We start from the raw sequence: 56166 nt of genomic DNA on the forward strand, positions 1-56166 counted from the left end.
GGTAGACGCATCTTCCCGGCGTAAATCAATAAAATTCTCTGCTAAAATACCCATGATGCCGTTACGGGCACCATAAATTTCGCCGATGGCTTCACTGCGATAAGCTGCTTCGATGGCTCCGGCCAGGCTGTTATTGATCACAGCCGTAGGGCCACCCGACTGAGCTATGACACAGTTCCCTTTAAACAAAGGGATTTTCCTCCTCTCCCGAATAAGGGTTACTTTTTATATTATAATCCTGGCCTTCTATCCTGGCTATAGGGAGTGACATCTTGAGGTCCTGCGGAATAAGCTAAATTAGACTACAAGGTATTTGGAGGTGTAACCAATGGCTGAAGAAGGCGGCAGCTTATTTGGACCGAAGAAAAGCGCACAGGATGGTAGCCTGGGATTTAATTTCCCCGGTGGAAGTTTTGCCTTTATCCTGTTCCTGATCTTGATCCTTCTCTTCTTTGGAGATAATTAGGGTTTAAAGGTAACCCCGCTGTCCGCGGGGCTTTTTTATAACTAATTGCCTACCAGCTCTACCGGCACACCGGTAGCAGCCACCAGGTCAAGGTAATGTTGACCCGTCAAATCGAAGCCCCGGTAGTCAAAAGCGATGGCAGGCAAGATAATAAGATCAACGGGGTTGTCATTCTTATTAGACCACTCCTGCCAGGCTATCTTAAAATCCCCTAAGGTTAATAAGCCGGCACAGGCGATAGTGCCGCCAAAAAATTGGCTAGGAGTAGTTATTACCTCCAGCTCCCAGGGTAGCCAGGCCACAGCTTCCTTTATTACGTTACCGGCCAGTTCAGAGGTCATAACAAGCACCCGCCGGGCATGGTGACGATGGCAGGCTTGCTCAACTTCCTTAAGAATAGCAGGGTCAAAATCCCAGCTAAAGGTAAGGCCGCTCCCGTCCTCTGTCACCAGCAAGTTAAGGGAACACCTTTGTTTATTACACCCGGTAGAGGAGGTATATGGACCGGAACCGGTATTTTCTTGCCGTTGGACCACTAAGTGCCGTTTTCCGGGTTTGGCAATGAGGCGATAGGCTTCTACCCGGGAACGCGGTTTTCGCCCGTCAACTGCCAGGATAATATCGCCCCTTTTGAGGCCGGCCCGGTCAGCCGGGGTACCAGGGATAACCCCCTCTACTACCGGCATTAGATTATCTAAGCATGGTGGTTCTAACAGCAAAGGGACGTCCGTTTGCTTACGGAGAACCTCCAATTCTGCTTCTATTTGTTGCCGTAAATTTTCTGGGAAACGCAACTCCGGTGGCGCCAGCCGGGTGTAGCCGGGCAAAAAGATGCGAATGGTCCTGGCACCGGAACGAGCCAGGTAAAGGATTGTCTCCCGGACATCCGGCCAGCCGGTAATCCAGGGAAGGGCCACCAGGCTACCGTGGTAGGTAATGCCGGCTTGCTTTAAGGTTAAAGGAGCCTCTAGGGCCGCAGTTGGTTTTTTGTCACCCATGAGCTTGAGCCGGCCTGCCGGGCTGGCGCTATTGAGAGAAAGGTTTATTTCCAGGGGCCCCAGATCAACCAGGATCCTGACCAGTTCTCGGGTTAAAAAAGTTCCATTCGTAGTAATTTCTACGACAGTTGCAGGAAAACGCCGCCGCACTCTGGCCAGGATCGCAAGGAAATCGGGATGGGTCATGGGTTCCCCTTCGATAAGGCGGGTGGCCGATTCGCCAATCACTATTTTGCGGCTACCGTCCAGAAAGTCCAGGAGGGTGTCAACCTGCTCCGGTTTTAGAGGAGGCAGGTACCGCGTTTCCACTCCTGGAGGATTCTGGCGGTGGCTGCAGAAGAGGCAGCGTAAATTGCAACTGGAAGTCAGCGGCAGGATATTATACCGCGCGGCCGTCATAACGGCCAGCTGAAAGCTATCCATGGATGACCGGTGCAGTTATAAATCTCTCCTTCATCGCAGGAAAATCCCGCCGAGAATCAAGGAAGCAACTACCCCTAAAAGGGGGCTCAAATTTAAATAATGGACCAGGAAAAAATAAGCGGCTGCAATGCCAAAGGGGAGCCAGTTAAAGGGGCCCGTGCTTTTTGCCACAAAGGCATATTTGGCAAAGTCCCAAGCCAGCATGGCCAGCATTACGAAAACTACAGGTCGGATACCGGCAACCATGCCTTTGATGAAGGGGCTATCCTTGAATTTCTCCAGAAAGGCGAAGAAACCAATCAAGATTATAAATACAGGGATGGTTACGGCGATCAGAGCAACAGCAGCACCCATCCAGCCGGCTACTTTGTAACCAATGTACATGGTTAGCTTTGTGGCAATGGGTCCCGGAAGAGCGTTGCTGAAAGCCAGCGCCTTGCCGAACTCTTCCTGGGTTACCCAGTGGTATACGTCAACCGCCTCGTGTTCATAAAGGGGTACAATGGCCGGTCCGCCACCATAGCCTAGCAAGGTCGCCCGGCCAAAGCCTATAAAAAGGTCCAGCAACGTCTTTAGCATTTAGGTTCTCCTTCATCCTTTCATTGATTAAAGTGTCGATCTAGATCGAAATCGAATCGATCTAGATGTCCAAATTATACTATATCTCGACATTTGTGCACAGAGGTATTGTTGCTTCATAACCGTTTTGACAAAGAAGGCCGGTTGGTAGCAGACTCATTGCTATCAACCGGCCTTCGTTCATATGCCCACTAAACTTTCTTCCCCGGGTATTCGCAGCGCCCGTAAAATTTGCTACCATAAATAGTGTGCGACGGTGCAAGAATGCCGTGCCAACCCCGGCTTTAGCCGTGGAGAGGTTCAGTGAACGAGCCTTACGGTAGCCGGCGATTTGGCTTGAAGGCCGGTGCTGCCTGGCGGTCTTTGTCCCAACTACGGGAGGGAGCAAATACAGATGGTAGTCTTCTCGAAGGTAAGGCTTGTTGAAGGTGCCTGCAACTGCTTGGCAGACAGCAGGTTTAAATATAACTATCGTAATAAGTGCGACGGTAGGGACCTCCTGGGAGCCATCTATGATAATTCCGTTCCCTGCGTTTTTTTTGACCCCCAGTATCGGGGTGTTTTGGACAAGCTTGCATACGGCAACGAAGGTGTCAGTAGAGGGATGCAAAGATCCATGCTTCCGCAGATGAAGGAAGATATAATAAAAGAGTTCATTGCCGAAATAAGTCGCATTCTCATCCCCAGCGGCCATTTATTCCTGTGGGTGGACAAATTTCACCTCTGCGAGGGTGTATCCAGCTGGTTACCAGCAAACCTCAAAATTGTTGATATGGTCGTCTGGAACAAGCAGAAAATGGGTATGGGATATCGAACGCGCAGGCAGTGCGAATACCTGCTTGTCGTGCAGAAGCGACCGCTTCGCGCCAAGGGCGTATGGGCCGTACATGATATCCCCGATGTCTGGGAGGAGAAAGTGAGTGGAGACCACCCCCACTCCAAACCAGTTCTTCTGCAAGCACGTCTCATCGAAGCAGTAACAAATCAGGGCGATGTGGTAGTCGATCCGGCGGCAGGCAGTTATTCTATCCTGACGGCTTGCCAAAAAACGGGGCGGACTTTCCTGGGAGGCGATCTGGTTTATGGCGCTGATTAGAAACGCAAAGGGACGTGACGATGGAGAATATACCAACCTTCCTGTTACGGCCAGGTCGAGAGGTCCGAATCTAAGGTTGAGCGGGTCGATGCAGCGTTATTAAATTCCCCTAATGAACACAGCAGGCTGGTATCTATTACCAGCCTGCTGTGTCTTGATTTTGCTTATTGGTGCGGCAGAAGGGATTTGAACCCCCACCCTGTAGACCAGGACTAGAACCTGAATCTAGCGCGTCTGCCAATTCCGCCACTGCCGCTCGCAATCGCTCCCTCAAGGAGCAAGTCTAATTATAGCAGCCTGCCAGCTACCTGTCAAGGGTCCCAACGTAAAGTAACCTGGTCTCCTGCGGCCAGAGGAGTAGTAAATTCGGCTGGATGGCCGTTAACCTCCATCACGAGCCTTTTCCGGCCCGGTGGCGGTGTTAAGGGGAAATCCAGGTAGTTAAAAATATCGGTAAATAACACATCGGTTGCCTGGACTTTGAGGGTGACCGGGCGGCCATTTAAGATGATAGTTATAACCTTGCCGGCAGCTTCAACTCCTGTTACTAAGTTGTCGCCATCTTTGATTGGAGCTTCAGGCCGGACGGGCTGACCGTTTAAAAGAATGGTGCCTTTCAGGGGTTCCCCCAACCTGACCAGTACCTGAGCTACCGTATCTAAAGGTTCATAGGTAATGCGGGCTTGATCTTCTATCGGGGTATTGTAATCCACCTGGTTACCGTTCATTGTAATCAGAGGTTCCAGGGTGACCTGGCGCCCGTTAAAGGTAATGGTTATGGGAGCGAGTTCCGGTACCAGGTCGCCTACGGTTCCGCAGGCGTCAGCACCATCACGGCCCGGAATCACCTGGATTTCATCTCCGGGGCTTACGGTAGCATCCAGGGTGGCAGGAGAATTATTTACCAGGATAGTTCCCGGCTGCCCGGGTTGACCCCGGAGAAAGGTTAGACGCCCGTTGACCTCCACCCCCAGGCCCCTACCCGGTCGGCCATAAAGGGTTCGCGCCGGAATGCCGGCCGCGAGCAGGGCCTGGGTGACAGTCACCTGCTGCCCGGCCAGGAAATGCACCGGCCGGCCGTTGACAATTACCCGGGCCAAGCCCAGGCTTTCCTGCTTTAAGGCTGTAATGGCAATCCCTATCGGAGTAATTGCCTGGGGCCCCTGCAAATTTTTAGCCCCGCTAATGTCATTTAAAACTTCCCGGCCGCGCACGGCCACCCTGTCCGGCGGTATTTCCAGCTGGCCGGCCAGGGCCTCAGGGAGTCCCGGGGTAAGGCTACCGCCCCCTACCAGCAGGACGGCCTGGGGAGCGCGGCCGTTGAGCAGGATAATCTGGTTGGCAATCTGCCGGGCCAGCTCAGCTACCGCAGGTTTAATTACCTCTGTAATAGCAGCTGCCGGCAGGGTGCGTTTTTGCCCGACAATATCGGTAAACGTTATACTGGCATTTTTTAATAACTGGCGCTTGACTGCTTCAGCTGTATGAAAGTCCAAAAGGAGGGCCTCTGCCAGGGCTTCGGTGATTTCATCCCCGGCTGAGGGTACCATAGCATAACCTGTAATGGTACCCTGGCCGGTAATGGCTATGTCGGAAGTGCCAGCGCCGATATCTACCAGGACCAGGTTTAATCCCCGCATGGCTGCCGGTACGGCTACGGCGCTGGCAGCAATGGGTTCCAGGGTAAGGGAAGCCATGGTGAGGCCAGCCCTTTGCAGGGACGCTACCAGGGAATCCACCACTACCCTGGGCAAAAAAGTGGCTATAACTTCTGTGCCCATGTGCCGGCCACGCTGGCCAACCAGGTTGCCGATGGGATGGCCGTCGAGGCTGTAGCCTACCACACTGTAACCAACACAGTGGTAAGCCGCCTGGTTTTCGCCTGCCGTCAGGAGCCGTTTTTCAGCTTCCTGGACGGCTGCGGCCTCCAGGGCCAGCACATCCTGGCTGCTGATTTCCGTAGCCGGCGATATTTCTTCCCCGGCGGTGGCCCGCTGGGTTTTTAAAGCCCGGCCGGCAGCGGCTACCGCTGCTTCTTTTAAAGGCATATGTAACTTTTTTTCCAGTTGTTCTTTAACCGCCTGGATGGCCAGGGCTACCTGGGGAATATCATGGATCTGGCCGTCCAGCATGGCGCGCTGCTGGTGTTCAACTATTGCTGCCGCCCGGATGTGGTAACCCTTTTTCCCGGGAACCAGCACCAGGCCGGCGACTTTACGGGTCCCCACGTCCAGGGCAAAAACCGGACTTTCAGCCATGGCAGCACCTCCTCCCAAAAAATTCGCCCTATCCAGGTAAAATCCTGCTTCCCTCTAACTTGGAATTAGCCATGCAGGATGCAGTAAAAATTTACCCGGATGTTTAAACCCGGGTCACTGTCACTCTCTATTTATTTCCTTCCTCGGCAAAGCCGCTATAGGGGTCAGAATAGCCTGGCGTACTGCCGTACATCTGTAGTATCTTTTTGATATCATCCATTTCTTTCTTTTCTCGCTCCAGCATACTGTTAATTATTTGCTTGACTCCCTCCGGGGCTGTAGAGGCAATTTCCGGCCAGAGGGTCAGCTCTTCCTCATCGAGGCGCAGGACCTGGCGCAGTTTATCCAGCCAGTGCATAGTACTTTCTCCTTTCTATTTCTTGTCTTCCGCAGGTTTTTCACTGTAAGGGACAGGGTCATCAAAGTAAGGCGGCCGGGGCGGTTTATAGGGTGGCGGGTAAGGCGGTTGATAGGGGGGTTCGTAGGCCATGACATGGGCCAGGTGATGGTTCCAGAACATGGCTTCTTCTACTTCACCCAGGATGTGGTTTAACAGGGTATGCCGGATACCAAAGGAAGGTGCTGAGGCCGCTGCTTCAGCCAGCAGCCTGATTTCTTCTAGGTCGATTTCCAAGGCTCTCCTGGTTTTATGATGAGAACCGTTCATGATATTACTCCTTCCATAAAAAGTATTTTCTATAATAAATTATGCTAACGTTTACCAGGATGTTATTGGCAGCAGGTTTTCTAATTGCACCAGCGGGGGAAGTGTTATAAAATCATTGCGGAGAGGAGATTTATTGATGCAACCTCAAGATGAAGTTTTTCGTAGCCAAGCCGCTGTTCCTGTACCTGTTTCCTCCCTTTTGTGGCAGGGCGTCCGGGCGGCCCTGCCCATCGTCCTCGGCTATTTACCCCTCGGCTTTGCCTACGGTGTCCTGGCCCGGGAGGCGGGCTTTAACCTCTGGGAAACAGTACTCATGTCGGTGCTGCTCTATGCCGGCTCCGGCCAGTTTATTGCCGTCAGCATGTTTGGCAGCGGCGTGGCAGCGGCCGCCATTATTTTCACCGTCTTCCTGGTAAACTTACGCCACCTGCTTTTCAGCGCCTCCCTGGTACCTCATTTGCGGCGTTTTCGGCCGGGGGCCCTGGCCCTGCTGGCAGCGGAAATCACCGATGAGACCTTTGCCGTGGCCATCAATCACTACAGCAACCACGAGGCCCATCTTCCCTATCATTTCGGCCTCAACCTGGCGGCCCATTTTTCCTGGGTGCTGGCTTCGCTGCTGGGCGGGCTGGCGGGTAATTTGATGGGGGACCCGGCCCGCTTCGGCTTCAATTTTGCCCTGCCGGCCATGTTCATCATCCTGCTTGTCATGCAGTTAAAGGATAAGAAGACCATCATAGTTGCTACCCTGGCGGCCTTATTTTCGGTAGTTTTTGCCCTCCTCTGGCCCGGCAGCTGGAACATCATCCTGGCAACGGTCATAGCCGCCACCCTGGGAGTGATCTTAGAGCCATGGACAGGCAAATTTTAATTATTATCCTCGGCACCGCCGTGGTAACCTACTTGCCCCGGATGCTTCCCCTGGTAGTCTTAAGCCGGGTCCGGTTACCGGAGGTTTTTTTACGCTGGTTGAGTTATGTTCCGGCGGCGGTCCTGGCTGCCCTGCTGGTGCCGGGACTACTGTTACCTGATGGCAAGTTATCGTTAGCCGCCAACCCCTACCTGCTGGCGGCTATCCCCACAGGTATCGTAGCCCTGAAGACCCGCAGCATGGCTCTGACCATTTTAACCGGTATGGTAGCAATGGTTCTGATCCAGCAATGAAAGGAAGATTTTAATTATGGCCACCTATCGTTCCGTCTGTCCCCTCGACTGCCCCGATGCCTGCGGCTTGCTCATTGAAGTTAATGAAGGCCGGGCGACTAAAGTCAGCGGCGACCCGGAGCACCCTTACACGAGGGGATATACTTGCGCCAAAATGCGCTATTACCCGGAGCTTATTCACTCTCCGGAACGGGTCCTGACACCTTTAAAGCGGAGCGGCCCTAAGGGAAGCGGCCTTTTTACGCCCATTTCCTGGGCGGAAGCCCTGGAAACTATCGCCAGGCGCTGGCAGGAAATTATAGCTACCTATGGTGCCAAAGCCATTCTCCCTTATTCCTATGCCGGCGTCATGGGGTTGCTTCAGCGCAATGCCGGCCATGCCTTTTTCCACCGTCTGGGAGCTTCCGAACTCCAGCGGACTATCTGCTCACCAGCCGCCGAGGCCGGCTGGCAGCAGGTTCTAGGCCACACCTGGGGTAGCGATCCGGAGACGGTTGTTAACGCGGACCTGGTAATCATTTGGGGCATGAATCCGGCCTCTACCAGCATCCATTTCCTCTCCTTGGTGCAGCAGGCCCGGCAGAAGGGCGCCCGGTTGATTGTTATCGATGCTTACCGTACCCGGACGGCTGCCGTGGCCGATGAGGTCATCCTGGTTCGACCTGGCAGCGATGCCGCCCTGGCTCTGGGCGTCATGCACGTGCTGGTGGCGGAAGGACTGGTCGATAGCGGCTTTATATCCGCCCACGTTTCCGGCTATGAGGAACTTCGCGCTAAAGTCCTGCCCGATTATCCTCCGGAAAAGGTGGCCGCTATCACCGGTGTACCGGCTGCAACGATTATTAACCTGGCCCGGGCCTACGGCCGGGCCAGGGCGCCCTTTATCCGCATCGGCTACGGCTTTTCCCGTCACCGCCAGGGCGGTATGGCCGTCCGGTTCATTGCCTCCCTGCCGGCCCTGGTAGGAGCCTATGCTAAGCCTGGGGGCGGTGCCTTGCAGAGTTCCGGGACCGGCAGCGCTGTCAAGCTGGATGTCCTGACCCGGCCTGACCTGCGGCAGCGGCCGGTGCGGGCTATAAATATGGTCCGGCTGGGCCGGGCTTTAACAGAGGCGCTGGAACCACCGGTGATGAGCCTTTACGTTTATCACGGCAATCCAGCCACAGTGGCTCCCGACCAGAACCGCGTCCTGGCGGGTTTAAGGCGGGAGGATCTCTTTACCGTGGTCCACGAGCGCTTCCTGACAGATACGGCCCTCTACGCCGACATCATCCTGCCGGCCACCTTTTCTATAGAACAGGAAGATCTCTACCGCAGCTACGGCCACTATTACCTCCAGCGCAGCCCGGCGATACTACCACCCCCGGGTGAGGCGAAGAGCAACTGGCAGACCTTTTGCCTCCTGGCCCAAGCCCTGGGCTTTAACGAAGATATTTTCCGGCGCTCCGAGAGGGAAATGGTCGAGCTTTTAATCCAGGAGATTCCCTTGGAACAGGAAGACAGGAAAGCCCTGTTTGCCGGCAGGGCTGTTAAACTAAAGCCGGCGCGGGGATTTGCCACCCCTTCAGGTAAAATCGAACTTATGGCTGCCGGGGCCAAACTACCCGGATACGAGCCGCCGGGCGATCATGAGCTGAACAGACTTTATCCTTTCCATCTCCTCACGGCCCCGGCCCATTTTGCCCTCAACTCCAATTTCGGGCAGCTACCTTCCCTGCGGGAACGGGAAGGGGGCCCTCAGGTCCTCGTCAACCCTGATGACTGCCGTAAAAAAGGCCTGGTGGATGGCACCCTGGCTGAGGTTTATAACCAGCGCGGCTCCTGTCTCCTTAAGGTGCGGGCCAGCAGCGACGTTCCTCCGGGTGTCGCCGTGGCTCCCGGAGTCTGGTGGTGCCGGCATTCCCCCGGCGGACGCAACATTAACAGCGTTATTGGCGACGATTTAACCGACCTGGGTGAAGGCAGCACCTTTTACGACCACCGGGTCGATATCCGGCCGTTATAACTGGTAACCGGTGACAACCCCGAAAAACCGGCAGGGCCTTGAACGTCGTTGCTCAAGGCCCTGCCGGCTCAAGGAGGTCTTTGAAGAAGTGAGTGTGTATTCCTATTATAACCTTCCAGGCTAATAATATACATGGTTACCAAAAATTTTGAGGATGTTCTGGCGTCACCATGGAAAGTTAAAGGTTTATAATCCCATTTTTAGGCCGCGATCTCCCGGAAGGCTTCCCGGGCGGCTTCTATGGTCCGGTCAATATCGGCCTCCGTGTGGGCCAGGGACATGAAGGCGGCTTCAAACTGGGACGGCGCCAGGTAAATCCCCCGGCGTAGCATGGCCTGGAAGTAGGCGGCGAAGGTCTTTGTGTCGCTGGCCGTGGCCGTAGTATAATCGATCACCGGGCCGGGGGTAAAGAAGGCGGTGAACATGGCTCCCACCCGGTTAAAGGTAACGGGTACGCCGGCCTCACCGGCAGCTTCCTTGAGGCCCTTTTCCAGGCGGGCCGAGAGGCTTTCCAGGCGCTCATAGACCCCGGGTTCCTTGAGGACCTTCAAAGTTGTCAGGCCGGCGCTGACGGCCAGGGGGTTGCCGGACAGGGTCCCGGCCTGGTAGACCGGCCCCACCGGAGCCACCATGGCCATAATCTCCCGTCGGCCGCCGTAGGCTCCCACCGGCAGGCCGCCGCCGATGATTTTACCCAGGCAGGTAAGGTCAGGCCGGACGCCAAAGCGGCTCTGGGCACCGCCGTAGGCTACCCGGAAACCGGTCATGACTTCATCAAAAATTAACAGGCTTCCATAGTGTTTTGTTATGGCCCGCAGGCCCTCCAGGAACCCCGGTTGCGGCGGGACACAGCCCATATTGCCGGCCACAGGTTCGACAATGACGGCGGCAATCTCTTCACCAGCCTGCTTAAAGACAGCCTCCACGGCATCCAGATTGTTATAAGGGGCAACGATGGTATTGGCGGCTGTGGCGGCCGGGACGCCGGGGCTGTCGGGGACGCCGAAGGTCAGGGCCCCGGACCCGGCCTGGATCAAAAAGTAATCGGCATGGCCGTGGTAACAACCGGCAAATTTAACGACTTTCTCCCGGCCGGTATAACCGCGGGCCAGGCGGATGGCGCTCATGGTCGCCTCCGTACCCGAATTGACCAGGCGCACCATCTCAATGGAAGGAACGGCGGCGGTGATTTCCCGGGCCAGTTCATTTTCCAGTTCGGTAGGAGCGCCAAAGCTGGTGCCCATGTCATGCAGGGTGTTTTCCAGGGCGGCCATAACCTCCGGGTGGCGGTGACCCAGGATGAGGGGGCCCCAGGAGGCGACATAGTCGATATACCGGTTACCGTCAATGTCATAGATATAGGCTCCTTCGCCTCGCTGGATAAAGGGCGGCGTCAGGCCGACGGCTTTAAAGGCCCGAACGGGGCTGTTCACCCCGCCGGGCATGAGTTTAACAGCCTCGGCGTAGGCAGCTGCTGATCTGGGCCAGGCTTCGATCACCGGGTACTTCCTCCTTTTTCTATTCCCGACACTCGGGGGGTTCCTGAATAAAATACTGCATGCTCTCTTTTTTCAGCTCGGCCGTGCTGAAAATAAGGCGGTAATTATTATGGCCGATGGCCGCCGCCAGGCGGGCCGCCAGTTTCTCGCAGGCCTCCCTGGTGCGGCAGTGAATGACAGCATACAGGTTATAGGGCCATTCGGGATGTTGCCGGCGCTGGTAACAGTGGGTTACTTCCGGGAAAGTGGCCAGTTTTTCCCCTGCCCTTTTTAATTCTTCCGGCGGCAGCTGCCAGACGACCATGGCGTTGGCAGTTATACCGGCTTCCCGGTGGCGCAGGGCGGCACCGAAGCGGCGGATTATACCCTCGGCCTGAAGGCGGCGGATGTGCCCCAGGACTTCAGCTTCGCTGAGGCCCAGCCTTTGAGCCACCGGTAAAAAAGGACGGGAAATTAGGGGGATATCGCCCTGAAGCAGGCGCACCAGTTCCTTTTCCAGGTCGGTTAAAGGACGTGGCAATTTTACGGGCTCCCTTCTTCCAGGTTAAAGTTTACCCGGATCTTGTAAGATTTTTCTGCCGGGAGCTCCAGCACCGGCAGGCCGGTCCTGGCTTCTATACTGGCCATGACCTTTTCCAGCTGGCGGCGGCAGGGGCTGATAAGGGTAAACCACATGTTATAAGCATCTTCCCGCAGGTAATTGTGGGTAACTCCTGGAAAGCTATTAACTACTGCCGCTACTTCCGCCAGGCGCTCTTCAGGGACCTGCATGGCGCAGAGGGTGCTGGTATAACCCAGTCGCCGCAGGTCAAAGACGGCGCCGATGCGGCGAATGATCCCTTCTTCTTTTAATTTAGCCAGGCGTTCCAGGACTTCCTTTTCCGTGAGACCCAAACGCCGGCCCAGTTCGGCGTAGGGCTCTTCCGTCAGGGGGAAATTTTCCTGGATCATATTTAATAAACGGCGGTCAAGGTTATCCAACCTCCATCCCCTTCCGGCCCTGGTAGAGACACCAGGGCTCTTCAGCCATATAGTCGCCGTGGTAATACCAGGCCCGCGCGCGGCAACCGCCGCAGATCTTCTTGTAGCCGCAGCGGCCGCAGCTACCGCCGTAGCTTTCCGTGCGTAAAGTACGGAAAACCTCACTCTCCTGCCAGAGACGGCTAAAGGGCGTTTCCCGGACATTGCCCACGGGCAGATTCAGGTAGGCACAGGGCTGGACGTCTCCCCGGGGACTGACGATGCAGTAGGCAATGCCGGCCAGGCAGCCGCGGCTGTAGCGGACGGGAATTCCCATTTCCCTGGCAATGCGCATAAACTGGGGCGCGCAGGTGGGTTTTAATTCAATATTTACCTGCTGCTGCTTTTGTAAGATGCGCTTTAAGGTTCTCTCATATGCCTCGGCCCGTAAGGATTCCGCTTCGATGCTCGCCGCCCGGCCGGTAGGCACCAGGAAAAAGAAATGGTGAGCCCTCGCGCCAAGATCCACCGCCAGGTCAGTCAGTTTTTCCAGCTCGTCCTGGTTCCAGTCAAAGACGGTGGTATGCACCTGGAAGGACAAACCCGCCTCCCGGCAGGCCGCCATACCGGCCAGGGCTTCCTGCCAGGCCCCATCCTTTTGCCGCAGGCGGTCATGGCGGGCGGGGTCGCAGCTATCCAGGGAAATGCCTATGGCCAGCGCCCCGGCCTTTTTCAATTCCCGGGCCAGGTCAGGGGTGAGCAGGGTGCCGTTGCTCCCCAGGACCGGCCTTAAGCCGCGCGCCGCAGCATAAGCTATCAATTCCAGCAAGTCGGGCCTTAACAGGGGTTCGCCGCCGCTGAAGATCATAATCCGGAAACCGGCTTTAACGGCTTCATCGATTAGATTTTTTGCTTCCGCCGTACTTAATTCATCTTCCGCTTTAGCGCCGGCGTCCCGGTAGCAGTGGTCGCAGTAAAGGTTGCACTGGTTGGTGGTGTTCCATGATAAGAGCATTATTTAAGCCACCTTGCTACATCCAGAGCATAATAGGTGATAATGAGATCGGCACCGGCCCTCTTGATGGCCGTCAGGCTTTCCAGCACGGTTCTTTCCTCGTCCAACCAGCCATTGGCAGCGGCGGCTTTGAGCATGGCATACTCGCCGCTGACCTGGTAGGCTACCAGGGGGGTGTTGAAGGTGTCTTTAACCCGGCGGATGATATCCAGGTACGGGAGGGCCGGTTTGACCATGATCATATCGGCGCCTTCCTGGAGGTCCAGTTCCACTTCCCGCAGGGCTTCGTCGCTGTTGGCCGGGTCCATCTGGTAGCTGCGGCGGTCGCCGAACCGGGGCGCCGAAGCGGCGGCTTCCCGGAAAGGACCGTAGAAAGCCGAAGCGAACTTGGCCGCGTAGGCCAGGATAGGTGTGTGGGTAAAGCCTTCTTTATCCAGAAGGCGGCGGATGGCCCCCACCCGACCGTCCATCATATCCGAGGGAGCTACGATATCGGCCCCGGCCTCCACATGGGAGAGAGCTGTTTTGGCGATAAGCTCTAAGGTAGGATCGTTTAAAACCTGGCCGTCATCCACCAGGCCGCAGTGGCCGTGGCTGGTATACTCGCACAGGCAGACGTCGGTAATGACCAGGAGTTCCGGATAAGCGCCCTTTAAGGCCCGCACGGCTTCCTGGACAATACCCCGGGGGTCATAAGCCCCGGAGCCCATCTCATCTTTTACCGCCGGGATGCCAAAGAGGAGGACGGCCGGGATACCGGCAGCGACTACGCCAGCGGCTTCTTTGACCAGGTTGTCGATGGAAAGCTGGTAAACGCCGGGCATAGAAGGAACCGGGTTTTTTATCCCCTGGCCGTGGATGACGAAAAAGGGATAAATGAGGTCGTTGATGTTAATTTCCGTTTCCCGGACCATGGCCCGCAAGGTTTCATTCTGCCGCAGGCGTCGCGGCCGGCGCACGGGAAAACCGGACATGGCAACTCACCTCCGAAGTGTCAGTAGTATGATCTAGCCTCACTGCCCAGGAGAGGTCCAGTTATAGTTAACTATTATCCTGAGATTTCCGCATCAGTCAAATAGCAGGCAGGGTCGGATTCCCAGAAGTCGCCGGTCAGGCTCTCCGCCCGGGCACGGCAGTTGCCGTTACAGAGGTCCAGCCAGGCGCAAGTTGAACAGCGGCCTTTGAGCAGGGGCTTGCGGTCCCGCAGGGCCTTCAAAAGGGGATGGCTTACATCCGTCCAGATTTCACCAAAGGGCCGTTCCCGGACATTCCCCAGGGTGTGGTGCGTGGTAAACTGGTCGGGGTGGACGTTACCGGCCCAGTCGACGGCACCGATGGCGATGCCGCTGCGGTTACCCCCGTTCAGGCGCAATAACTCAAGGACGGCCGCCGCCCGCTCCGGGTCCTGGCGCCGCAGTTTTAAATAAAGGTAAACGCCGTCGGCATGGTTATCGACGGTTAAGATTTCTACTTCCCGGCCCTGTTCCTTCAGGCGCTGGGTTGCTTCGATAAGCAAATCCATGGCAGCGCGGCTTTCTTCGTGGCTCAGGTCTTCCCCGGCAAGCTCACTGCCCCGGCCGCTGTAAACCAGGTGATAAAAACAGGCCCGGGGAATGTTCTCTTCCCGGATGAGGTAAAATATTTCTTCCAGCTGGTCAACGTTGAGCCGGCTGATGGTAAAGCGCAGGCCCACCCGCTGGTCGACAGCCAGGCAATTACGGATACCTTCCAGGGCCGCCGCAAAGGCTCCTTTTTGCCCCCGGAAGGCATCATGCCTCTCCTCCACGCCGTCCAGGCTGATTCCTACATAGCTGATACCGATCTTCTTCAACTCCCTGGCGGTGCTGCGGTCAATGAGGGTACCGTTGGTGGACAGGGTAACCCGCAGGCCTTTCTTAACAGCAGCGGCCATGAGATCAAAGATATCCTGCCGCACCAGGGGTTCACCTCCGGACAGGAGAAGGACAGGCACGCGGAAGGCCGCCAGCTGCTCCAAAAAATCCCGGGCGGCCAGGGTATCCATCTCCTCCCCGCCCGCGACAGGTCCGGCTGCGGCATAGCAATGGCGGCACTTCAGGTTGCAGGCCCGGGTGCAGTTCCAGACCACTACCGGCCCGCTGTCCCGGCGCGCCCCTGCTGCCGCTCCAAAGGCGGCCTGGCTGTAGCGCAACGTATCACCGAAATAACTATCGTTAAAAAGCAGTTTGGTAAGGCTGATCAGTTCTCCTCACCTGCCTTCCGGCCGGCGTAATAGTCCACCATGGCCTGGATCAGGCCTGCTTCCGTATATTCCCCGGCCGTAGCTGTTACCGATAGCCCCGCTTCCCTGGCTGTAGCCGCTGTAATGGGCCCGAGGCAAAAAACGTCGACGCCCTCCATCAAGACGTTAGCTTTATCCCCCAGTAGTTCAAGGAAAGATTTAACTGTTGAGGAACTGGTAAAAGTAACGGCCGCTACTTTCCCGGCAGCCAGCAGTTCCCGCAAAATGTCAGCTTCGCTCGCCATTTTAACCGTACGGTAAATAGCTACCTCCGTCACTTCTGCCCCCTGACGGCGGAGATCTTCAGCCAGGAAGGGACGGGCAATATCGGCTCGCGGCAGGAGCACGCGCCGGCCGTTAAGTAATGGTCCCAGCCCGGCAGCCACCGCTTCGGCCACATATTCCCCCGGCTGCCAGTCGGGGTTTAAACCCCGCTCTTGCAGGGTCCTGGCCGTCGCCGGGCCGATGGCGGCGATTTTTATCCCGGCCAGGATGCGGATGTCAAGCTGCCTTTCCTGCAAACGCCGGCAAAAATAACGAACTCCGTTGGCACTGGTAAAGATTATCCACTCGAAATCTTTAATCCTGGCCAGGGCGGCATCTACAGGACCCCAGTCGATTGGCGGCCGGATTTCAATGGCCGGGAAGACCAGTACTTCGGCCCCCAGTTCGGCCAGCCGCCGGGCCATTGCTTCTGCCTGGGCCCGGGGACGGGTAATTACTACTCGCCGGCCGAAGAGGGGTTTACCTTCCAGCCAGGCCAGGGTAGAGCGCAAGGTGACCACCTGGCCGACGACGATAATGGCCGGGTTGCTGAAGCCGGCCTCCTGGGCTCTGGCCTCAATATCGGCCAGGGTACCGGTCAGGGTCTCCTGCTCGGCCCTGGTTCCCCAGCGGATGAGGGCCACCGGGGTGGATGGATCACGGCCACATGCCAGCAGCCGGCTGACAATGGTGGCCAGGTTGGCCATGCCCATGAGGAATACCAGAGTATCGACGGCCCCGGCCAGTCCTTCCCAGTTTATGGCATGACTTTCTTTTCCCGGGTCCTCATTGCCGGTAATGAAGGCCACCGTTGAAGCCAAGCCGCGGTGGGTCACCGGGATGCCGGCGTAGGCCGGTACGGCGATGGCCGCCGTGACGCCGGGTACGACTTCAAAGGGTATGCCGGCGGCCTTGAGGGCCAGGGCTTCTTCCCCGCCGCGGCCAAAGACAAAGGGATCACCCCCTTTTAAGCGCACCACCTGCTTACCCTGCCGGGCAAGATCTACCAGGAGTTCGTTGATTTCTTGCTGAGGCAGGGCATGGCGGTGGGGGGCTTTGCCGACGTAGATTTTTTCGGTGCCTTCCGGTGCATAATCCAGGAGGCCCGGGTTGATCAGGCGGTCATAGACCACCACGTCGGCCCGGGCCAGGCATTCCTGCCCCTTGATAGTTAATAAACCGGCGTCACCGGGGCCGGCACCGACCAGATATACCTTACCTGTGGGAATTGCCACTCTTCAGTCTTACCTCCTGTAAAATGGCCCCCGCGCCCCGGGCCAGTAATTTCCGGGCCAGTTCCTGCCCGGCGGCCTCCGGGTTGGCCGTGCTCCCGGAAGTAAAATCCCTTAACACCTGTCTGCCGTCCAGGCTGGCCACCATACCCCTGAGGACCAGGGCTTCCCCTTCCACGATAGCCAGGGCGCCTATGGGAACCTGGCAGCCTCCTTCCAGGGCGCGTAAATATGCCCTTTCGGCTCGCACGGCCGCTGCCGTGGGCGGATGGTTGATGGCGGCCACCAGCTGCGCGATTTGCTCATCCTCGGCCCGGATCTCGACGGCGATGGCCCCCTGCCCTACAGCCGGCAGGCAGATGTTATAGGGGATGGGTTCCCCCAGCAGGCGACCATGGTTTAACCTTTTCACCCCAGCGGCGGCCAGGACGATGGCCTCCAGCCCTTCCCGTTCCATTTTTGCCAGGCGGGTAGGGACATTCCCCCGCAGGTCCACCAGTTCCAGGTCGGGGCGGACATGGGCCAGCTGGGCCTTGCGCCTCAGGCTACTCGTTCCCACCCGGGCCCTGACCGGTAGAGTCGCCAGGGTATAGCCCGCCGGGGAGATGAGGACATCAGCCGGGTCTTCCCGTGGCCCCACGGCGCCGATAATCAGGCCTTCCGGCAAGCTGGTCGGCATATCCTTCATGCTGTGGACGGCCATATCGATAGCCCCGTCCAGAAGGGCCAGTTCCAGTTCCTTGGTAAAAAGGCCCTTATCGCCAATCCGCGCCAGGGCCACATCGAGGATCTTATCGCCCCTGGTTTTAAAGGTAACCAGGCGGCAGGTCAGATCCGGCCAGGCTTTTTCCAGGGCCTCAATGATCCAGCGAGCCTGCCAGCGGGCCAGTTCACTGTCCCTGGAGCCCACCTTTACTTCCCGCATTTTATTTACTTCCTCCTTCTACTACCGCCGTTTCTTTCCGGGACCTGGCCTCTTCCACAGGCAGGTTAAAAAGTTCGTGCAGGGCTTCGGCATATAAATGGCCCCGCGGTGTAAGGGCGGCCTTTTTTAAGTTTACGACAGCGTCGTGAAGGAGCTGGTTGACTATGGTGTTGGCCAGGGAGCCAATTATTTTTTTCTGCCTTGGTGTCAATTCTCCCAGCCGGTTGCAGGCCCGCTCCAATTCCTCCTTTTTAATGGCTTCCGCTTTTTCCTTTAAAGCAATAATGGTCGGCACCACATACAGGGAGCCCAGCCAGCGGAAAAAAGCATCGATTTCCTCAGTAATGATACCTTCCGCCTGCCGGGCGGCATGCTGCCGTTCCTCCAGATTGGCCAGGACCACCTGTTGCAGGTCGTCGATATCATACAGTTTCACCCCTGGCAGATCGCCGGCAGAGGGCTCAATATCCCGGGGCACGGCAATGTCAATGAGCATCAGGGGACTGTCCGGCCGCGCCGCCCGCGCCCGGGCCCGGGCTATCTGTTCCCGGTGAAGAATATAGTGGCTGGCCGCCGTACAGCTGATTACGATATCGGCCCGGGATAAGTAATCCTCCAGGGCGTCCAGGCGCACCGCCCGGCCGCCAATTTTAGCGGCCAGCTCTAAGGCCCGGTCATATGAACGATTGGAAACCAAGACTGTGGTCACGCCTTTATCTTTCAGGTAACGGGCGGCCAGGGTACTCATTTTACCTGCCCCGATTACCAGAACGGTCCGCCCCCGGAGGTTACCGTGAAAGACCTGGCGGGCCAGTTCTACAGCAGCGTAGCTGATGGATACCGTATTGCGGTCGATGCGTGTTTCCGTTCTTACCCTCTTGCCGACGGTAATGGCCTGCTGCCACAGGGTGTTGAGGATGTTATTAGTTGTTCCTGTTCCCCGGGCGATCTCGTAAGCTTCGGCCACCTGGGCCAAAACCTGGTCTTCGCCGAGAATCATGGAATCCAGCCCGCCAGCCACCCGAAACAGGTGGCGGACGGTATGGCGCGTATTCAGGGTGTAAAGATAGCCTTCTAGTTTTTTCAGGTCCATCCGCCAGGACTGGCCAAGGAAATTTTTACCTGCCCTGATCCCGGTTTCCTCCTGCTGGCAGGCCACATATATTTCCGTCCGGTTGCAGGTACTTAAAATCACGCAACCCTCAACGCCGGCCTCGGCTCGTAGCTGTTTCAGAGCCCCCGGCAAACTGTGGCGGGCAAAAGCAAGTTGTTCCCGGATTTCTACCGGCGCCGTGCGATGATTTAAACCGACGGCAACGACAAACACTGCTTCACCCGCTCCTTTGCTAAATCTTCTTTGCCCCGGGCTACCAGGCGAAATAATATCTCATCCCCGGCCAGCCGCCGCATAACTTCTTCCCGGCGTTTCTGGTCATGGGGCCAGGCCTTTTTAAGAAAAGGACGCAATTCTCCTAAAAAATTCAACCAGGGGCCGTATTCCGGTCCAATTTCAGCCTCCAGCTGTTTACGTAACTGGCTGGCCAGGGCCGGGCTTTTCCCTGCGGTAGTGATGGCTATTTGTAGATCCCCGCGCCTGACGATCGAAGGTACTATAAAGGTACACTTTTCCGGCGCATCGGCGACATTAACCCAGATACCGGCCTGCTGGCAGTCGGCAGCCACGCGGGCATTAAGTCCGGCGTCACCGGTGACGGCAAAAACCAGAGTCATCCCCCTGATATCGCCGGGCTGGTACTCACGCCGCCACCATACCAGCTGCCTGGCCAGGGCCAGGTCAGCCAGGACGCGCGTGACCTCTGGGCTTACAAGGGTAACCCTGGCACCTGCTTCCAGCAAATTTAAAATCTTACGCTCACCGACCTGCCCGCCGCCGACTACCAGGCAGGGACGGTTCGTTAACTCTACAGCAATAGAATAAAAGCCCATTATATACCACGCGTCCTTACAAAGTGCGTCAGGCCCATTAAAGTCTCCCGCGCCCGCCCTTCCGGCAGGAAAAGGGCGTGCTGCCTGGCCCGGGCCAGGTACCGCTCGGCCAGCCCCAGGGCATAATCAATACCACCACAATTTTTAATGAGGTCAATGACTTCTTGAATTTCCATAGCAGTTTTATCCCTTTTGGCCAGCAGGCAAACTAACTTTTGCTTTTTGGGAGAGAAGCGTATAGCATAGATGGCCGGCAGAGTAATAACTCCCTGGCGCAAATCGCTTCCTATAGGCTTACCCAGGCGTTCCGGGTCGGCCACCATATCCAAGACGTCATCGGTGATCTGGAAGGCCATCCCCAGGTTGCGGCCATAATGGTACAGGTGGCGGATAAAATCCTCCCTGGCCCCGGCAGCTATGGCCCCCAGCTGGCAGCTGGCGGCAATAAGCAAGGCCGTCTTGCGGTAAATACGTCTCAGGTAGTCACGCAAGGTAACCTCCAGGTCAAAGGCGCCGGCCAGCTGGTGCAGTTCCCCCTGGACCATCTTGACGCTGGTGGAAGCCAGGATCGAAGGGATACGGGGATCGTCATAGGTGGCCACCAGGAGCAGGGACCGGGCAAAAAGGTAATCCCCCGTATGCAAAGAAAGCTCCTGGCCCCAGCGGGCCCACACCGTCGGCCGCCCCCGCCGGATTGGCGAGGCATCGATAACATCGTCATGAACCAGGGTGGCCATATGAATCATTTCCAGGGCCACGGCCAGGGGCAGGACCCGTTCCAGGGGGGCACCGCAGCATTTGGCTGCCAGGATGGCAAAGGCTGGGCGCAATCTTTTTCCCCCCGCCTGGACCAGGTGCCGGGCTGCCTGGCTTAAAACCGGGTCGGGAGCATCCACCTGGCGCAATAATTCAGCCTCTACCTCTTGTAAATCAGCTTGTACCTCCTGCCAGAGGGGTAACTCTTTCATAATTACATTATACCACCTGTAACTTTTCTTGCCGAGTATTTTTCCTCCATACCAGATACTTACCCTTTAGAATATATCGTCCTATTTGGCAAGAACCGGCAGGTTTTTAAACTGGTCGAATTGTTTAGCCAGGCCGGCATTGGCCTTCTCTACCTGAGCCAGGAGCTGGTTGGCCCGGCCGGTATCTCCCTGGTGATAGGCGAGTATTGCCTGCCAGAGCTGGGCTTCAGCCTTTATTTTTGCATCTTTGGCTGCGGCGTTAAGATTGGTTGCTGCTTCCCTTTCCTGGCCCAAGAAATACTGGCCAATGGCTGCCCGGAGCTGGATGGCCGGGGTCAAAGCTACCCCGCCGTGCTGGTGCAGGTCTTTGAATTCTCCCAGGCTATCCACTTTTTCCTTCACGGCTGCCGGTAGGGCCGCTGCCTGCTGGAACATCAGCCGCGCCTTATCCTGCTGGCCGGCCCGAAGATAATTAATGCCAGCAGCAGTATAAGCTTGCCCCAGATTTTCCCAGCTGGCGCCCACCCAGGGAGCAACCTGCCGGGCGCGTTCCATGACCGCCAGGGCCTGCTCTACCTCACCATTCTGCCAGTAGACTTCGGCCAGGCGGTTTAAGACCGCCAGGTTATAGGGCTCTTTATTGCTGGCAGCCAGGGCCAGGGCCAGGGCTTCCTTAGTTTTCCCTTCCTTCAGGTAAATACCGGCAAGGTCACTGTTGTAGGCCGCCGTAAAGGGGTCATAACGGCTGGCTTCTTCCAGGTAAGCGGCCGTAGCCCGGAGGTTGTTGCGCTGCAGGGCAGTAGCCGCCTGGCGGGCGCTGGATACCCCGGCCAGGTAAGAAACGCTGAAAAGGACGATGACCAGGGTTGCCAGAGCCGCTCCTGTAACGCAGGCCCCCTGCTTATTTTTAAATACTGCCGCGGTCAGGGCCGGCTCCGGTCCCAGGCGCTGTCCTTCTATCCCCCTGGTCAGGCCGAAGCAGGCCCAGAGCATCATGGATACGGCTCCCAGGGCCAGGTCGAAATCAATGGCAGCATGCAGGCCGAGGTTCAAGGCAGCCATACCTATAGCCAGGGCCTGGAGGCGTTCTGTACCGCGGTAAGAACGGTAGTTACCCAGGGCAGTCAGCAGGAAAAACAGCCATACAATACCCAGTACAGCGATGCCCACCAGCCCGGTTTCTACGGCTACCTGGGCGTAATCGTTGTGCACCTGAGTGGAATTATAAAAGTAACTCTGGTACTGGCGGTAGGCTGCTTCCCAGCCACCACCGCCAAAGCCGAGGATGGGGCGTTCCCGGACCATCTTTAGCGCATCCTTCGTCCAGATCAGCCGTTCCCGGCTGCTCTTGGTCTCCAGGTTGATGTCCTGGAGGCGGGCCATAACCTGGGGCGGCAGGATGCGGGCCAGGAGACTGGCTGGTTGCCTGCCCCCTGCTACCGGAGTCACCGCCAGCTGGTGCTGGACCAGGAAAATACCGCCGCCAATGAGAAGGACCAGGGCGGCCACCACGGCTGCCATGCGCGCCCTGGGGGTCCGCAGGCTCCAGCCGGCTCCCTGGATAATTAGCTGGCCGGCAAGGGCCACCAGTAAGCCCAGGGCAAACCAGCTCCAGGCCGGGCCATAGGCTTTGGCTACAGCCAGGGGAATAAACCGGGCATTGCCTACCAGGGCGGCGGCGCCGCTGGTCACCAGGTGGGCCAGGGTATTCAGGCGGTAGCCTTTTGGCGCCAGCAGCCAGTAGAGGAAGATAACCAGGGGGAAAACGAGGTAAGCGCCCCGGGAGCCTGTCCCCAGGAAAACCATGAGCAACAGGTAGTTGGCCGCTGCGTATAAATACCGCTGGCGACTGCCGGATTGGGCCCAGAGGTAAAAACCGATGATACTACCGGCACCGACGTAACTGGCCAGGGCATTGGGGTACTGTAAAGTGGAGTAGAAACGCCCGCCCACGAAACCATCTTTAATATAAACAAGCTCCGTAGCCGTAAGCAAAGCCGCCAGAGCGGCTCCAACTGCGGCCAGGTAAAGGGCATGGAGCAGATAGAGGGTACGGCGCTGGCCGCCAAGGCGGGAAGTCAGCCAGAAGGTTAAAAAGTAAAGGAGGACCTTAGCTACTTCAGCTACGGCCAGGCTGCGACTGGCCGGCTTGATGGCGGCCAGGATATAAACTACTACCAGGGCCGCGGCTGCAAAATCCAGGGGCCGGTTAAGGAAGGATACTTCCCGGCGGGACAACTTCCACAGGTAAGTAAGGAAAAACAGGACGGCGGCAAACAGTAAGGTCCAGCGCTGCTCTACCGGGAAAAAGAGGCCACGAAAAAAAGGCGGGTAAAAGAGGAGCAACAACAGGCCGGCAAAGGCCAGAAGAAATAAAGTCTGGTTGCCCCCGGCCGGCCAGAAGGGCTCCCCGCTGCTGTTTTTTTCCCTGGCGCGGCGCCATGGGGTTACTCGCGTATTAGTATCAGGGTTATTTTCAGCGTTATTTACCGTTTGATTTTTTCCGCCTTTAATGGCACTTGTTAAGGGGATTACTTTGCCTTTTCTATGTGCTTTTTTTATATATGCTGCCCCTGTCTTTCTTTTACTCCGTGCCATGGCCAGACCCCTTTCAAGTCATGTCTACCTAAATTCATTCGCCGCTTCCCTATCCTTTTCCTGCTAAAATAAAAAGATAGCCGCGCAAGCGAAAATGCCGGGTATCGTAACTCTATCACAAGGCTTTGGCGCGATCTTTTTGACGATAAGGTCTTAAGGTGTTATCCTAAAGAAGGAATGGTAAACATGGAAGACTTTTCGAACAGCGAGTGATTATAATGATAGCAACCATCAGCATCCTGGCATTTTTAACTGCCGTTCTCCGCGCGGTTGGTACCGGGTGGCTTGCTTTGCGCCGGGCCGGGAAAAAGGCCAAACGCCTGGCCATCTATGCCGTCCTCGCTTTTACCCTCTCCTTGGCTACTGCCTGTGGTAACCTTACCGGAGAACAGCCCCCTTCTCCGGCCAACCAGTCGCGGCCGCCGGTAGCGCAAACAGCTTCCCCTGCACCAGGAGAAGCGCCTGGTACCTCAACATCTCAAGAAAAGCCTCCGGACTCCTCAACCCCACCGGCTGAAACCGGCAAGCTACGCGTCCATTACCTGGATGTCGGCCAGGGGGATGCCATCCTGGTGCAGTTGCCTGATGGCAAGAACATTTTAATCGACGGTGGCACCGGTGAAGCCGGGCCGGGGGTGGTCCGGGAATTGAAGCAGTACAGCGTTAAGAAACTGGATTTTGTAATAGGCACCCATCCCCATGAAGACCATATCGGCGGCCTGGATATGGTAATAAATAGTTTCCAGGTAGGCAAGGTTTACCTACCCCGGGCGACCCATAATACCGACGCCTACAGGGATCTCTTGCTAGCTATAAAAAATAAGGGCCTCAAGGCCACGGAGGCAAAAGCCGGTGTTGCACTGCCCATGGAAGGGGGCCTCCAGGCCCTTTTTGTCAGCCCGGCGAAAAGTAATTATGAGGATCTAAACGATTATAGCGCCGTCCTGCACCTTACCTACGGGCAAACGGCTTTTCTCTTTACCGGTGACGCCGGTAATACCGCCGAGGAGGAAATGCTGGCCGGCGGCAGGTCTCTTAAGGCTGATGTACTCAAAGTCGCCCACCACGGTTCCCGTTATTCTACCAGCACTGCTTTTCTCAAAGCTGTGGCTCCCAGGTATGCTGTTATCTCTGTGGGTAAAGGTAATGACTATGGCCATCCCCATGCCCAGACCCTGCAACGCCTACAAAAAGCCGGGGTTAAAATCTACCGCACCGACCGGGATGGTACCATAACGGCCGTCTCCGACGGTCAGAAGGTGACTATACACTAGCATTGTACGGCCAGGCCGAAGGCATTCCTGTTGTCTATACCTACCTGATGCAAAGTAAAAGTGAAAGGAGTAGAATAATGCCCCGCCGGGAATTGCTGGTCATTGATCGCTTTGAAGAAGACATGGCTGTAATTGAATACGGCCGCCGCACCTTTACCCTGCCCCGCTCCCTCCTGCCCCGGTCTGCCAAAGAGGGTGACGTGATTAAACTCGCCGTCGTCCTGGATCCGGAAGCCACTGCCCGGCGCAAAAAAGAAGTCCGCTCCCTGGCGGACGATGTGTTTGAGGGATAGAGGCTTACTGATCACCGGGCTGCATCCACAATGGCCCTGATTTTAGCGTCCACCTGTGAGGCTATTTCTTCCAGGCCGGTTTCGGGATAAAACTTGGCCAGCATGGTGGGCCGCAGGGCGCTGATGTAAGTCTTGCCGTCGCGGGTGTAGACATTTATTTTACAGGGCATCATCAAGCTGATAAGGACGTCTTTTGCCAGGACTTCGTGGGCGTAGCGGGCATTGCAGATTTCAATAATTTTCAGTGGTTCAGAATCATAGCCTTTGCTTTTCAGGGTGGCCTGGACATCATGGATATGCTGGACCTTCATGCCTTGCGCGGCAGTAGCTTCTTCCACGGCAGTCACGGCGGCGTCAAAATTTTTTTCAGTTGTCACGGTGTAGCTGATGTCTTGGTAATCCATGCCAAATGCCTCCTTCACTTGTTGGCCTGTAGTAAGTCTGGCTTTCATTGTTGAGTTTTATAAATGCTTTTCGACTTTTTTATAATACTACTATCATAATTCGCTGTCAATATATATGGCGAATAATAACCCGATGAACCCTTAATTTACTCCGTTTTCGGAACGCCGGGAAAACCCTGTCCCGGTATTAGCTGCTTTTTGCCAGGGCAATGAGGCTCCTTGCTGCCTGGTAGGCTTCCAGGTAATCGGCTCCCGTGTAAGTTACGGTAACGGCATCGAGGAACCGGCTGCGGGGCAAGATGGCTGCTGCCGCCGCCCGGGCCGGGTCGTTAAATTTAATCGTTACCGTTGCCGGGGCCGGTGCCGCAAGGGGTTGAAAGCTTTTCCTGCTGAGGGCCCGGACCAGTCCCTGGCGGATTTTTTCCCTGGCCAGCCGGGGCGGGAGCGACCTGGCGGCGTGGAAATTAACTGCTTCTTTAACAATAACGGCTTCTACTCCTTCAAGGATTTGCCTTGCTTCACCGGCCAGGACCTGGTCGCCGCTCACCAGGACCACCGTGACACCGAAATAACCGGCCAGCAGGGCATTCAGGCCCAGTTCCCCCATTTCCTGTCCATTAACCTCCAGGCGGTGGACTACGTCGCTGTAGGTGTGGGCCAGGACGCCCGGGCTGCCGGCCCGGGCATGATAACCTATGAAACAGGCTACAGCAAAGCCCCTGTCTATCCCCTCCATCATGCCCAGTTTTTTCGGTGCGCCGCTGATAAGCTGGACCCCGGGGTGCAGGTCTTCCGGCGGGATGTTACGCATCCTGCCGTGGGCGTCATTGACGGTTACGCTGGCAGCCCCGGCTTCAAGGGCGCCACGGATGGCGGCATTGACTTCAGCCGTCATTAGTCTCTGGGAGCGTGCGTATTCCACCCCTCCTATGGTTTCCACCTGTTCCCAGGCAGTTATCCCGGCCACGCCCTCCATATCGGCGGATATGTAAACCCGCATCCCTGTCATTCCTCCTTTATAACGGGTGAATGTCAAAAGGGCCTGACCGGCCCTAAGAACAACTCCTTCATGATTTATGGATATAATGGTAACCGAGTTTGGTGATATGCTCGCCAATGATTTCCAGGCTTATCTGGGGCAAATAATAGGTAATTACCACCCAGCGACGTTCGAGGACGACATTGACGCTAGTTACACCGGGTAGACTGCCCAGGGCATTACTAATTTTCTTGGCATCTTCCCCGGTGCGCATATCGGTTACAATCAGGGTCATGGTTACCTGCCGGAGGCCAGGGGGGTAACCGGCCAGAATTTCTGCGGCCCGCTGGCTGTACCAGCTCATCTATTTAACCTCCTTTTACCATTTTAACTATAAATTACTGATGAGCATCCTGCTCACCCGTTTTCTCCTCAGGGACTCAGACGCCGGAACTCAACCCCCTTTTGCAGTAACAAATAGTCCATAAAAGAAGGTGTAATCCTTTCCGGGTCATAGATTATTTTGACCATATTGGCCTGGCCCTCCCGGGGTAGCTGGATCTCCTTTACCAGGGCTGCCAGGGTATAATAGACTGTTTCCCGGATGACCGGCGTTTCAAGGTTGGGTATAATGTAGGTAACTTCCTGGTGCCGTCCAGGTTGGAATTTTTCCTGGCGGGCGTCAATCCACATTCTTACCTTCGGTTCCATGTCCTTGCCACCTCCAGAGCCCTGCCCTATATTCTATGCATCAACTCGCTTTTTGCCGCCTGTTTAGGTCCATTCCACCTTTCATCAACATATGCTGTAATAGTGATTTTATGAAATGAGGGGTGAAAGATGGCTAAAATCCTTTTGGGAGATATTGCCTTATCATCATGGGAGCTTGATGCTTTCAGCAAAGACTTGTTTCCAATCCTGTGCCGCAGTTTGGGTGTAAGTTTCTTAGAAGATGGTGAAGGAAACTTTATCCTGAATCCGCCCCTGGCTAATAAGACGATTGTTTTACGCCCGCTGGCCGACCAGGATCAAACCTTGACGGCCCTGCTAACTACCTTAAGCCAGGAGCTCCAGGGACAGGGGGCCAATGTTTTAATTGTTCCGGCTACCGCCAGCGACGGGCAGCTTTTCCGGCTATGGCAGACCCAGGTCCTTTTTGCCTTCTCGCAAAAGGATGGTGCCGCTCCAGAACCAGCTTTACGCTTTTTTTACGCACCCAAAAAGCGCGAGGAAAGCCTGGGTCTAATTGCCGCCCTGGTACAGGCTATGCTCCGTTCAGGAAGACCCCTTAGTTATACCATCCCCGGAGCCTGGGAGTATTTTAAAAACTTCCGCTACCGCCGCCTTTTAAATAATGCAGAAGTGCCATCGGTCTTAATTGAATTTTGCCAGGTTCACCTGGAGCCGGAATTTATTCACAACATTACGATGTGGCTGGTTGGCGGGTTAACCTGGTATTTCCAGAAACCGCTTACGGAAGAAACGGTTTTTAAGCTTCAATCCCTGTTGCAGCGCTTCCGGGATGCCTGTTTAAGTGAACCGAAGTACCGGGTTTCCGCAACAAACCAGGTAAAGAAGGAAACTGCGCCTCCGGAAGAGGAACCGGCAGCTATGACGCCGGCCGGGCCGGGAGAGAGCCCTATTCAGACCGGAGAAAAGAGGGACGCAGGAACAGAAGCCACAGGGGTCGCGGCCCGGGGAGAGACGATGGGGGAGAAAACAGCCTCGAGGGCTATAACGGACCCTGGAGATGAAACGGAGGCAGGAGGTACAAAGGTCAGGGATGAGGCAGCCATACCCGGCAGAAGCGCAATGCAGGTGCAAGATGGACTGCCGGTGCAGGGTAAAATACAGGGGCGAGACGAGGCAGCGGAACAAGCAAAGATACCACCCCAAAATGAGCTCCTGGCAACAGAAGGGGACGTAAACCAAGGGTCAACGCCGGCAAAGGATACAGTTTCCAGCAGCCAGGCTTCTCCGCCGGCACCTTCCGGGCAGATCCAGAATGCCCGGCAGGGTAAAGGCCGTCACCGGGGCAACCCATTTTCCCCTCCCGGTGACGAGCCGGTGTTTATCTTTAAGCGGCCGCTCGGAGCCAGCCTTGCTCCTGTCTTTTTCCCCCAGGGAGTACTGGAAAGTATGGCACAGCTGCCCCTCCAGAGCACTTTTCTGACAGGGGAACAATGGCGTAATTACCTGTCCTCTACCGGAGCGGATATTGACGTGGCCAGCCTCGCTGCCCGGCAGGAGCCTCAGCCAGGAGCAGCAAAACCGTCAGCACTTAACTTTGACCCAATCAGGACCGATATGCTCACGACGGATACGATAGCCCCGGAGACCGGAAATAATGATAGCACCCTGGTGGAGCTAAAAAATTTAAGTGCCGCCATCCTGGCCCCGGAACAGTCCGGAGAACCACTAAACGGCGAAGCACCGTCAATTTGACGGTGCTTCGTACTTCCTGCTTTCTTAGAAACACTGGGCCGGTGGCGCCGGCGGGCAGACGCCGGGAGCCACAACGCAGGGTGCCGGCACGCAGAAGCCGTAACTGGGCACCAGGAGCTGGACGGTAAGGATGGTCTTAATGACCAGGCACACCTGGAAGTCGCAGGTGACGGTGATAGTACCGACACCGACGGCGGAAACCACACAGTTGCAGAAAAGTAGGGTACTGTCGTTTTCGCAATCGACGGTTACTCCCTCGGGAGCGCAGAGAGTAACGATTTTGGTAAAGGTAAAGACGCGGTCGGCAGTTTCAGCGGGAGCATTGGGGTTGGTAAGGGTGACGGGTACGGAAATGACAATGGTCAGGGTGGCAAAATTACCGGTGGTCGGGACGCGGTTAATGACGTTGCAGGTAATAGGCCCGGCCAGGGCACAGGGGATGGCCTGCCCGACGGTAAAAGTACCGGTAGCAAACTCACCACCTACACCAGTAGTTACAGTAGTATCCCGGCTACGGCTTTCTACCTGGAAACAACTATCATAAACCTTGTCAACCTTAATACACTCGATACGGGTAGGTGGTGGACACCCTTCCGGCGGGCACTGGCCGGGAGCAACGACGGCCTGCTTGGCGCTCGCTTCGTCAGCCATGCTTAAACCTACCTCCTTGGAGCAAATTTTTCTGGTTAATGTCTGGTATATAATATTGACCTCAACGGGTGGATGTTACCGGGAAAACATAATTTATTGCCGGCAATCAAAATTATATTTTTCCTGCCAGTATAGCATATGCATTAGTTAGGTAGCCCTGGTCCAGGAAGGTGATGGCCATGGTAAATTATTTAGCTACACCAGGTGATAGCTGGCAGTTAGTTTTGCGCCAGGGTATATTACGCTATAGTTATACTGCTACCGGTGAGCCCATGGCTGGCCTGAGCGCCTCTACTGCCGTTATTGACCCTGCCGGTCGCTTGCATATAGTGGCAACGTTGCTTAATAAGCGTTTAATTTATGCCCGCTGGCAGGGTCATCGCTGGGAGAGCAGGGAGTTGCCGGCAAATGGTTCCGTCCTGGCCTTTGTCCTCGATTCCCGCGGGCAACCGCACCTCTTATTAGAGGAATCCTATAGACCGGAAATTGTCCATCTCTACCTGGCCGGTAACCGCTGGCAAAGGCAGTTTTTACCCTTTAACCTTACGGCTCCTCCCTTACTATTTAAACCCCTGCCCCGGGGTCGGCTCTTCTTTGCCGGTCAGGATGCATCCAGGGGAAGGCAGCTTTTATTTTTAACAGTTTATGATCCTGCCACGGGCTGGCAGATGCCCCGTCCCCTTACCGGCGTAGAACCTGGTAATAAAATTTATGCTTACTGGTTTCAGGGGTATCTTTACCTCTTGTCCTGGCACAGGCAGGAAAAGGACTCCTTGCTTTTTTTACACGTAGTTGAACCGGAAAAAAACACCTCGCTGAGGCTCTGCCCGGGAACAATGGTTGATCTTCCCGATGACCGGCCGGTACTCCTGGCTAAGGAAAAAACCTTACTTTTCCTCTGGACATCCAGCAACCGCCTGGCCTTTTGCTTCTCCCAGGATGGCGGCAGTACCTGGTCACCACCCCAGAGCGCCTATTTCTTTTTTCCGGCCCGGATTAAAGCTGTAGAGGGGCCAGAGGGCCCCTCCACCAGGCAGGTGGTTTTCACCAAGATCAGCGGTCTGGAGCCGGACTGGCCGCTGGTAATCAATTTTGAGCCTCTTTTTTCTTTGTGCAGGGCGGTCGTTGTAAATCCCAGCAGCAGGAATACTCCTTTTAAGCAATGATTTTAGATAATGATTGGCACCACAACACCCAGGAATAAAGGCCCAAAGACAAAGGGGAACCTGCGGGCAGCGCCGATTAACAAAACAGGGTCTTTATCCATCTCAGCATCCATCATATGATGGCTCATCATCATCCCATCGGCCATGGGCCTCATTTCAACTACCCTAAATTCCTCCATTTCCCGGTAGCGAACCATTAAAACGACATGCTCCATACCGAAATGCCTGGGATCAGGAATCCCGCGGGCAACAACCAGCAGCTCCCGTTTTTCTATATCAATGATACCCATACCCATGGCACCGGGGCAATGATGGGTGGGATGCATCATAAAACAGTGGCGCCGGGGCATTACTGGTGGCATGATGGGAATGCAGATGCGCTGGCCGGGATAAATCAAATTGGGATCTGTAATTTGCGGGTTGGCCGCCAGGATCTGGTCCACTGTAGTACCGAACTTGCGGGCGATGCTGCTTAAAGTATCTCCGGGCTTGACGACATAGATAAACCCGTTGGGGCAGGGCATGGCGGGCCTGGTTGGAATGCAGAGCACCTGCCCCGGATAAATCAGGTTGGGATCCTGGACCTGGGGGTTGGCGGCTATCAAGGCATCCAGGCTGACATTAAATTTTTGGGCAATGGAGTACATGGAATCGCCTGGTTGGACAGTATAATAGAAGCCGCCGGGGCAAGGTACAGGCATTTTCCTGGGAATGCACAGTACCTGGCCGGGATAAATGAGGTCGGGATCTCTTACCTGGGGGTTGGCAGCAATAAGCTCCTCCAGGGGTATACCAAAATGCTGGGCAATAAGAAACATGGTGTCCCCGCTTTTAACGGTATAATGGAAGCCATGGGGACACGGGGGCACGACATGCTGGGCTGCCGCCTCACTTACAGTTGCCTCAGCTTTCCTGCTTTCTTCACTCATAAGGCCGGTCTCCTTTCCTTGCAGGCATGATTTGCTAGTATAGGGTATGAAACCGGCCAGTTCTTGGTGACTAAAAAAGCGCCCCTACGGGTGCGCTAAATTACTTGTTCTGGTATGAGGGCCTCACTCAACGGCGGCTTCGCTCCGCCATCCGTGGGTGGCTACTGTTTATCTTATCACCAGCAAATTCTTTTTTTTCGCCGTCCTTATAACAGCTACTGCCGTTTGGGGTAAGCATAATAATCGGTACCTGTACGCCTCCCGGCCCTGGTCAGCATTTCACCTGATATCCGGTTGGCCCGGCGAACGATTTCAGTTTCATCAACCTTCACCAGCCGCCCTTCCCGGACTACGACCTCACCGTTAACAATGGTGGTATCCACCAGCTGGCTATCACCACAGGTGATAATAGCCGCTACCGGGTCATGCTGCCCCCCGGCAAACCCCAGTTCCTCAAAGTTTATCAGGATCAGGTCTGCTGCCATTCCCGGAGCCAGGTAGCCAATGTCATCGCGGCCCAAAACTTCAGCGCTGCCGACAGTTGCCAGACGCAAAACTTCTTCTGCTGTCAGGCCGTCATTACCGTAAGCCAGTTTTTGTAAGAGATAGGCAATACGCATTTCACTCCACATATTAGAGGAATCATTACTGGCGCTGCCATCCACGGCCAGACCCACCCGGGCCCCGGTAGCCAGCAGGTCCTTCACCCGGCAGACGCCGGAAGCCAGCTTCATATTGGAAGCCGGGCAATGGGATACCCCGCTTTTCGTCTCGCCCAGCAGGGCCACCTCGGCGTCGTTTAAATGTATGGCATGGGCAAACCATACATCGGGTCCCAGCCAGCCCAGGTCAGCCATGTACTCCACGGGCCGCCTGCCAAATTTTTCTTTACAGAAGCGTTCTTCATCCAGGGTTTCGGCCAGATGGGTATGGAGCATGACACCGTACCGGCGCGCCAGAGCAGCACTATCTCGCATCAGTTCGGGAGTTACAGAAAAAGGTGAACAGGGAGCCAGGGCAATACGGCACATGGCGAAGGGGTCAGCCTCATGGTACTTTTGGATCAAGCGCTCACTATCAGCTAATATCTCGTCTTCTTTTTGAACTACTTCATCCGGTGGTAGACCACCCTGACTTTTGCCCAGGGACATGCTGCCCCGGGTGGCATGGAAGCGGATCCCCAGTTCCCGGGCCGCCTGAACTTCAATATCAATAAGTTCATTTCCCTGGCCCCGGGGAAAGACGTAGTGATGGTCGCTGGAGCAGGTACAGCCTGTCTTCAGCAATTCCCCCAACCCCACCATGGCTCCCAGGCGAACTGCTTCCGGCGTCAGTTCACGCCAGATTTCGTAAAGGGTCACCAACCAGGGGAACAGAGGTATATCCTGGGTTGCCGGGATATTGCGGGTCAGGGTCTGGTAGAGGTGATGATGGGTGTTAATCAGGCCGGGGAGGACGACTTTGCCCCGGGCATCGATAGTTTCCGTACCTTCGTCGACGGGCAAGTTGCGGCCGATTGTCTTGATTGCCGGGCCTTCTATTAAAAGATCGGCTTGCCGGTAGCGACGGCCCTCCCTATCAAGGGTGATTATCCATTCGGCATTTTTGATAAGTAAAGCCAAGCCAAGTGCCCCCAGTCAACCGGGCAAACCCGGTTAAATTTAATGACTTATTTCAGCATTAAAGCGGGCTTCCAGGACGATGAGGTGTGGTTTGTTTTTTCTTCCATGGCTTGATTATACCATAGAAGCATGTTTGGGTATCTAGTTCCGGGTACTCAGGCATGCTAAAATGAAAAATTACACGGTATTAAATTTAACCTGGCTAAAAGATTGGCCAAAGCGGTAGCCACTTCAGCCCGGGTGGCATTCTGGTCGGGCCGGAAGGTGCCGTCCGGGTAGCCGCTCATAATCCCGGCCGCCATGACCTGGCGAATGGCCGCCTCGGCCCAGTGACCCTGGATATCGCGGGGCTCGCTTGGCTTTAGGCCCAGGTAGGCGGCCAGGCCGCAAAAGATGGCCCGGGCCAGGGCTTGTTGTACTGCGGGCGTAGCTAGTTTAGCTGCCGTCTCCGGGTTGCTGAGAAAACCCATTTCTACGAGGACTGCAGGAGCGTCGGTTTCCCGCAGAATGTAAAAATTTGCCTGGCGGACGCCCCCGTCCGGCCAGCCGGTGGCCGCCACCACTTCGGCCTGGATCAAGCGGGCGATCTTTTCAGCTTGGCCTCCGGGGGCCAGGATAAAGGTGCTGACATAGTTGGGATCCGGAGTGCCGGCACTGTTGACGTGCAGGCTGATGACGAGGTCTACCTTTTCCCGGTTGAAGAGGGCCGCCCGATCGGCCAGGAAGACATCCTGGTCAACGGTACGGGACATTACAACTACTATGCCTGCTCCTTGAAGCAGCTGCTGCAGCGCCAGGCCCACGGCCAGGGTAACGGCCTTTTCCTGGAGGCCGCCGGCGGCAACGGCACCGGGGTCGCTGCCGCCGTGGCCGGGATCAATACCTACTTTTGGCATTAAAACCACCCCCGTTTTAAGATATGCTTTAAGTTGATCTTAAGCTCCGGGGGTGACCATGGCTAATGGCGTAAATTGCTAATTACACAAGCTCTGGCCCTGTTGCAGCCTATTTATGGTCTTAACTGTACCGGGTTTCGTCATAGCGGCAGGGGTTAAGATGCTTTCCAGTTCGTCCTGCGTCAAAAAACCTTTTTCTAACAGGATTTCTCTAATCGAGCGGCCGGAAGCTTCTGCTTCCCGTACCACCTCTGTTGCTTTTTCGTAACCGAGATAGGGCAGTAAAGCTGTGGCCAGTACGGGACTCTGCTCCAGCACTTCCCGGCAGCGCCCGGCGTTGGCTGTTATACCGCTGATACATTCCGTGCGGAAAATCCTGGCCGCTGCCGCCAGCATTTCCAGGGATTCCAGCAGGGCGTGGGCGATGAGGGGCGCGAAGGCATTGAGCTCCAGGTGGCCCTGGCTGGCGGCCATGGCGATTACCATATCGTTGGCCATGACCTGTATGGCCACCTGGTTGACCATTTCCGGGATCACCGGATTGACCTTGCCGGGCATGATGGAAGAGCCGGCCTGGCGGGGGGGGAGGTTGATTTCTGCCGGCCCGCCCCTGGGACCGGCAGAAAGGAAACGCAGGTCGCCAGCAATTTTATGCATGGTTACGGCGGCGGCCTTCACGAGACCGGAAACTTCCACAAAGACGTCCATATTCTGGGTGCCATCGATCATGTTTTCCGCCCGGGCCAGGCCCAGCCCCGTCAGGCGCCTTAAATAATCATTAACCAGGTAAATATATTTCAGGGGGGCATTGAGGCCGGTGCCGGTGGCCGTGCCGCCCAGGTTCACCTGGCGCAGGCGCTCCTCAACCTTGTACAGCCGCCAGCGGTCCCGGGCCACGGCCTGGGCATAGGCACCGAATTCCTGTCCCAGCGTTACCGGAACGGCATCCTGGAATTCAGTACGGCCGATTTTAAGTATCCCGGCAAAGGCAGCCTCCTTTTCCTGAAGGGCCTCCTGGAGCCTGGCCAGTTCCTCGGCCAGGGGTAGTAAAAGGCGGATGGCCGCTATACGCATGGCGGTAGGGTAGACATCGTTGGTGGACTGGTGCAGGTTAACGTGGTCATTGGGGTGGATGGTGGCATAATCACCCCTGGGAAGGCCCAGGATTTCCAGGGCGCGGTTGGCGATTACTTCATTAACGTTCATATTAGTCGAAGTACCGGCCCCGCCCTGGAAGGCGTCGAGAAAAAACTGGTCGGCCAGTTCACCCCGGGCTACTTCTTGGCAGGCGGCGATAATGGCCTCTCCCTTTTCCCGGGGCAGGTAGCCCAGGTCGAGGTTGGCCCGGGCGGCCGCTTCTTTGACGGTAGCCAGGGCTTTAATTAGCTCTGGATGGACTTGATGCCGGCTGACGCGGAAATTCTCCGCTGCCCTTAAGGTGTGGATGCCGTAGTAGGCGCTGGCGGGCACTTCCCTGGCACCCAGGAGATCATGTTCCTGGCGGGTAGACATAGCTCATCCCTTCCTTTGGACTCTATTGTAGCAGACCGGGGACGGTCAGGAAATACGGACAAGTAAAGAGCGACCGGCTATCGAAATTGCCGGTCGCCATGAAAGGGTAACGAGCACCTATCGACTAGTACTTTTTGCTGGATGTGTCTTCCTGAGGTACAAAATTATTTCTGGACATAGATATGGGCATCCCGGGGCAGGGCCAGACCGGCAGCTACTTCGACGGCCTTAACCATGCCGGGGAGTACCGGGCAGGCAGCATGGGGGCAATGTTGAAAGAATAATTCCCGCAGGCGGCTGTTGCCTTTGAAGCCAATCTCGTCCAGGGGATTGAGGGTGCTCAGTTCAGCGGCAATCTTCTGGATGTTGGGACAGGTAGTGTTGATGGTCAGGTTGCAGGAAAACATATCCGGTGCTTCAGCCAGAATGTCGGTGGTAAAACCACAGATACCGGATTCAACAGTTACTTTAGCCATAGGAGAATTCCTTTCTTTGCAGAAATTGTTAAAAAGCGTCTGAGACGGCTTTTATGTTACTCTTTTGTCCTGCTTTTTAAATACTCGAGAAAGATTGTTGCTGTGGCCAGATTGGTGGCCGCCGGCACGTTGTGGACGTCACAAATGCGCAAAAGAGCGCTGATATCCGGTTCATGGGGCTGGGGCGTCAGCGGGTCCCTCAGGAAAATTACCAGGTCCAGGCGTTTTTTGGCCACCAGGGAACCCATTTGCTGGTCTCCCCCCAGGGGCCCGGACATAAGACGGTGGACCTTGAGGCCGGTGCGTTCCATGATCCTGGCACCTGTAGTTCCCGTGGCTACCAGCCGGTGGTTGGCAAAGATATGTTTATGCTGGTCGACAAAATTGACCAGATCGTCTTTCATGCGGTCGTGGGCTATGAGGGCGATGCGCATCAATTATCCTCCGTTTACAGTTTTTCGGGAAGTTAGATAAATATATTCGCTAAAAATGTATTTTTTCCTGTTGCTATACAAATATTTTGCTTTGTATTTCTATTGGTGAAGCTGCTGCCATAGTTCCGGTGGACAAAGGGATTTTATAGGAACTTCGGCATAACTCAAGCAGCCGGCGAAAGGAGTTGGTTCCCAGTCATGGCGGTGTACCCCTGTCGGTACCGCCGGTTGCAAAGAAAGCCAGTAACGCACCAGTTCATCTTCCCCGCGGTTGACAATGGTTTCCCGTAAAATCCTGGCCCGACGGGTGAGGGGGCAGCAAAAATAGGTACGACAAATAAGGGGCCGGTATTTGTACAGGCGGCACCGACGACGGTAAGGTTCTAAAAAAATACAGTAACCTTCGGCGTCAGTCCGCAAAGTAATATCTACCACCCGCCCTTTCACCCGGACCTGGCAGTACTCCTCCAATATTTCTGGCAGGGAGAATATTTTACCAGTAAGCTCCTCCAGTCCCTGTTGCAATACCTGCAGATCAATGCTGGTCAGGGGCAGACGCCCGCCACAGCAATGATCACAACCCAGACAATCGCCGTTAGTATAGGGGCGGTAAAGGAGGGATGGGTCAAGTCCTTCCACGGCGGTAATATAATCAGCTATGTTGGCCTCAGGAGATAAAACCCGGAGATCATACCCTAGCTTGCCATTGACCTGCCAGTAACGCACCTGGACGGGGTTCTGTTCTTGCCTTGCGAGCAAATGACAACCTCCTGCCAATTATATTTTACTCTTCTTCCCGCCATGCCATCAGGGCCAGGGGGAAGGGTTCCAGGGCCCGTTCCAGGACGCCGTGGATAAAGGCCAGGAGGACGCCGTAATTAACTATTGGTACGCCGGCTTCCTTGGCCAGCTGGATGCGGTAGAGCATTTCCCGGCGGTTGATCATGCAGCCGCCGCAGTGAATTATCACCTTGTAACTGGCCACATCTTCCGGGTAGCCAGTACCGGAATACCAGGAAAACTGCAAATCACCACCCACGTACTGGCGCAGCCAGCGGGGTATCTGCACTTTACCGATGTCATCAGCCTGGCGGTGATGGGTGCAGGCCTCGGCGATGAGAACCCTGTCTCCGGCCTGCAAATTTTTAACAGCCTTCGCGCCCCGCACCAACTCCACCAGGTCCCCTTTATAGCGGGCAAATAAAATGGAAAAGGAAGTCATCCAGATGCCGGGCGGCGTGTCGGCCGCTACCTTCAGGAAGGCCTGGGAATCGGTAATAACAATCTTGGGGGGCGGGATCTTCGCCAGAGCCAGCTTCAGTTCCCGCTCCTTGACCACCAGGCCCATGGCGTCATGATCCAGCAAGTCCCGCAGTGTCTGTACCTGGGGCAGAATCAGCCGCCCTTTCGGTGCCGCCAGGTCGATGGGTACCACCAGGACGGCCATTTCTCCGGGCCCCACCAGGTCGGCAACAATATAAGGCTCCTCAAAGTCGGCAGGAGCGGCTTTAATCAGCTCCCCTTTCAACTCTTCGATCCCCTGGCGGGTCAGGGCGCTGACCGGCAGGACCCGCTGTCCCAGGGTTTTTTCCAGGTCCGGCAATAGTTCCCGGCCGCCCTGGTCGATTTTATTTAAAACTATCACCAGGGGCAGGTTTTGTTCCTTTAGTCGCTGCAAGAGTTCCAGTTCGTAAGGTCCAACTCCGGCTGCCGGGTCCAGGACCAGGATGGCCAGATCAGTGCGCCGCAGGACTTCCATGGTCTTTTTGATCCTTAAAGCACCCAGTTCGCCCACGTCGTCAATCCCGGCCGTGTCGATGAGCACGACGGGACCCAGGGGTAAAATTTCCATGGATTTAAGGACTGGGTCTGTTGTTGTGCCTGGAATGCTGGAGACTACAGCCAGTTCCTGGTTGGTCAGGGCGTTGATTAAACTGGACTTGCCGGCGTTGCGGCGGCCAAAGATAGCAATATGCAGGCGGTTCCCCCTTGGTGTTGCTTCCACAGCTGCTTCACCTCCACGTAAAGCAAAGCTTCGCTCCAACAAAAAACGCTTTACTGGTGCTGGCCCCGGAAATTTTCCCAGTAAAAAACGGGAGTTTATCTCCCGTAGCTTACCACTTTTTTAACTGATCTGTTTAGTGGCTTTCTCTTTACTGGCATTGCTGTCGCCTTCGTCTATTTTGACCGCTTCTTTGATTTCCTCAGTTACGGAATTGGTAGCATTCTTAAATTCCCTGATACCCTTTCCCAGGGCGCGACCTACCTCGGGCAGCTTGCCGGGGCCAAAAATAATCAACGCCAGCACTAAAATCAAGATTAATTCAGGAGCTCCCAAACCGAACATCCTTCTCACCTCCTGTTAAGATTATTGTACACCTGTTTCTTTTAAATTTAAATACCTTCTTCCTTGGCCTTTTCTTCCCGCCTTCGTCGTACCAGGTAAGAAATCCAGATGCTAACTTCATAAAGGGCAATTACCGGTAAAGCCATTAGCGTTTGGGAAATCATATCCGGCGTAGGGGTAAGAATGGCCGCCAGTATAAAGATAATTAAGACAGCATATTTACGGTTTTTAGCCAGAAATCGGGGTGTTATCAAGCCTAGATGGGTGAGAAGCATAATAACCAGGGGCAACTGGAAGACGGCCCCGAAGGGTAAAATAAACATGGTCAAGAAACTAAAATATCGGGAGATGGAAATCAGTGGCGTAAAGCCTTCACTGGCACTTACTAGTAAAAAATGAATGGCTGCCGGGAAAACTACCAGGTAACCAAAAACTATTCCCCCGGCAAAGAGCACTATTGATGCCGGCATTAACATATAAATCAGCCGCCGTTCATGGCTGTGCAGGGCTGGCAGGACAAAGCTCCACACTTCCCAGAGAATCACCGGTAGAGCTAGGAAGATAGCTGCCACGAAGGAAATTTTAATCGTCGTGAAAAAGGCCTCCCAGGGAGTGATAAAGACCGGGTTTATGCCTAGTTCCTTAATTGGTCGCAAGATTAAAACCAGCAGCTGGCCCCGGAAGCCAAAATAAACAGCGATAGTTGCGATCACTAAAGCAATAATAGACACCAGCAGTACCCTGCGCAAAGCTTCCAGGTGTTCCGTCAGGGTCATAGACTTATCTTCCACCGCTCCACCTCCTTTTAACCCTTTTATGGTTAGTTTCATTATACTGCCGTTATCATAGCAGGGCAACATTATTTCTTTATACCCACATGGACGGCTACAATGCCGCCCGTCAGCTCGTGATAACTTGCCCTGTCCAGGCCCAGGTCACGGAAGTATTGCAATATTTCTTCCTGGTGGGGATAGCCCTTAAGGGAACGGGGCAGATAACTATAGGGGCCATCCATTCCCACCCCAAGGCGACCTATTAAAGGCACCAGGTGGTCAAAGTACAGGTAGTAAATATGCTTAAAAATGGTTCGAGAAGGTTTGGCTAATTCCAGGGAAACCACCCGTCCTCCCGGCCGTACCACCCGCCTCATTTCCGCCAGGCCCCGTTTGATATCAGGGAGGTTGCGCAGGCCAAAGGCAATGGTGGCGCAATCAAAAGTATTATCCGGGAAGGGAAGATCCATGGCATTACCTTCTACCAGCTGTACCAAATGGCCGTAGGGACTGGCTGCCAGGCGGCGACGGGCGACCTCAAGCATGCCCGGAGCAAAATCTAGCCCCACTACCTGGCCGCCCGGGGCTACGGCCCGGGCCAGTTCCAAAGAGAGCATACCGGTGCCACAGCAGACATCCAGGGCCTTGTTCCCAGGTGCAAGACCTGCCCGGGCTACGGTAAAGCGGCGCCACCCCCGGTCGCAATTAAAACTTAGAATCGTATTTAACAGGTCGTAGCGGGGAGCAATGTTGTTAAAAATGCCACGTACATATTCCTCTTTGGTCACAGGGCCATCACCCGTTCGACAGGCAGCTCTTCGCTTAATTGAATAACCAGTTCACCAAGGAGCTCCCTTACTGTTCCGGGAGCAAGTTTTTCTACGGCCTGGCTGGCTTTTACGGTTACTGGTTGGCCATTCCACAGCTTGCCTAAAAGTAAGCCTATCTCCTGCCACGCCTGAGCCAACCAGGGTTCGGCCCGACCTAACTGGCTACCCAGGGAAGTCGCCGCGGCAGCCAGGTATTCCCGCATGCGAAAACTTTTGGATGAAGATGGTTTTTCGTGTTGCCGGGCCGCATCCAGGTGTATCTGGCAAATCAATTGGGAAAGGGGTGCCAAAAATTGCAGATTACCATCGCGACAGAGGAGATCAAAAAAACGGGTGTAGAAATAATCTCCTACCAGGGTTTCCAGAGCTACCTCATCCTTAACATTGTTATGAATCAATGAGGCCAGGAAAATAAATTGAAATACGGCAGCCAGAGAAAGCGCCCTGGAGCCAGAGTAACCCTGGGTATGGGCGCTCAAAAGAACTAGAGCAGGTAGAAAATCTTGATCTAAATGGTTCAAAACAGGCCAGGTGACCCCGGGTAACCTTCGCCCTTGCAAGCGAGTTTCCCTTAGCAAGCGATGGCGAACCATTTCTAGCTCTGGTTGTAATAGTTTAAACAGGGCGGTCAACATCCAGCCCTCCTAAATATAAAAATAAGTATTCCATTTGATATTCTATTCTTTAAAGCATATTCCTGCTGGTTATTTGAACGCAAAAACGCCACAGGCCCTGCAAGTTTTCTCCCTGCAAGGCCTGTCAGCTCCTACCCTCACTACTACCTTTACATGTAGGTAATAAAATAAATATCCCTCCTACAGATTTACCGCTGCCGCCCGAGGAGGTTCCATTACGCCCCGTTCAATTTCGGTGGCGTGGACTTCGCCTGCTTGGAACTGCTCGGTTAAGTACCTGCAGGCATCCCAGGGATTTACCCTTTCACCACAGGTAAAAACATCAACGGCAGCATACCCTAACTCCGGCCATGTGTGGATTGCCAGGTGCGATTCGGAGATGACCACCACGCCGCTGACACCCTGAGGGCTGAATTTATGGAAGCAGACTTCCCGGATTTCGGCACCGGCCTCCAAAGCAGCTTTAACCATGATTTCTTCGACCTTTTTGATGTCGTTTAAGATCTCGAAGCTGCATCCATAAACCTCAGCTAAAACATGACGGCCCAATGCGCGCAATTATCATTCCTCCTCCAGAATAAAAGTGGAGCATGACATCAATCAAATCCAATTGTAACCCCACTCCCCCTTATTGTCAACTAAAAATCGCAGCAGATGTCGGATAAAGTTGAGGGCTTGTCTTTAGAGGCTATAAGAAGCGGCCTGGTACCAAACCATGCCGCTTCTTAGCCTTTTAGCCCTTCAATATTTCCGGGCCACCTCGTGGCCGCCGAACTCGTGGCGCAGGGCGGCCACCACCTTGGTGGCGAAGCTCTCCTCCTGCTCGGAGCGGTAGCGCATCAGCAAGGCTGCCGTGATTACCGGCGCCGGTACCTTCAGATGCAGGGCTTCCTCCACTGTCCAGAGGCCCTCACCGGATGAATAAGCGATATCTTTTATGCTTTCCAGAGTAGCGTCTTTGCTAAGGGCACTTTCCATGAGGTCCATTAGCCAGCCGCGGATTACCGAACCATGGCGCCAGACCCCGGCCACCGCCCTGAGATCCAGTTTAAAGGGCCCTTTAGCCAGGACTTCCATCCCCTCGCCGATGGCCTGCATCATGCCGTATTCGATGCCGTTATGGACCATTTTAACATAGTGGCCGCTGCCGGGGGGGCCGGTGTGCAGGTAGCCCCCGGGAACGGTTATATCCTTAAACAAAGGCTCCAGATAGGTAAAGAGCTCATCTTCGGCTCCCACCATACAGCAGGCGCCATAGCGAGCTCCCTCTATACCGCCGCTAGTACCGGAATCGGCGAAGCGAATACCCTTTTCCTTTAAAAATTGATAACGGCGTAAAGTATCCCGGTAATGAGAATTACCCCCGTCGATGATAATATCGCCGGGAGCAAGCAGGGGTAATAGCTGTTCAATAACCTCGTCCACGGCTTTGCCGGCAGGGATCATTAACCAGATAAGGCGGGGAGATACCAACTCGCCTACCAGCTCTTCCAGGCTGAAAGCACCTTTAATCCCACGGGCGGCGGCCTTTTCCACTGTCGACCTCGTGCGGGCGTACCCTATCACTTCGTGACCATGATCCAGCATATTGAGGGCCAGGTTGAGGCCCATTTTGCCTAAGCCTATTAAGCCGATTTGCAAAAATAAATCCCCCTTTAGTCACACGGAGAAAAAATATTACTGTGGCCTTGTCTTAGTATTATAATTTACCAGCCTCATAATCCATCCTCCCCTGCCACTCCCGCCTATAACGGGTAACGATTCTCCCTGGCTACCCGAATCATAGTACGGACGTTTACCTGGGGGGTGTAATAAGCCAGTTCGCAGCCGGAACCGAGGATAAACCCACCACCCTTGCCGGCTAAATCGATACACCGCTGGGCTTCTTTTGCTACCTCATCCGGCGTTCCTCGTAACAGTAATTCAGATGGATCGAGGTTACCCATTAAGCATACCCGATCGCCTACGACAGCCTTGGCTCTGCCCAAATCAACCTTATAGTCAAGCTCTAAAATCATGGCTCCAGTATCCGCCATCAAAGGTAAAACCGGTGTCATATCGCCGCATACATGAAGAAGTGTGATAACCTGCCGGTCTTTATGACAGATATTAAGGGCATTAAAGAATTTTTTCTCATAGGGAAAGGCCCATTCCTTATACATTTTAGGTGAAATAACATCGATAGAAGCCAGGGAATCACCGGCCTGGACAATGTCGGCACCTGCTTCCACCTGTGCTTTGGCGAAGGCAATTAATGCATCGCTGGTCAGCTCTAATAAATGCCGTAAAGCCCTGGCATTTTTTCCTTCAGGTTCGGTGGCAGCCATTGCTAACTCCATCAAGAAGCGCTGGGTACCCATTAAATGTGACGCCAGGGAAAAAGGGCCGGTACCCGTTCCCCTGATGGCGACTTTACCACCCACCTGTTCTTTGATCAAATCAATGGCCTCAAGGTAAACAGGCATTCGTCCATCTTTATAAGGGTCAGGTACTCTAAGCTTATAAACATCTTGAAGTTCATGAACCACAGGTTCCCTCAAAGTGGGTGTAGAATCCTCATGCATATCCACGGTAATACCGAAGCCTTCAGCAATATAGTAGTTGTCCGATTGGGCGACAATAATATCCTGCTGATAAATTTCCCAGGCCTTCAGTTGTGCTTTCGCCATTATTCTACCGTTGGTGCAGTATTGAGATATTAAAGCCCCGCCTACCTTTGCCCCGTGGTTACCCATATAAGGTCCAACTGGTACGACATCGGGTTCCATCCTATTGGCAGCGGCACGTACCCTTTCAAGTGAAGTCATATTAGGCATTCTTTACACCCCAAGAGAAGTAAAGTCTTTCTCTATTTTTCTACAGATACGTTGGTAAATATCAAAAAGAACACGGTATTTATTGGTGTTTAGCCAATAGGGGTCAAATTGCTTCGCTTTTTGTAAGAACTGATAAATGATGTTGATATCGCTTGCTTGTCCTGTGGCAACCATCCCAAGGACCGCTGCCCCGAGGCAAGCACCTTCAATACCTGGATATACTATTACTTCTTGTCCCAAAATGTCTGCCAGTATTTGACACCATAATGACGAGCGAGTGAAACCGCCGGTGGCACGAACTTCTTTAAACGGTCCACTTAACTCCTGCAAGGCCAGGGCAACGCTGTAAAGGCTGAAACAAACTCCTTCCATTGTAGCCCGAGCCAGGTGTTCCCGGCCGTGGTGGAGGGCCAGGCCAACAATAATGCCCCGGAAGCTGTCATTCCACCACGGTGCTCTTTCTCCTGTGAGGAAGGGCAGAAAAATAAGGCCATCACTGCCTGGTGGTATACTGGCTGCACAAGAATTCATTAAATCATAAACTTCCCCCTTTCCCTCAAGTGCAGCTCTTACTTCAGCCTGAAAAAACTTATCCCGCAGCCAGCGGTAAACCAATCCACCGTTATTGATGGGCCCGCCGATAATCCAATCTTTGTCCGTCAGGGCATAACAAAAAGTTCGCATGCCGGGATCAGTTATGGGTTTATCAACATGGACTCTTACGGCACCACTGGTACCAATTGATATAGCTGCTATCCCCGGTTTAATGGCGCCGACACCAAGGTTGGCCAGGGTCCCGTCGCTGGCACCAATTATAAAGGGGGTTTCCGGTTTCAGGCCCATGGCTGCCGCATCTCCTGCCTTAAGACCCCGGAGAATGTAAGTCGGCGGTACAGGTTGGGAAAGCTGTTGATGGCTGATACCTGACAGCCGCAGAGCATCTTTATCCCAGGTGAGCTTGTATAAATTAAAAAGACCAGTTGCTGATGCTAAAGAATAATCAATAACGTATGTCCCAAAAAGCCTGAAAAAAATATACTCCTTAATTGAAATAAATCTAGTGCTCTTCTGGAAAATTTCGGCCATATTCTCTCGTAACCAAATTAGCTTGCATAGAGGAACCATAGCATGATAGGGTACACCACAACAACGATATAACTCTTTTCCCTTTGGATCTTGGCGTAGTCTTTGGGCAATAGTTGCACTGCGGTTGTCCGCCCATATCCAGCAATTAGTTAAGGGGTTACCTTTTGCATCCACAGGCATAATACCGTGCATGGCCGAACTGAAGGCTACCCCGTCAATTTCGCTGGCTCTGGCGCCGGCCTTCCTAACAGCCGTCCCTATTACTTCCAGTGTATCCTGAAAAATTTTTTCGGCATCCTGTTCTGCCCAGCCGGGTTGGGGTTGTTCAAAACCGCTTTCTTTTGCGTAGTACCCACGGACTTGTCCCTGCTTATCCAAAACTACAGCTTTTGTTGTAGTTGTTCCCAGATCAACACCAATAAACAGTCCGCTTCCGGTCATGGTTTTCTCCTCAGCTAAAGTTTAAATTCAATATCTAATTCTACATATTTTCTCCAAATCCTTCTTTCAAGAAAAAAATTTTCTCGTTGATAACGTATAAAAAATACCCTCCCAAAAGCCGGAGGGTATTTTTTTAGCCATCAATTTTGTCGCCTCACCTCAACTTGAGCCAGCTTTTCGTAGAAACGAATAATAGCACCATGGTCGGCATCACCCAGGCCATCAACCTTTAAAGCCTGGAGGATTTCCATCATGGCGGCAGTCAAAGGCAAGGGCACTCCGACTTCATGGCTGGCAGCCAAGGCATTGGCCAGGTCTTTAATATGCAAATTAATGCGGAAACCGGGGTTAAATTTCCTATCCAGCACCAGCGGTGCCTTGGCATCCAGGACGGTACTGCCGGCCAATCCGCCGCGAATGGCCTGATATACCAGTTCGGGATCAACGCCGGCTTTGGTGGCCAGTACCAGAGCTTCGGACATGGCGGCAATGTTCAAGGCGACGATAACCTGGTTGGCCAGCTTGGCCACGTTGCCGGCACCTATCTCGCCCACCCGGACGACAGAAGATCCCATGGCTTTAAGGATGTTAAAGCAGGCGTCAAAATCCGCCTGGTTGCCGCCCACCATAATAGCCAGTGTACCGTCGATGGCCTTCGGTTCCCCGCCGCTCACCGGGGCATCAAGCATTCTAATCCCTTTCTCAGCAAGCCTGGCTGCTATCTCCCGGCTGACCAGGGGGTCGATGGAGCTCATATCGATAAGGATGGAACCGGCTCGGGCACCTTCAATGACACCTTCCGGGCCTAAGACTACTTCCTTAACATGGGGGGAGTTGGGGAGCATAGTGATGATAATATCTGCCTGCCTTGCCACCTCTTTGGGCGAACTGGCCGGGGCAGCCCCGGCAGCTACGAGTTCATCTACCGCCGCCCGATTGATATCATGCACCACCAGCTGGTACCCGGCTTTCAATAAATTCTTGCTCATGGGTTTACCCATGATACCAAGGCCGATGAAACCAATCTTTTGCATAATTAATCTACCCCTTTCCTAAATTTATAGGGCTACTACCCGCCGGCAGGCGGATAATACTGCCTCACTGGTTAAATTGTAGGCTGTCAATAGATCATGGTAATTACAAGCTGACTGGCCAAAAACATCTTCGATGCCCACAAATTCCATAGCGATGTTCTTTTCTCCGCGAAGCGCTTCGGCAATAGCGCTGCCCAGGCCACCGATAACGCTATGTTCTTCAGCGACAACTACCGCCCCGGTTTCCCTGGCCAGGGCGGTGATGGCTTCCCGGTCCAGGGGTTTAATGGTACTCACATTTATCACACTTGTTTCTATTCCCTCCTCGGCCAGGATTTCAGCGGCCTCCAGGGAGCGGCTGACCATAATACCGCTGGCAAATACGGTAACATGTTTTCCCTGGCGTAAAGGATAGACTTTACCAATGCAGAACTCTTCTTCTACAGGGAAAACAGCCGGGAGGTCATTGCGATTAAGCCGCAAGTATACAGGCCCTTCATACTTGGCGATGGCCCTGGTGGCCTTCGCTGTTTCCGTTGCATCTGATGGAACGATGACCGTCATATTGGGCAAAGCTCGCATCAAGGCCACATCCTCCACCGATTGATGAGTAGCGCCGTCACCATAATCAGAAAGTCCGGCGGAAGAGCCGATCAATTTGACGTTAGACCGGGCCAGGGCCACCCCTACACGAATCTGGTCATAGGCCCGACCCGTAAGGAAGACGGCAAAGGAATGGACGAAGGGGATCTTGCCTCCCAGGGCAAGGCCAACGGCGACGGAAACCATGTTCTGCTCGGCGATGCTCATCTCAAAGTGTCTTTCCGGGAAACGTTCTTCGACCAGGATGCCCCGAGTAGATTTTGCCAGATCTGCATCCAGAGCAACGATGCGCTTATCTGCTGCAGCCAGTTCCACTAACGTTTTACCATAGGCTTCACGGGGATTTAACAAGATACTCATTTGTTGTCACCTCCAGCCAGGGCTGCTTCGGTCGCGGCGCAGGCAATCTGGTACTCTTCTTCCGTCATACCGGCATTGTGATATGCAGCTTTATGTTCAGCAAAGGGAATACCTTTACCTTTTACAGTGTGGGTAATAATCACTACCGGCCGGCCGCAGACTGTATCGGCTTCGTCCAGAGCCGAAGCAAGGGCCCCAACATCGTGGCCGTCTACCTCCAGGACATACCAGCCGAAGGCCTCCCATTTTTCCTTCAAGACCCCCATATCCATCCGTTCCTTGATAGGTCCGGTGGCTTGCACATTATTTTTATCCACTATGGCTACCAGGTTGTCAGCCCGGTAGGCGGCAGCAGCCATGGCCGCCTCCCAGACCTGGCCTTCAGCCAGTTCGCCGTCGCCCAAGAGGACGTAAACTTTGTAAGATGCATTATCCAGTTTGGCCGCCAGGGCCAGTCCCAGGCCTATCGATAGCCCCTGGCCCAGGGAACCGGTATTGGCTTCAATTCCCGGGGTTTTGCGCATATCGGGGTGCCCCTGGAGGTGGCAGCCCAGCTCTTTATTGTACCGGAGTTCTTCCCTGGGAAAATACCCGCATTCCGCCAGGGCGGCATACTGGGCCAGGCCCGAATGGCCTTTACTCATAATAAAGCGATCCCGCTCTGGCCAGTTGGGATTTTGCGGGTCGTGCCGGAGTTTATAGAAATAAAGTACGGCTATAATCTCGGCGCAGGATGCAGATCCCCCCAGATGCCCTATTTTGGGCGGCGCCACCATATCGACGATATCCCGTCGGATACGGGCAGCTTTCTTTTGTAAAAACTCTTTTTGTTCACCGGTGATCATGTTATCCTCTCCCTGCTATACCTGGATGTTATGCCTGGATGGCTACTAACATAAACGTTCAAGTCTGGTAATTGCAAAATCTGATGCTTTCTTAAAATAAAACTTGTAAGTTGTCATACATCTCTTGCGCCCTTGCCTCTTCACATTCCGTTTGCGACACCTTATTCCACCATTAAGGTTTAAACCCCATTGCATGGTTAAGATGGTGTGAGCAAAACTTTAAGTCCCTGGCGATTTTCGATGAGTTCAAATCCTTTTTCCCATTCTTCCAGAGGTAGTTCATGGGTTATTAGTTTGTTCAGATTAATTTCCTTTTCACTCATGAGGGTCAGGCATTTCTCCCAAACGTCCCATGTATGACTGAAAGAGCCCTGCAGGCGAACGGATTTGGCTATCAACTGGTCGAGGGAAAAGTTTACCGGTGCTGGTCCCCAGCCGATTTTGGTGATTTGCCCAGCTGGCCGAACAATGTCCAGGGACAACCTCAGGGTGGCCGCCGGGCCGGCGGTGTCCACCACCACATCGGCCCCGTAACCATCCCCCACTTCCTGTACTAGCTTTAAAACGTTATCGCCGCTACTGATTAACGTCCTGGTCGCACCGAATTCCCGAGCCTTTTCCAGGCGCTCTTCATCTCCGGCTGTACCAACGACGATTATTTCCCCGGCGCCGAGGAGATTGGCCATGGCCGTACAAAGCAGGCCTATAGGGCCGGGTCCAATTACTACGATAATATCCCCGGGCCTAACCTGGCTGTTGTTAACCAGGGCGTTGTAGGCTACGCAGAAGGGTTCCGTAATGGCTGCCTCTTTAAGGCTTACAGCTTCCGGCACCTGGTGCAGGATGCGTGCCGGAACCCGGACGTAGCGGGTAAAGGCGCCGTCGACTCCAAATCCGAACCCCTTGCGTTCGCGGCAGAGGTGATAAAGGTTGGTCCGGCACAGGTAGCAATGCCCGCAATACCGGGCATGGGTTTCGGCTGTCACCCGCTCGCCGACCGCCCACCCCTTAACTTCCGCTCCTACTTCTACGATGGTACCGGCAAACTCATGTCCCAGGATTAACGGTACGTTGACAGGGTAGGAAACATTCTGGTGGTGCATGTGGGGGTCGCTACCGCAGATACCGGTGTAAGCTACTTCTACTAATACATCGGTAGGGCCAATGGTTGGTACGGGCACGTCCCTTATTTCCGTACAACCGTCCTGATTAGCATATTTGACAACGGCTTTCATTGTATATTTTCCTCCTCTAAAAAACCTTATTATATCAACTGTCAAATTTGTGCTGAGAGATAAATTACATTCCGAACCGGTAGCGCCCTGGATGGAACGTTTTACCACCATTACGACTTTTGCAAGAGAGTGATGGCCCTGGCCCGTGAGGCGCATTTACATTTATATTACTTATATTTTCTATTACTGGTCAGGGCCATCAGCATGCCGTCCCTATTTAACAGCCTCAACCGCTTTCTTAAATTCGGCGATAAGTTCTTTTCCAATCTTATCTTCAAATTCTTTATAAACAGGCTGAACCGCATCCTGGAATGCCTTGAGCTGCTCAGGTGTTAGTTCTGTAACTGTCATGCCGACTTTCTTTAACTCATCAACATAATTCTTGTTCATCTCTCTGTTTGTGCTCCGTTGAAACTTTGCTGATTCTTCTGCGGCTTCTTCAAATATTTTCTTGTCCTCAGGAGGCATAGACTCCCAAAGTTTTTCGCTGATTAACATAATATGTGGCCCGTATATGTGTCCGGTCATTGTAACGTACTTCTGCACTTCATAGAATTTCTGCAGGTAAATAGTAGGTATCGGGTTTTCCTGGCCATCAATGGTCTTTTGTTGCATTGCGGTAAATACTTCACTGAATGGCATAGGAGTCGGGTTAGCTCCTAATGCCCTCCATGTCGCCAAGTGAATGGGATTCTCCATGGTCCTTATTTTCAACCCTTTAACATCTGCCGGACTTTTTACCTCACGTACGCTGTTTGTTAACTGCCTGAACCCGTTCTCATAGTATGCCAGTAAATGCAGGCCCTTTGAATCCAAGGTGGAAGCTATTTTCTTTCCTACAGGTCCGTCAAATATTGCATCGGCAGCCTTTTCGCTGGGAACGATAAAGGGGAGGTCAAAAACCATAAAGTCTTTTGCCAGGCCTGTTATTGGCGAGGCAGAGGTAACAACCATTTCAAGGTTGCCCATTCTGACATCCTGGGTTGCTTTTACGTCATCCCCCAGCTGAGCATTAGCATAAACCTGTACGTCGTATTTTCCGTTAGTTTTTTGTTCTACAATCTCTTCGAATTTTTTACAAGCCAAATAAGAAGGGTGTTTTTCATTGACGCCATTACTGATTTTAATTACTATCTGACCTTCATTCTTTGACCCCTCTGTCTGCTTGGATGTACCACTGGTTGCCGGAGCTTTTTGTTGTGATAATGTACATCCTGATAGTAATGCCGCTATAACAGCCAGAACAGTTAACACTAAGACTAGCTTTTTCCTCATGTGCAGATCCTCCTCTAGTTTTTTTAAATTGAAAACGGCTGGTCTACTATAAATCTTTGCCCCTCCTTTCTTTACCAGCCGGGAGTATTTAGTTGCCAAACGCATTAGGTATAAAAGTAATTATTCCGGGGAAATAAGTGACTATCAATAGTACCGCTATCATTATACTGATGAAACTTAAGAGGGGTTTGACCAGTTCACCCATTGACAGCCCGGACAGCCCGCAACCCACATACAATACCGTGCCTACCGGAGGTGTTATGATGCCTATACACAGATTCATTACCATAACCACACCGAAATAGATAGGGTCCAGCCCAAAATTCGTAGCTATAGGCAGCAGGATGGGACCCAGGATGAGCAAGGCGGGAGTCAGGTCCATTACGAGCCCTACTAGCAGCAGCAATATATTGATTAACAACATGAGTACGACAATATTATTGGATATGGACAAAAGGGTGTTAGACAGGAGCTGAGGTATCTGGGCTGTTGTAATCAGGTATCCCGCTGCTGTTGCCGCTCCACATACAAGCATTACAACCGCTGTACTTTTGGCCGCGCGGGCAAATATCTCCGGTAGATAACTTAATTTTAACTCCCTGTAGGCAAAGAATCCCACCAAAAGGGCATATACTACCGCCACCACCGCTGCTTCGGTGGGAGTAAATATTCCGCCCAAGATTCCTCCCATAATAATAACTGGTAAAAGTATTGCCCAGAAAGCCGCTATCGTACTCTGCCACAATTCCTTTAAAGTTGTTCTTCTAGTCTTCCTGTAGCCACGCTTTTTCGAATGGAAGTACCATCCTATCATCAGTCCTATTCCGATTAATATTCCAGGGATAATGCCTCCCAGGAACAACTTGACAATGGATACGCCACCTATAACGCCAAAAATAATCATCGGGATACTGGGGGGGATAATAGGTCCAATAGTACCAGCCGATACTATTAAGGCGGTACTTTTATTTTTGTCGTAACCTTGTTCCTCCATAACAGGGAGCAATATGGACCCAATGGCAGATGTATCGGCTACCGCCGACCCGGACACCCCTGCAAACAGCATGCTGGCGAGTACGGTAACATATCCCAAACCTCCGGTTACGTGCCCGATCAGCGCTTTAGCAAAGTTTACAATTCTTTTCGATATGCCGCCGGCGTTCATAATTTCCCCTGCTAGAACAAAGAAAGGTATGGCCATTAAGGGGAAGTTATCTATGCCTCTGACGATATTCTGAGTAATAATAGCAGGTGATACGCTGCCTGTAAACATCATCAGCACCAGGGCCGTTAATACAAGACTAAAAGCGATAGGCACATTTAAAAAAATGAAGGAAAACATGCTTATTAAAAAGGCAGCTAGCATGATACCCCCTCCTTGCCTTGCACTTTATCCGAAGCTTCTCTCATAAAAAGTGCTTTTATATGATAAATAATTTTTAATATCGTCTGCAGGAACAGTATTGCTCCGGATATAGGTACGATTAAGTATACATAAGCGTAAGGTATTGCTGCCGCAGGTGATGTCCAGTCCCAACTTTCCATAGTAATGGAATATCCGCCTTTTAAAATTATTGTTATTGCATATAGGACGAGCAGGTCGGCAATCACAGCTATAACTTTTGCTGCTTTTTTGGGGATTGACTTTACCACTATATCTAATCCCAGATGCTCATCGTTGATATAAGCCAGAATTGCTCCTAAAAATACCAGCCATATGAGCATGAACCGGGAAACCTCTTCTGACCAGGCAATTGCTGCATTTAAAAAGTAGCGTCCGATGACGTTGAAAAATACGACAATAACCATTCCTGATAGCAAAATTATTATCGTATATTGTAATATTTTTTCGCATATTATGGTTAAATTTTTATACATATTTTTATTCCCCTCATTTGGTTAATCAAAAATTATAACTCAGTCTCAATTTTTGAATACAGTTTATCTTTAACTTTAATCAAAACTAATTATCTTCTTTGTACAAATAGTCTCCTCCTTTCTCCTTTGATAGTAATTATCTTTCGTCCTTCAATGTTGGAATTCAATTAATCTAGCTCTCAGGATATTTTTCCTCAATATCTTGAATGGTTAGCTCAATATGCTCGGTCATTATTTTGGCTGCCAAATCTGCATCTTGAATGGTAACGGCCTCTAAGATGCGGGGATGGTAATATAGACCGGCCGACGTACCCCGAAAAGATACAATCTCCTCCATATGGAAACACAAGATGTCCTTCGTAATCTGGCTTACCTTTAGAATCAGTGAATTTTTCGTTGCCCGAGCCAACTCTAGATGGAAGTTAAGATCCTCCATGGAGAAACGTTTAATATCGTCACTATATTCACGCATTCTCGTTATAATAGCGTTTAATCGTTCTAAATCTTTTTCATTCCTGCGTAATGCGGCCAGACGGGCATTTTCTATTTCATATACCTTTCTAAATTCCAGTATCTCTAACAAATCATGCTTGCCCAGAGCAAGGGCTGGCAAGAGTGAATTAAGATAGATATCAGTCGATAGGTCAGCTACAAAGGTACCATCTCCCTGCCTGGTTTGGATTAACCCTAAAATTGCCAGTTTTTGCAATGCTGAGCGTACGGAAATGCGGCTCACGCCGAACATTTTGGTGAGCTCATTTTCCGAAGGGAGCCTGCTCCCCGGGGGCCAGTTGCCACTCAAGATCTGTTCTTTAATTTGTTCAAAAACAGCATTGCTGACACTTATTTTGGGGATTTGTTTAATAGCCATGGTGTATATGACCTCTTTTATTGCTTGATACCGTATATATTTTTGATAAACTGATTTAATTCCTTTGCTCGGGGGAGAGTTTCCGCAATTATATTCAGGAATATCCCCCGGCAGGGTAATTCACTGCGGATGACTTCAATATCCTCTTCATCCAGTGCCCCCCAGATGATTAAACACTTCTTTTCAAGTACGCGACGAAACTCGGGCATCATATCTCTGACCGAAGGGCCGCCCACATCTTTATTGATTTCAATTACTTTCAATTCCTGGATTTCCAATAAATCATCCAAAATAAAGAACGAAGCCGGATGTAAATGGACAGCAGTATAGGGATAGGCCTGGCAGATCTTCCGGTCGCATTGTAAAAAGAATTGGCGGTAAATCGTAGGGGAACATAAGGCAGAAAGATCTTCCTGAAACCATATACACTTGCCTGGAGCCCATAGCGGATAGAAACCCAAACTATAACCGCCGTAGAAAGGAGGCACATTTTCTAACAGGTTGGCTATAACCTCCAAAAACGCTTCCGTAACTTCCCGGGCAAGTTGTTGCATAAGTTCGGGGTAATCATAAAAATAATACACGAGTTTATCCTGTCCCAGGATGGCGCCCAGCAAGTCGCTCGGTCCGCGCATAATCGGTTCGCCTATAGGGAAACGTCCTACTGATAGTTTTACAAGCTTATTAATAAACTCATTAAATTTCAAGTACCAGGGATTATTATAATTTAGCTGTAATTTACCGCTTATTACTGCAGGAGATTCAGCGTAAGGTTTGGCCCAGAAACTTTCTTCAGAACTGTAAATATGGCATCCCAAAAAAGCTTCCATCCAAGGAATACCTGTAAAGGGTTCGGCGCACCAAAAGGCATCCTGTCCTACCTGTAGATTTTCCTGGTACATCCTTTCGTAATCATCCAGGTAATCGTTCACCTGCAACATTTCGGGCGTCACACGTTGCGGACGAGCGAGTAAGGATGCGGCGGCATTGAAGCTTTGGCTAAAGAAATAATTACCTATACGAAATCCCGCAAGTGGATAATCAAGCTCCTTTTTATTCCAAAACGCCAGGTGACGCATTATTCTTTCCTCTACCGTTAGCAACCTCCCTCCCGCCTCCTATATTGGTAATACAACTTACAACTTATATCTTTCGCCTTTGTTTTTAAAATTCCTGCTAAATATAAAAGAAATTTTTTGTCGGTTTTCTTAACCGCTGCTTTAATGGTATCATGAAGAATTTTTTCAGCATCCTGTTCGGGGTTCCCGAGATCGACGCCGATAAAATGATTGGTTTTCACCATTGGTTTTCCCCTTGTAATTTTAATATATCTATTCTACATTTTTTCTCCAATTCCTGCCGATATGAAAAAAATTTTCTCGTTAAAGAACTAAAAGCGTTTGTTGGCAATGGCGTGGCGAATTTTTTGTAAACCACTCAGGGCTTCTTCCTGGCGCCTGAGGGAAACTCCGACTACGAGAGAGTCTATTATGGCCAGCTGGCTGATACGCGAGGACATGGCTTCCGAACGAAAATGCGTTTCCCTGGCGGAGGTAAAGAGGCAAATATCGGTTACACGGGTCAGGGGAGATTTCATGAAGTTAGTGATGCCAATGGTTTTCGCTCCAGCTTCCCGGGCCGTCTTCAAGGCTTCATAAACGTCTTTGTTGGCCCCGGTATGGCTGATGCCCACGGCTACATCTTCGGGGCCAAGAAGGGAAGCGGCCATGACCTGTAAATGGGCATCGGTGTGGGCCTGGCACCAGATGCCTGTGCGCATAAACTTATGGTAGGCATCCATCGCTATGGCGCCTGAACCGCCGGAACCATAGAACTCTACCCGGCGGGCGTTGAGTAGCATTTCTACCGCCTGTTCCAAGGCTTCTTTCTCCTGGATTTTCAGGGTATCCTGAAGGCACTGGACATTAGATTGAAATACTTTATGGGCGATAATCAACATGTCATCACTCGGCTGTACGTCTTCATGGATATTCTGTACGGGGTCTACCATTTCACTGGCCAGGGCAATTTTGAAGGCCTGGAAGCCGCGATAACCTAGGCGCTTGCAGAGGCGGAAAATAGTGGCTTCGGCTGTTTGTGCCTGTTCGGCCAATTCGGTAATTGATAGATGGATTATTTCCCCCGGGTTCTCCAGGATATAGCTGGCCGCCCGCTGCTCGGCAGCGGTAAGGCTGGGATAAATGCTTCGCAAACGTAAAAGGCCGCCTTGAGCAGGCGTATCATTGTTAGGAGCCATCAGGCCCCTCCTTTCTGGAGAAAATTTTTTTCATGAGAATAGGATAACATAATATTTAGTTTTTGAGAAGCAAAAATTAAAGCCCCGGGCGGACCGGGGTATAGAAGCAAGTAAGTAAATATAACCTTTACTGATGTGGTACCAACACGGGAAGACTATTTAACTGCTATAACTTCACGCATACGCTCCAAGAATACCTGGAGATCCCAGCGTAAGGCTACCAGAGTTTCCGGTAGCTTCTGTACCAATCTTTCCAACCGTTCGGCTGCCAGGTTGAAACCGTAAACGTTAAGAAAAACATGGCGGAAGCCGCGGTATTCGTCCAACAAAGCCGCCGTTTCTTTCCGGATAAATGGTTTTAAAAATATTTTCTGCCGCCACATAAAAGTCATGCAGAATCGAGCCAATTGCCCGCAGGAAAAAAGAATCGCTAGCGGGAAAAGCTATCCTGTTATTCTGGCCTCTGGCTATTAAA

At 53.3% G+C, this 56166-nt stretch carries 60 protein-coding genes and 1 tRNA gene (1 of these 61 only partly in view); 9 read left to right on the top strand and 52 right to left on the bottom strand.

The annotated features are described in order from the left end of the window. Positions 1–189, bottom strand: the 5' end (the start) of a protein-coding gene (locus E308F_RS09575; protein WP_141264702.1) for a 6-phosphofructokinase. 1038 nt of this gene lie to the left of the window's left edge; 189 of the gene's 1227 nt are visible here — the first part of the coding sequence; it begins with the start codon at positions 187–189; its stop codon lies off the left edge, out of view. Positions 190–328: 139 nt separating this feature from the next. Between E308F_RS09575 and E308F_RS15865 the strand changes: the two genes are divergently transcribed. Continuing rightward, on the top strand, positions 329–466 hold the full coding sequence (locus E308F_RS15865) for a hypothetical protein (protein WP_172613622.1): 138 nt from the start codon (positions 329–331) through the stop codon (positions 464–466). A 41-nt stretch (positions 467–507) separates the two neighbouring features. Here E308F_RS15865 and E308F_RS09580 read toward each other — a convergent pair whose 3' ends face one another. After that, the gene (locus E308F_RS09580; protein WP_141264703.1) at positions 508–1887 is read right to left on the bottom strand and encodes a DUF512 domain-containing protein; all 1380 of its coding nucleotides are present in this window, start codon (positions 1885–1887) and stop codon (positions 508–510) included. A gap of 30 nt (positions 1888–1917) precedes the next feature. Continuing rightward, positions 1918–2466 (bottom strand): chromate transporter, encoded by a 549-nt coding sequence (locus E308F_RS09585; protein ID WP_141264704.1) that lies wholly within the window; start codon positions 2464–2466, stop codon positions 1918–1920. Between the two features lie 394 nt (positions 2467–2860). Between E308F_RS09585 and E308F_RS09590 the strand changes: the two genes are divergently transcribed. After that, a complete protein-coding gene (locus E308F_RS09590; RefSeq protein WP_141264705.1) occupies positions 2861–3562 on the top strand; it encodes a DNA methyltransferase in 702 nt (233 codons plus the stop codon). A gap of 168 nt (positions 3563–3730) precedes the next feature. Here E308F_RS09590 and E308F_RS09595 read toward each other — a convergent pair. The 4 genes from E308F_RS09595 to E308F_RS09610 form a co-directional block, all read right to left on the bottom strand. Further along, positions 3731–3818: transfer RNA gene (locus E308F_RS09595), tRNA-Leu, on the bottom strand. 55 nt (positions 3819–3873) lie between these two features. Continuing rightward, entirely contained in the window at positions 3874–5820 is a 1947-nt protein-coding gene (locus E308F_RS09600) for a cell division protein FtsA (protein WP_141264706.1), read from the bottom strand. A 127-nt stretch (positions 5821–5947) separates the two neighbouring features. After that, positions 5948–6178, bottom strand: a complete 231-nt coding sequence (locus tag E308F_RS09605) for a hypothetical protein (RefSeq protein WP_141264707.1) — start codon at positions 6176–6178, stop codon at positions 5948–5950. 15 nt (positions 6179–6193) lie between these two features. Then, positions 6194–6487, bottom strand: coding sequence for a hypothetical protein (locus E308F_RS09610; protein WP_141264708.1), 294 nt, complete (start codon positions 6485–6487; stop codon positions 6194–6196). Between the two features lie 136 nt (positions 6488–6623). On the opposite strand from E308F_RS09610, the gene E308F_RS09615 reads away from it, so the two are divergent. Genes E308F_RS09615 through E308F_RS09625 form a run of 3 tightly spaced genes read left to right on the top strand, consistent with a single transcriptional unit; the run spans position 6624 to position 9656 of the window. Then, entirely contained in the window at positions 6624–7358 is a 735-nt protein-coding gene (locus E308F_RS09615; RefSeq protein ID WP_141264709.1) for an AzlC family ABC transporter permease, read from the top strand. Then, complete coding sequence (locus E308F_RS09620) at positions 7340–7651, top strand: AzlD domain-containing protein (RefSeq protein ID WP_141264710.1); 312 nt, start codon at positions 7340–7342, stop codon at positions 7649–7651. The genes E308F_RS09615 and E308F_RS09620 overlap by 19 nt, the downstream gene beginning before the upstream one ends. 16 nt (positions 7652–7667) lie before the next feature. Next, positions 7668–9656, top strand: coding sequence for a molybdopterin oxidoreductase family protein (locus E308F_RS09625; RefSeq protein ID WP_141264711.1), 1989 nt, complete (start codon positions 7668–7670; stop codon positions 9654–9656). Between the two features lie 200 nt (positions 9657–9856). Here the strand turns inward: E308F_RS09625 and hemL are convergent, their stop codons facing one another. The 12 genes from hemL to E308F_RS09685 all read right to left on the bottom strand — a co-directional run bounded on the left by hemL (position 9857) and on the right by E308F_RS09685 (position 23324). Beyond that, entirely contained in the window at positions 9857–11155 is a 1299-nt protein-coding gene (gene hemL / locus E308F_RS09630) for a glutamate-1-semialdehyde 2,1-aminomutase (protein WP_141264712.1), read from the bottom strand. 19 nt (positions 11156–11174) lie between these two features. Further along, positions 11175–11675 carry a siroheme decarboxylase subunit beta gene (locus E308F_RS09635; RefSeq protein WP_141264713.1) on the bottom strand — a complete coding sequence of 167 codons (501 nt, stop codon included), beginning with the start codon at positions 11673–11675 and terminating at the stop codon, positions 11175–11177. A gap of 2 nt (positions 11676–11677) precedes the next feature. Continuing rightward, positions 11678–12136 (bottom strand): siroheme decarboxylase subunit alpha, encoded by a 459-nt coding sequence (gene ahbA, locus E308F_RS09640; protein WP_141264714.1) that lies wholly within the window; start codon positions 12134–12136, stop codon positions 11678–11680. Then, positions 12129–13130 carry a putative heme d1 biosynthesis radical SAM protein NirJ2 gene (nirJ2, locus tag E308F_RS09645; RefSeq protein WP_141264715.1) on the bottom strand — a complete coding sequence of 334 codons (1002 nt, stop codon included), beginning with the start codon at positions 13128–13130 and terminating at the stop codon, positions 12129–12131. The genes ahbA and nirJ2 overlap by 8 nt, the downstream gene beginning before the upstream one ends. Then, positions 13130–14104, bottom strand: coding sequence for a porphobilinogen synthase (gene hemB, locus E308F_RS09650; RefSeq protein ID WP_141264716.1), 975 nt, complete (start codon positions 14102–14104; stop codon positions 13130–13132). Before hemB ends, nirJ2 begins: the two co-directional genes overlap by 1 nt. 74 nt (positions 14105–14178) lie before the next feature. Beyond that, the gene (locus tag E308F_RS09655) at positions 14179–15351 is read right to left on the bottom strand and encodes a radical SAM/SPASM domain-containing protein (protein ID WP_172613931.1); all 1173 of its coding nucleotides are present in this window, start codon (positions 15349–15351) and stop codon (positions 14179–14181) included. Further along, a complete protein-coding gene (gene cobA, locus E308F_RS09660; protein ID WP_141265232.1) occupies positions 15348–16883 on the bottom strand; it encodes a uroporphyrinogen-III C-methyltransferase in 1536 nt (511 codons plus the stop codon). The genes E308F_RS09655 and cobA overlap by 4 nt, the downstream gene beginning before the upstream one ends. After that, positions 16870–17811 (bottom strand): hydroxymethylbilane synthase, encoded by a 942-nt coding sequence (gene hemC, locus E308F_RS09665; protein WP_141264718.1) that lies wholly within the window; start codon positions 17809–17811, stop codon positions 16870–16872. Before hemC ends, cobA begins: the two co-directional genes overlap by 14 nt. A 1-nt stretch (position 17812) precedes the next feature. Next, the gene (hemA, locus tag E308F_RS09670) at positions 17813–19138 is read right to left on the bottom strand and encodes a glutamyl-tRNA reductase (protein ID WP_141264719.1); all 1326 of its coding nucleotides are present in this window, start codon (positions 19136–19138) and stop codon (positions 17813–17815) included. Next, the gene (locus E308F_RS09675) at positions 19114–19758 is read right to left on the bottom strand and encodes a precorrin-2 dehydrogenase/sirohydrochlorin ferrochelatase family protein (RefSeq protein WP_141264720.1); all 645 of its coding nucleotides are present in this window, start codon (positions 19756–19758) and stop codon (positions 19114–19116) included. The genes hemA and E308F_RS09675 overlap by 25 nt, the downstream gene beginning before the upstream one ends. Beyond that, on the bottom strand, positions 19758–20726 hold the full coding sequence (locus E308F_RS09680; RefSeq protein ID WP_141264721.1) for a polyprenyl synthetase family protein: 969 nt from the start codon (positions 20724–20726) through the stop codon (positions 19758–19760). The genes E308F_RS09675 and E308F_RS09680 overlap by 1 nt, the downstream gene beginning before the upstream one ends. A gap of 81 nt (positions 20727–20807) precedes the next feature. Next, positions 20808–23324, bottom strand: coding sequence for an O-antigen ligase family protein (locus tag E308F_RS09685; protein WP_141264722.1), 2517 nt, complete (start codon positions 23322–23324; stop codon positions 20808–20810). Positions 23325–23542: 218 nt separating this feature from the next. Between E308F_RS09685 and E308F_RS09690 the strand changes: the two genes are divergently transcribed. Both E308F_RS09690 and E308F_RS09695 read left to right on the top strand, forming a co-directional pair. After that, positions 23543–24598, top strand: coding sequence for a ComEC/Rec2 family competence protein (locus E308F_RS09690; RefSeq protein WP_253260439.1), 1056 nt, complete (start codon positions 23543–23545; stop codon positions 24596–24598). A gap of 47 nt (positions 24599–24645) precedes the next feature. Next, on the top strand, positions 24646–24891 hold the full coding sequence (locus E308F_RS09695; RefSeq protein WP_253260440.1) for a DUF3006 domain-containing protein: 246 nt from the start codon (positions 24646–24648) through the stop codon (positions 24889–24891). An 11-nt stretch (positions 24892–24902) separates the two neighbouring features. Here E308F_RS09695 and E308F_RS09700 read toward each other — a convergent pair whose 3' ends face one another. From E308F_RS09700 to E308F_RS09715, 4 genes are all read right to left on the bottom strand, one after another. Next, complete coding sequence (locus tag E308F_RS09700; RefSeq protein ID WP_141264724.1) at positions 24903–25295, bottom strand: DUF302 domain-containing protein; 393 nt, start codon at positions 25293–25295, stop codon at positions 24903–24905. Positions 25296–25482: 187 nt separating this feature from the next. Next, positions 25483–26295: a M55 family metallopeptidase gene (locus tag E308F_RS09705; RefSeq protein ID WP_141264725.1), complete on the bottom strand. Its 813-nt coding sequence runs from the start codon at positions 26293–26295 to the stop codon at positions 25483–25485. A gap of 67 nt (positions 26296–26362) precedes the next feature. Beyond that, a complete protein-coding gene (locus E308F_RS09710) occupies positions 26363–26638 on the bottom strand; it encodes a heavy-metal-associated domain-containing protein (protein WP_141264726.1) in 276 nt (91 codons plus the stop codon). Between the two features lie 68 nt (positions 26639–26706). After that, a complete protein-coding gene (locus E308F_RS09715; protein ID WP_141264727.1) occupies positions 26707–26985 on the bottom strand; it encodes a hypothetical protein in 279 nt (92 codons plus the stop codon). Positions 26986–27114: 129 nt separating this feature from the next. On the opposite strand from E308F_RS09715, the gene E308F_RS09720 reads away from it, so the two are divergent. Next, entirely contained in the window at positions 27115–28719 is a 1605-nt protein-coding gene (locus tag E308F_RS09720; protein ID WP_141264728.1) for a hypothetical protein, read from the top strand. A gap of 24 nt (positions 28720–28743) precedes the next feature. Here E308F_RS09720 and E308F_RS09725 read toward each other — a convergent pair whose 3' ends face one another. Then, positions 28744–29370 carry a hypothetical protein gene (locus E308F_RS09725; RefSeq protein WP_141264729.1) on the bottom strand — a complete coding sequence of 209 codons (627 nt, stop codon included), beginning with the start codon at positions 29368–29370 and terminating at the stop codon, positions 28744–28746. A 179-nt stretch (positions 29371–29549) separates the two neighbouring features. Here E308F_RS09725 and E308F_RS09730 point away from each other — a divergent pair, with 179 nt between their 5' ends. Next, entirely contained in the window at positions 29550–30536 is a 987-nt protein-coding gene (locus tag E308F_RS09730; protein WP_172613621.1) for a hypothetical protein, read from the top strand. A 2-nt stretch (positions 30537–30538) separates the two neighbouring features. Here the strand turns inward: E308F_RS09730 and E308F_RS09735 are convergent, their stop codons facing one another. The 28 genes from E308F_RS09735 to E308F_RS09870 form a co-directional block, all read right to left on the bottom strand. Continuing rightward, complete coding sequence (locus E308F_RS09735; protein ID WP_141264731.1) at positions 30539–31465, bottom strand: LysM peptidoglycan-binding domain-containing protein; 927 nt, start codon at positions 31463–31465, stop codon at positions 30539–30541. Between the two features lie 215 nt (positions 31466–31680). Then, positions 31681–33087, bottom strand: coding sequence for an 8-oxoguanine deaminase (locus E308F_RS09740; protein ID WP_216364503.1), 1407 nt, complete (start codon positions 33085–33087; stop codon positions 31681–31683). A gap of 164 nt (positions 33088–33251) precedes the next feature. Beyond that, positions 33252–33983: an N-acetylmuramoyl-L-alanine amidase gene (locus E308F_RS09745; protein ID WP_141264733.1), complete on the bottom strand. Its 732-nt coding sequence runs from the start codon at positions 33981–33983 to the stop codon at positions 33252–33254. 78 nt (positions 33984–34061) lie between these two features. Next, complete coding sequence (locus tag E308F_RS09750; protein ID WP_141264734.1) at positions 34062–35495, bottom strand: aspartate ammonia-lyase; 1434 nt, start codon at positions 35493–35495, stop codon at positions 34062–34064. 164 nt (positions 35496–35659) lie between these two features. After that, entirely contained in the window at positions 35660–35971 is a 312-nt protein-coding gene (locus E308F_RS09755; RefSeq protein WP_141264735.1) for a DUF6951 family protein, read from the bottom strand. 56 nt (positions 35972–36027) lie between these two features. After that, complete coding sequence (locus E308F_RS09760) at positions 36028–36405, bottom strand: methylglyoxal synthase (protein WP_141264736.1); 378 nt, start codon at positions 36403–36405, stop codon at positions 36028–36030. A gap of 99 nt (positions 36406–36504) precedes the next feature. Next, positions 36505–37164, bottom strand: coding sequence for a YkgJ family cysteine cluster protein (locus E308F_RS09765; protein WP_141264737.1), 660 nt, complete (start codon positions 37162–37164; stop codon positions 36505–36507). 25 nt (positions 37165–37189) lie between these two features. After that, positions 37190–38410, bottom strand: coding sequence for a [FeFe] hydrogenase H-cluster maturation GTPase HydF (gene hydF / locus E308F_RS09770; protein WP_141264738.1), 1221 nt, complete (start codon positions 38408–38410; stop codon positions 37190–37192). 120 nt (positions 38411–38530) lie between these two features. Continuing rightward, complete coding sequence (locus tag E308F_RS09775) at positions 38531–38752, bottom strand: Sec-independent protein translocase subunit TatA/TatB (RefSeq protein WP_141264739.1); 222 nt, start codon at positions 38750–38752, stop codon at positions 38531–38533. A 47-nt stretch (positions 38753–38799) separates the two neighbouring features. Then, on the bottom strand, positions 38800–39543 hold the full coding sequence (tatC, locus tag E308F_RS09780; RefSeq protein WP_141264740.1) for a twin-arginine translocase subunit TatC: 744 nt from the start codon (positions 39541–39543) through the stop codon (positions 38800–38802). A 68-nt stretch (positions 39544–39611) separates the two neighbouring features. Then, positions 39612–40313 (bottom strand): bifunctional demethylmenaquinone methyltransferase/2-methoxy-6-polyprenyl-1,4-benzoquinol methylase UbiE, encoded by a 702-nt coding sequence (ubiE, locus tag E308F_RS09785; RefSeq protein ID WP_141264741.1) that lies wholly within the window; start codon positions 40311–40313, stop codon positions 39612–39614. Continuing rightward, positions 40310–40990: a hypothetical protein gene (locus E308F_RS09790; protein WP_172613620.1), complete on the bottom strand. Its 681-nt coding sequence runs from the start codon at positions 40988–40990 to the stop codon at positions 40310–40312. The genes ubiE and E308F_RS09790 overlap by 4 nt, the downstream gene beginning before the upstream one ends. Positions 40991–41170: 180 nt before the next feature. Beyond that, positions 41171–41548: an adenosylmethionine decarboxylase gene (gene speD, locus E308F_RS09795; protein ID WP_054936805.1), complete on the bottom strand. Its 378-nt coding sequence runs from the start codon at positions 41546–41548 to the stop codon at positions 41171–41173. 183 nt (positions 41549–41731) lie between these two features. Then, positions 41732–42631 (bottom strand): phosphogluconate dehydrogenase (NAD(+)-dependent, decarboxylating), encoded by a 900-nt coding sequence (gnd, locus tag E308F_RS09800; protein WP_141264742.1) that lies wholly within the window; start codon positions 42629–42631, stop codon positions 41732–41734. Between the two features lie 104 nt (positions 42632–42735). Then, positions 42736–43806, bottom strand: coding sequence for a uroporphyrinogen decarboxylase family protein (locus tag E308F_RS09805; protein WP_141264743.1), 1071 nt, complete (start codon positions 43804–43806; stop codon positions 42736–42738). Between the two features lie 3 nt (positions 43807–43809). Next, the gene (locus E308F_RS09810; RefSeq protein WP_141264744.1) at positions 43810–45333 is read right to left on the bottom strand and encodes a gluconokinase; all 1524 of its coding nucleotides are present in this window, start codon (positions 45331–45333) and stop codon (positions 43810–43812) included. A 140-nt stretch (positions 45334–45473) separates the two neighbouring features. Continuing rightward, a complete protein-coding gene (gene garR / locus E308F_RS09815) occupies positions 45474–46367 on the bottom strand; it encodes a 2-hydroxy-3-oxopropionate reductase (RefSeq protein ID WP_141264745.1) in 894 nt (297 codons plus the stop codon). A 24-nt stretch (positions 46368–46391) separates the two neighbouring features. After that, positions 46392–47330 carry a transketolase family protein gene (locus tag E308F_RS09820; protein WP_141264746.1) on the bottom strand — a complete coding sequence of 313 codons (939 nt, stop codon included), beginning with the start codon at positions 47328–47330 and terminating at the stop codon, positions 46392–46394. Then, entirely contained in the window at positions 47327–48175 is an 849-nt protein-coding gene (locus E308F_RS09825; RefSeq protein WP_141264747.1) for a transketolase, read from the bottom strand. The genes E308F_RS09820 and E308F_RS09825 overlap by 4 nt, the downstream gene beginning before the upstream one ends. A 197-nt stretch (positions 48176–48372) precedes the next feature. Then, positions 48373–49410, bottom strand: a complete 1038-nt coding sequence (locus tag E308F_RS09830) for a zinc-dependent alcohol dehydrogenase (RefSeq protein ID WP_141264748.1) — start codon at positions 49408–49410, stop codon at positions 48373–48375. 213 nt (positions 49411–49623) lie between these two features. Beyond that, on the bottom strand, positions 49624–50784 hold the full coding sequence (locus tag E308F_RS09835; protein ID WP_216364505.1) for a TRAP transporter substrate-binding protein: 1161 nt from the start codon (positions 50782–50784) through the stop codon (positions 49624–49626). After that, the gene (locus tag E308F_RS09840; RefSeq protein ID WP_141264750.1) at positions 50774–52054 is read right to left on the bottom strand and encodes a TRAP transporter large permease; all 1281 of its coding nucleotides are present in this window, start codon (positions 52052–52054) and stop codon (positions 50774–50776) included. Before E308F_RS09840 ends, E308F_RS09835 begins: the two co-directional genes overlap by 11 nt. Next, positions 52045–52563 (bottom strand): TRAP transporter small permease, encoded by a 519-nt coding sequence (locus E308F_RS09845; RefSeq protein ID WP_141264751.1) that lies wholly within the window; start codon positions 52561–52563, stop codon positions 52045–52047. The genes E308F_RS09840 and E308F_RS09845 overlap by 10 nt, the downstream gene beginning before the upstream one ends. A gap of 172 nt (positions 52564–52735) precedes the next feature. Continuing rightward, positions 52736–53434: a FadR/GntR family transcriptional regulator gene (locus E308F_RS09850; RefSeq protein ID WP_141264752.1), complete on the bottom strand. Its 699-nt coding sequence runs from the start codon at positions 53432–53434 to the stop codon at positions 52736–52738. Positions 53435–53451: 17 nt separating this feature from the next. After that, entirely contained in the window at positions 53452–54537 is a 1086-nt protein-coding gene (locus tag E308F_RS09855) for a hypothetical protein (protein ID WP_141264753.1), read from the bottom strand. Continuing rightward, positions 54531–54737 carry a hypothetical protein gene (locus E308F_RS09860; RefSeq protein ID WP_141264754.1) on the bottom strand — a complete coding sequence of 69 codons (207 nt, stop codon included), beginning with the start codon at positions 54735–54737 and terminating at the stop codon, positions 54531–54533. The genes E308F_RS09855 and E308F_RS09860 overlap by 7 nt, the downstream gene beginning before the upstream one ends. 87 nt (positions 54738–54824) lie before the next feature. Continuing rightward, positions 54825–55691 (bottom strand): MurR/RpiR family transcriptional regulator, encoded by an 867-nt coding sequence (locus tag E308F_RS09865; RefSeq protein ID WP_141264755.1) that lies wholly within the window; start codon positions 55689–55691, stop codon positions 54825–54827. A gap of 155 nt (positions 55692–55846) precedes the next feature. Beyond that, positions 55847–56074, bottom strand: a complete 228-nt coding sequence (locus tag E308F_RS09870; protein ID WP_141264756.1) for a hypothetical protein — start codon at positions 56072–56074, stop codon at positions 55847–55849. Positions 56075–56166 lie beyond the last annotated feature (92 nt).

The organism is Moorella sp. E308F, assembly GCF_006538365.1.
Taxonomy (GTDB): Bacteria; Bacillota; DSM-521; order Neomoorellales; family Neomoorellaceae; genus Neomoorella.

Excerpts from the sequence above, each read along its gene's own strand:
- E308F_RS09865 (WP_141264755.1), bottom strand. The coding sequence starts at position 55,691 with ATGGCTCCTAACAATGATACGCCTGCTCAAGGCGGCCTTTTACGTTTG.
- E308F_RS09850 (WP_141264752.1), bottom strand. The coding sequence starts at position 53,434 with ATGGCTATTAAACAAATCCCCAAAATAAGTGTCAGCAATGCTGTTTTT.
- E308F_RS09580 (WP_141264703.1), bottom strand. The coding sequence starts at position 1,887 with ATGGATAGCTTTCAGCTGGCCGTTATGACGGCCGCGCGGTATAATATC.
- E308F_RS09590 (WP_141264705.1), top strand. The coding sequence starts at position 2,861 with ATGGTAGTCTTCTCGAAGGTAAGGCTTGTTGAAGGTGCCTGCAACTGC.
- E308F_RS09725 (WP_141264729.1), bottom strand. The coding sequence starts at position 29,370 with ATGGCTGACGAAGCGAGCGCCAAGCAGGCCGTCGTTGCTCCCGGCCAG.
- E308F_RS09745 (WP_141264733.1), bottom strand. The coding sequence starts at position 33,983 with ATGCCAAAAGTAGGTATTGATCCCGGCCACGGCGGCAGCGACCCCGGT.
- E308F_RS09620 (WP_141264710.1), top strand. The coding sequence starts at position 7,340 with ATGGACAGGCAAATTTTAATTATTATCCTCGGCACCGCCGTGGTAACC.
- E308F_RS09860 (WP_141264754.1), bottom strand. The coding sequence starts at position 54,737 with ATGGTGAAAACCAATCATTTTATCGGCGTCGATCTCGGGAACCCCGAA.
- E308F_RS09600 (WP_141264706.1), bottom strand. The coding sequence starts at position 5,820 with ATGGCTGAAAGTCCGGTTTTTGCCCTGGACGTGGGGACCCGTAAAGTC.
- E308F_RS09680 (WP_141264721.1), bottom strand. The coding sequence starts at position 20,726 with ATGAAAGAGTTACCCCTCTGGCAGGAGGTACAAGCTGATTTACAAGAG.
- E308F_RS09790 (WP_172613620.1), bottom strand. The coding sequence starts at position 40,990 with ATGTTGACCGCCCTGTTTAAACTATTACAACCAGAGCTAGAAATGGTT.
- E308F_RS09750 (WP_141264734.1), bottom strand. The coding sequence starts at position 35,495 with ATGTCTACCCGCCAGGAACATGATCTCCTGGGTGCCAGGGAAGTGCCC.
- E308F_RS09710 (WP_141264726.1), bottom strand. The coding sequence starts at position 26,638 with ATGAGCTGGTACAGCCAGCGGGCCGCAGAAATTCTGGCCGGTTACCCC.
- E308F_RS09695 (WP_253260440.1), top strand. The coding sequence starts at position 24,646 with ATGCAAAGTAAAAGTGAAAGGAGTAGAATAATGCCCCGCCGGGAATTG.
- E308F_RS09685 (WP_141264722.1), bottom strand. The coding sequence starts at position 23,324 with ATGGCACGGAGTAAAAGAAAGACAGGGGCAGCATATATAAAAAAAGCA.
- E308F_RS09605 (WP_141264707.1), bottom strand. The coding sequence starts at position 6,178 with ATGCACTGGCTGGATAAACTGCGCCAGGTCCTGCGCCTCGATGAGGAA.
- E308F_RS09735 (WP_141264731.1), bottom strand. The coding sequence starts at position 31,465 with ATGAGTGAAGAAAGCAGGAAAGCTGAGGCAACTGTAAGTGAGGCGGCA.
- E308F_RS09585 (WP_141264704.1), bottom strand. The coding sequence starts at position 2,466 with ATGCTAAAGACGTTGCTGGACCTTTTTATAGGCTTTGGCCGGGCGACC.
- E308F_RS09700 (WP_141264724.1), bottom strand. The coding sequence starts at position 25,295 with ATGGATTACCAAGACATCAGCTACACCGTGACAACTGAAAAAAATTTT.
- E308F_RS09625 (WP_141264711.1), top strand. The coding sequence starts at position 7,668 with ATGGCCACCTATCGTTCCGTCTGTCCCCTCGACTGCCCCGATGCCTGC.
- E308F_RS09730 (WP_172613621.1), top strand. The coding sequence starts at position 29,550 with ATGGTAAATTATTTAGCTACACCAGGTGATAGCTGGCAGTTAGTTTTG.
- E308F_RS09870 (WP_141264756.1), bottom strand. The coding sequence starts at position 56,074 with ATGTGGCGGCAGAAAATATTTTTAAAACCATTTATCCGGAAAGAAACG.
- E308F_RS09675 (WP_141264720.1), bottom strand. The coding sequence starts at position 19,758 with ATGGGCTTTTATTCTATTGCTGTAGAGTTAACGAACCGTCCCTGCCTG.
- hemB (WP_141264716.1), bottom strand. The coding sequence starts at position 14,104 with ATGTCCGGTTTTCCCGTGCGCCGGCCGCGACGCCTGCGGCAGAATGAA.
- E308F_RS09610 (WP_141264708.1), bottom strand. The coding sequence starts at position 6,487 with ATGAACGGTTCTCATCATAAAACCAGGAGAGCCTTGGAAATCGACCTA.
- E308F_RS09845 (WP_141264751.1), bottom strand. The coding sequence starts at position 52,563 with ATGTATAAAAATTTAACCATAATATGCGAAAAAATATTACAATATACG.
- E308F_RS09690 (WP_253260439.1), top strand. The coding sequence starts at position 23,543 with ATGATAGCAACCATCAGCATCCTGGCATTTTTAACTGCCGTTCTCCGC.
- E308F_RS15865 (WP_172613622.1), top strand. The coding sequence starts at position 329 with ATGGCTGAAGAAGGCGGCAGCTTATTTGGACCGAAGAAAAGCGCACAG.
- E308F_RS09825 (WP_141264747.1), bottom strand. The coding sequence starts at position 48,175 with ATGATCACCGGTGAACAAAAAGAGTTTTTACAAAAGAAAGCTGCCCGT.
- E308F_RS09720 (WP_141264728.1), top strand. The coding sequence starts at position 27,115 with ATGGCTAAAATCCTTTTGGGAGATATTGCCTTATCATCATGGGAGCTT.
- E308F_RS09775 (WP_141264739.1), bottom strand. The coding sequence starts at position 38,752 with ATGTTCGGTTTGGGAGCTCCTGAATTAATCTTGATTTTAGTGCTGGCG.
- nirJ2 (WP_141264715.1), bottom strand. The coding sequence starts at position 13,130 with ATGCTCTTATCATGGAACACCACCAACCAGTGCAACCTTTACTGCGAC.
- E308F_RS09705 (WP_141264725.1), bottom strand. The coding sequence starts at position 26,295 with ATGCGGGTTTACATATCCGCCGATATGGAGGGCGTGGCCGGGATAACT.
- E308F_RS09805 (WP_141264743.1), bottom strand. The coding sequence starts at position 43,806 with ATGCCTAATATGACTTCACTTGAAAGGGTACGTGCCGCTGCCAATAGG.
- E308F_RS09715 (WP_141264727.1), bottom strand. The coding sequence starts at position 26,985 with ATGGAACCGAAGGTAAGAATGTGGATTGACGCCCGCCAGGAAAAATTC.
- hemC (WP_141264718.1), bottom strand. The coding sequence starts at position 17,811 with ATGCGGGAAGTAAAGGTGGGCTCCAGGGACAGTGAACTGGCCCGCTGG.
- E308F_RS09760 (WP_141264736.1), bottom strand. The coding sequence starts at position 36,405 with ATGCGCATCGCCCTCATAGCCCACGACCGCATGAAAGACGATCTGGTC.
- E308F_RS09615 (WP_141264709.1), top strand. The coding sequence starts at position 6,624 with ATGCAACCTCAAGATGAAGTTTTTCGTAGCCAAGCCGCTGTTCCTGTA.
- E308F_RS09830 (WP_141264748.1), bottom strand. The coding sequence starts at position 49,410 with ATGAAAGCCGTTGTCAAATATGCTAATCAGGACGGTTGTACGGAAATA.
- E308F_RS09810 (WP_141264744.1), bottom strand. The coding sequence starts at position 45,333 with ATGACCGGAAGCGGACTGTTTATTGGTGTTGATCTGGGAACAACTACA.
- E308F_RS09755 (WP_141264735.1), bottom strand. The coding sequence starts at position 35,971 with ATGGCTAAAGTAACTGTTGAATCCGGTATCTGTGGTTTTACCACCGAC.
- garR (WP_141264745.1), bottom strand. The coding sequence starts at position 46,367 with ATGCAAAAGATTGGTTTCATCGGCCTTGGTATCATGGGTAAACCCATG.
- E308F_RS09820 (WP_141264746.1), bottom strand. The coding sequence starts at position 47,330 with ATGAGTATCTTGTTAAATCCCCGTGAAGCCTATGGTAAAACGTTAGTG.